This window comes from Streptomyces sp. DH12 (assembly GCF_020873895.1).
Classification (GTDB): Bacteria; Actinomycetota; Actinomycetes; order Streptomycetales; family Streptomycetaceae; genus Streptomyces.
Genome location: NZ_JAHWGT010000019.1, coordinates 1 through 55,473, shown reverse-complemented (window position 1 = coordinate 55,473; position 55,473 = coordinate 1). Strand labels below are relative to the sequence as shown.

Sequence of the window (55,473 nt, the reverse complement as noted above, 5' to 3'; positions counted from 1 at the left end):
GCCGCCGTACGCGGTGCTCGCGGAGAACGCGCACCGGCTGGGCCTGTTCGTGGTCGGGCACCTGGCCGACCGGTTGGGCGCGACGGTGACGCTGCGGCGCTCGGTGTACGGCGGTACGGCGGCGGTGGTGCTCGTCCCGCACGGGCTGCTCGTCCCCACGGGGCACGGCACGGCGGGGACGGCGGAGGGGGCGGCGGAGCCGGAGGCGGCCGCCGCCCGGCTGCCGGCGCGGTCCCCGAACCCGGCCCCGGTCCGCACCCCACCCCCGGCCGCGGAACGGGACCCGGTCGCGGGATCGGACCCGGGCCCGGAGCCGGGCCCGCAGCCGGAGACGGCCGCGGAGGCGGAACCCGCCGAGCGGCGGCCGACCGCCCGCGACGAGACGCCGCGGGCGGTGCCGCGGGCGGGCGCGGCGCTGCCCGTGCGGCGGCGCGCTGACGCGCCGCCTCCCGGCGGGAGCGGGGACGGCACCGCCCGGCCGCGCCTGCCGGAGCGCGTACCACAGACGCACCTGGCCCGGCAGTTGCGCACGCCGCCCGCCGCGGACGGCGGCGCGACCACCGGGGAGGCCGGGAAGGGCCCGGGCGCCGGCCACGACGGGGCGAGCCCCGAAGAGGTGGCCGACGCCTGGGCGGAGTACGAAGACGGGACCCGGAAAGTGGAAGAAGAGCTCCGACAGGATCAGCCATGACAACGACGAACGACATGATCTACAGCGTCCTGGACAACAACCTGAGCAGGATCGCCGGCATCGAGGGGGCGGTGCTCCTGTCCAACGACGGGATCATGCTCAGCGCCTACCTGCTGGACCGCGCGCAGGCCGAGCGCATCGCGGCGGCGTCCTCCGGCATCGCGGCGACGATGCGGGCGATATCCCGCGATGTCGACGGCGGCCGGGTGATCCGGCAGCTGGTCGAGATGGACGAGCGGTACCTGTGCCTCGTCGGGTGCGGCGAGGGCAGCACGCTCGTCGTCGTCACCAACCGCAAGGCGCGCCTCGGCGAGCTCGGCGGCGAGGCGGTGCGGACCGCGCAGGCGCTCGGCGAGTGGCTGGGCACGCCCGGCCGCGCGCAGCAGCCGTCGCCGCCCGCGCCGTAATGCCCGACGAGCCGCGCCGCGGGGGCGGCCGCCGACCGCGGCTGTACGCCCTCACCGACGGCCGTACGGCCTCGCCGCGGGCCGCCCTGACGATGGACACCACCATCACGGCGGCGGTCGGCGGCGACGCCCTCGACGGGCTCCCCACGGAGTGGCAGCTCGTCCTCGCCCTGTGCCCGGCACCGGGCGGGCGGGCGGTCGCCGAGATCGCCGCCCGGATGGGGATGCGGCTGACGCCGATGACGCTCCTCCTCGGCGAGCTCGCGGACCGCGGGCTCGTCCACCACCGGCCGCCACTGGAGGCGGCCGCGACCACCGACGTCCACCTGCTCATGAGAATCAGGGACAACCTTGCCCGGATGTGACACCGCCCCCGGCGGCCAGGAGCCGGCCCCCGTCAAGATCCTCGTCGCCGGCGGCTTCGGGGTCGGCAAGACCACCCTGGTCGAGACGGTCTCCGAGATCGAACCGCTCCGCACGGAGGAGCGCCTGACGGCCGCCGGCGTGGGCGTCGACGACCTCGACGGCATCGAGGCCAAGTCCGCGACGACCGTGGCGATGGACTTCGGCCGCATCACCCTCGACGACGCCGGTGTCGTCCTCTACCTGTTCGGTACACCGGGCCAGGAGCGGTTCTGGTTCCTCTGGGACGACCTGCTGCAGGGGGCGCTCGGCGCCGTCGTCCTCGTCGACACCCGGCGGCTCGACCGGGGCTTCCCCGCGGTCGACTTCTTCGAGAGCCGCGGACTGCCGTTCGTCGTCGGGGCGAACTGCTTCCACGGCCGGCAGCCGTACACCGCCGAGGAGATCAGGGCCGCGCTGCGCCTGCGCGACCCGGACACGCCCGTGCTGCTGCTGGACGCGCGCGTCCGGGACGAGGTGCGCACGGCGCTGCTGTCCCTCCTGGACACGGTCATCGCCCGGGCCCGCACCGCCTCACCCTCCTGACCGCCCGCTCCCCCTCGACCGCCCGCTCCCCCTGACCACCCGCCCCACCGGTCGCCGGGAGGGCGCGGACCGTCAGCCGAGGCGCATGGCGAAGGTGACGGTGCTGCCGCCCGCCGGGCCGGGGGTGACGGTCAGCCGGTCGGTGATCAACCGGGTCAGCCACAGCCCGCGGCCCGGACCGGCGCCGCCGATGCCCGGCGCCAGCTCGGGGATGACGTCCTCCGTGAAGCCCGGGCCCCGGTCCGATACGCGGCACTCCAGCTCGCGCGCGGTCCGGGCGAGCACCAGCTGACCCGAACCGCCCGCGTGCCGGACGGCGTTGACCGCCACGGCGTCGACCGCCACCACGAAGTCGCCGCGCCGCGACTCCGACAGCCCCACCTGTGCCGCGTGGCTCTCCACGAGCACCCGCAGCCGGGGGATGTCCGTGCCGGCGAACGGACACCGCAGCAGGATGTCCGCTTCCTCTCCGTTGCCGGGCACCCTCCCGGCCGTTTCCAGCGCCATCTGCCTATCCCGTCGTGTCCAGGACTGCCGGGTCCGCGCCCAGGCGCCGCAGCAGCAGCGCGTGCCCCGGCGAGCAGCGCACCCGGACGGACCGGAGGGGCGGCGGACCGGTGAGGGCGCCGACGAGCTCCGCCGCGCACTCGGGGCCGAGGTAGCCGGTGCGCCGCAGGTCGACCATGGCGGGCCGGCCCGGCGGAAGGCCGCGGAGCGCGCCGTCCACCGCCCGCCGGAAGCAGTCGTACGTGGCGGTGTCCGCGTCGCCGATGACCCGCAGGACGCCCTCGCCGTACGGGCAGCGCAGACGGCCCAGCGCCGGCAGGAGGTTGCGGGGATGGGCCCGGCACATCGCCTCCAGCACCGGCGCGGGGAAGCGGTCGCGCTCGTAGGCGCAGATCTCGCTGTAGAACCCGTCGGCGAAGAGGTGCCCGGCCCGGCGCTCGCGGTCCACCATCAGGTCGAGGTCCGCCCCGAGGTCCGCGACCCAGCCCATGTCGATGTAGGTGCGCAGTCCGCTGTACCCCTCGGCCCGGGCGGCGCCGATCTCCTCGGTGATCCGCTGCCACTGCCGGTCGGCGGTGAACCGCGGTGCGGGCCGGATCAGTTCGCGCATGCTGCTCATCTCCAGCTGCGCGCTCGCGAAGCCGGCGGCGACGAGGGGGCCGGGGGCGTCGTGCAGCCGCGTCCGCAGCTCCGCCTCGCTCAGCCGCGGGGGGCCGAACACGATGACCTTCTCCCCCCGGGCCAGTCCCGCCCACACGAAGGCCGTGAGGACGTCCCAGCCGGGGGCCTCCCCGTCGTAGCAGAGGAACGCGTGGTCCCCGGCCCCCATGTGCTGGACGGGCAGTGTCCCGGGATGGCGCTCCTCGCCGGCGATCACGCCCACGTCACTCACCCCCGTGTAACCGTGGCATGGCTCTACGTTACCGAACGGGCCGCGGTTCCGAGGAGGGACAATGAGCACGTACGTCCGGCCCACCGCCCACCGCGCCGCCCGCGACCGCACCCGGTCCGCGGACCAGGCGCCCACCCGCCCGCGCAGGAGAACCACGCCGTGCCACCGCACATCCCGCACACCGACCGTCCCGACCTGAGGGCCGACTGCGCGAACTGCTTCGGGCTCTGCTGTGTGGCGCTGCCCTTCGCCCGCTCCGCCGACTTCGCCGCCGACAAGCCCGCCGGTACGCCCTGCGGGAACCTGCGGGAGGACTTCCGCTGCGGCATCCACACGCGGCTGCGGGACAGCGGGTACACCGGCTGCACCGTCTTCGACTGCCTGGGGGCCGGACAGAAGGTGTCGCAGGTGACGTTCGGCGGCCGCGACTGGCGCGCCGAACCGGGCACGGCCGGCGCGATGTTCGCGGTCTTCCCGGTGGTACGGCAGCTGCACGAGCTGCTGCGGTACGCGGCGGAGGCGCTGGACCTGCCGGCCGCGCGGCCCGTGCACGGGGAGTTGCGCCGGCTGCACGACCGGATCGACGCGCTGAGCCGCGGCGGCGCCGACGAGCTGTCGGCCCTCGACGTGGGGGCGCTGCGGGCGGAGGTCAACGCCCTGCTGCTGCGCGCCGGCGAGCTCGCCCGCGCGGAGGTGCCGGGGCCGCGCAGGGACCACCGGGGCGCGGACCTGATGGGCGCCCGGCTGCGCGGCGCCCGGCTCCGGGGGGCGAGCCTGCGCGGCGCGTACCTGATCGCCGCCGACCTCACCGGCGCCGATCTGCGCCGGGCGGACCTGATCGGCGCCGACCTGCGCGACGCCGACCTGTCGGGCGCCGACCTGACGGGCGCGCTGTTCCTCACCCAGGCGCAGCTGAACGCCGCCCGGGGCGACGGGGAGACCAGGATCCCCGACGCGCTGGTCCGCCCGGCGCACTGGACGGCCCGCCCGGAGACGGGACGGCCGGAGGCGGGACGGCCGGGGACGGGGCGCCCTCAGCAGGGTCGGCCGAAACAGGGGGGCGCGAAGCGGGGGCGGCCGAAGCCGGGCCGCGCGGCCCGCGGGTGACACGGACGGAGTAGCCGGCGCCCCCCGTGCGGGTGCCGTCGCACCCGGACGGGTGGCGTGCCGGGCGCCCCGCCCCGTACCGGGTGCACCGTGGAGCGGCAGTTGTCCGCACACGTGCACACATCAGGAGGGCGCCATGCCGCCAAGTCCGTTCTCGCGGTCGTGGACGGACCGGTCGAAGCCCGGGTACAAGGTGCGCTACGCGCTGCGGCACCCGGACCGGGTGGTCCCCTACGTACGGCGTGCGGGGCGTGACCTGTGGCTGCGGCTGCGCAGCCGCGGCGACCACGTCGCGTACTACCGGGGGGTGATGGCGAGCGACACGGCCCGCAGCCCGGAGGCCGCCGTGGGCGGGGCTCCGTCGCACGAACGGTGGCTGGCGATCGGCCGGATGCAGTTCGACTACCTGGTCGGGCACGGTCTGCGGCCCGAGGACCGGATGCTGGAGATCGGCTGCGGCAACCTCCGGGCGGGTTGGCGCTTCATCCGGCACCTGGAGCCGGGCCACTACTACGGCATCGACATCTCCCCCGACATCCTGATCGAGGCGAAGCGGACGCTGGTGCGGTACGGGCTTCAGGAGCGGATGCCGTACCTGACGCCGGTCGACGACCTCACGCTGGACTTCCTGCCGGACGGCCACTTCACCGTGGTCCACGCGCACAGCGTGTTCTCCCACTCGCCGCTGGAGGTCATCGACGAGTGCCTGGCGCACGTGGGGCGGGTGCTGGCGCCGGGCGGGTTCTTCGACTTCACCTTCGACCGTACGGAGGGCGAGGAGCACCAGGTACTGAGGGAGGACTTCTACTACCGGACCGAGACGCTGATGGCCCTGGCCCGCAGGCACGGTCTGCGGGCGCGGTTCATGGACGACTGGGAGCGTCTGCCGCACGGCCAGTCGAAGTTGCGCGTGACGGGCCCGGAGCCGGATCCCGCCGCCCTGTGACGGGCCGGCCGGCCACCCGGCGGACCCGCTGACGGGGCCGGCCGACCGCGTGACGGGCCGGCCGACCGGGGTGTCGCCCCGGCCGGCCGGCCGGTCACCTGGCGGGTGGGGTCAGTGGCCGAGGGCGCGGCACAGGCCGAGCCGGTCGGTGCCGAGCTTGGTGAACACGGCCGACAGCAGCTCCGACACGGACTGCTCGTCGCTGCCCATCCGGTCGGCTATGGCGGCGTTGTCCAGTCCCTCGGCGGCGTGCCGGGCGGCGGCCTCCTCCAGGGTGGTGAGGGTGTCGCGTTCGGCGGGGAGGGGGCGCCGGGGCCTCAGTCCCGCCGCGGCGAGCTGGCCGCGGGCCCGGGCGGCGAGCGAGTCGGCTCCGCAGGCGACGGCGGTCTCCATGCCGCGGTACAGCTGCTGGGCGGCGAGGTCGAGGCCGCCGAGAGTGCGCAGCACGGTGCCGTGGTCGACGAGAGCGTGCGCCAGCTCGTAGGCCGCTGGAGACTGTTCGAGGTGGTCGACGGCCTCCCCCAGCAGGGCGACGGCACGGGTCGGCTCGGAGATCGCCGCGGCGACCCGCAGGGCCTGCCCCACGGCGCTGGCCGTGCCGAACGCGCGGGCGAGGGCCACCGCCTCGTCCGCGTTCTTCCGGGCCTCGTCCGGGCGGCGGTCGGCGAGGGCGAGCGCCAGGTCGAGCTGCCAGGGGCTCCACGCGGGGTTGCGGGTACCGCGCCGCTCCAGCCGCCGGCCGGCCGCGGTGAGCTGCTGGACGGCCTCGTCGGTCCTGCCCCGGGCCAGCAGCAGCTTGCCCCAGACGGCCTGCGGGTCGGGGTAGACCACGACCTTGGGGAAGTCGGCGCCGAAGCGGTACCGGGCGGCGACGCGCTGGGCCTCGTCGGCGCGGCCCCGGGCGAGGAGCGTCTCGATGAGGATGCCGACGGCGTACCACTGGGCGGGGATGCCGTGCCCGACGCGGTCGGCGATCTGCAGGCCGCTGCGGACGAAGTCCTCGGCCTCGGCGAACCGGCCCCGCCGGAAGCGGATGTAGCCGAGCAGGGTGTACGCGAAGGACAGGTGGGCGCCGCGCCAGCCCTTCGCCTCGAACTCGGCGATGCCGTCGTGGAAGAGTTCCTCGGCGCGGCCGGGCTGGTCGCAGTACATCAGGGTGAGCGCGACGACGGCCGGTACCTCGAAGCCGAAGTCCTGGTCGGTCCAGCTCATGCCGCCGCGCAGCGCCTGCTCGGCGTAGTCCAGGGACTGGGCGGCGGGCTCGGCGCGCATCACGACGTCCCAGGCGCGCAGCCCGAGGATGTGCCGCTCGGCGAGGTCCCGTCCGGTGAGGCGCTTGGCGAACGTGGTCAGCAGCCGCGAGCGGCCCGTCGAGTCGTGCTCGTCGACGTGCACGGAGTTCCACTTGAACTGCTCGGCCTGCATGCGCAGCCGGGTGCGGGAGCTGGTGGTGCGGCGGGCCTCCTCGGTGAGGAGTTCGGTGGCCTGCCGCATCTGGCCGGTGTGGGCGAGGGCCTGGGCGAGCCGGTAGGTGACGGCCTCGCGCAGCTCCTGCTCGATCTTGGGTTCCTCCAGCGCGGCGCGCAGCTGGTTGACGGTGGTGGCGGGCTCGTGCGGGAGGTTGGCGGAGCCCAGCTCGAAGAGGACCTGGGCGCGGTCCTCGACGTCCGGCGGTTCGCGCAGCGCGCGGGCCAGGTAGCGGCGTGCCGCGTCGGGCGCGCCGGCGGAGAAGCTGTCGCGGGCGGCGCGGCGCAGCTGCTGGACCACCCACGGGTCGCCCTCGGGGTGCATCTCCAGCATGTGGCGGGCGGCGGCCGAGGCGCCGAGCCCCTCGTCGACGAGGGCCTGGGCGGCGACGCCGTGCATGCCGACGCGGACGCCCGGCGGGATCGAGCGGTACACGGCGGTGGCGATGAGCGGGTGGTAGAACTCCACGACCCGCTCGTGGCGCAGGTGCGACATCACGGTGAGGATGCGGGCCGCCTGGAGCTGTTCCACGGCGTCGTCGAGCTGTGCCTCGCCGAGCGCGGCGACCGTTCCGACGACGGTGGTCGGGACGCCCGTGCCGACGACCGCGGCGGCCCAGGCGAGCCGGACGGCGGAGGGGCCGAGCTGTTCGAGCCGTTCTATGAGTCCACTGCCCTTGACGGCCGAGGCGAGGTCGCGGAGCTGGGGGATGCTCTCCTCCCGGGGCGCGAGGCCCCGGTCGCGGCCCTTCGCGGCGAGTTCGACGACCTCGAAGGGGTTGCCGCCGGTGATCGCCCAGCACTCGCGGCAGAACAGCTCGTCCGCGCCCTCTCCCAGGACCGAGCGGACGATCCGCGCGACCGCGCCGGAGGTGAGCGGGGCCAGCTCGTGCGAGCGGGAGCCGTTGCGCTCGGCGAGGGTGTGCAGGGGGACGGCGTCGGGCGGCAGCTCGTCGGGGCGGCAGGCGACGACGATGAGCATGCCCAGCTCCTCCGCGCGGACGGCGAAGGCGGTGAGCCAGGCCAGCGACTCGGAGTCGGCCCAGTGCGCGTCGTCGAGGACGAGGACGACGGGGCCGCTGCGGACGGAGAGGTTGGTGATCACCCAGTCCAGTCCGTCGCGGACGCCCTGGGGGTCGGGGTTGGCGCCGGCCTTGGGCGCGGACAGGCCCGTGGCCGGTGCCACGATGTCGTACCAGTCGCCGAGGATCTGGCGCCGCTCCTCCTCCGTCATGGCGGCGAAGACCGGCTGGATCAGCTGGCGCATCACGTGGAACGGCACCTGCCGCTCCTGCTCGCCGCCGCGCGCGGACAGCACCGTGCAGCCGCGTTCCGCGGCGTGCCGGCGGAGCTGGGTCAGCAGGGTGGTCTTCCCGAGCCCCGCCGGTCCCGCGAACGCGACGACGCCGCCCTGCCGCGTGGTGTGCGCCCCGTCGGCCGAGGTGCCGCACAGACCGTCCAGCGCGCGCCGGATCGCGCGGAGTTCCGATTCCCGCTCCAGCAGTGGCGCTTCCAGGAGCGGCGCGGTGTCCCGTTCCTGCTGTTCTCCGGCCGTTGTCATCACTTGCCCCCTCCAGCACGTGCGGCCGAGTGTAAGGGCAAGGCGACGGGTTGTTACGACCGATGACCATTCTTTCCGGAACATCGCCACTCGATAGGGGTCGGCGGTGTATTCTCCGCTGACCCTCGCTCAGAAACGGCTCGTCAGCGGCGTGGTACGGGCACCATGGGCAGCGCGTCGGGCAGCGGGATGCCGGCGGGGACCTCCTTCACGACGCTGCCGGGGGCGGGGGTCAGGTGCCACCGCGAGGCCACGCTCGCGACCGCGCTGAGGATCTCCGCGACGGCGAAGGCGTCACCGATGCACTTGTGCTGGCCCGCGCCGAACGGGATGAAGCTGTTGAGCCGCGGGAGCCTCGACGGGTCGGTGCCGCTCCAGCGGTCGGCGTCGAACGTGGTCGGGTCGCGGAACAGCGCGGGGTCGCGGTGGAGCGCGTAGGGGCTGTAGGCGATCTCGGCCCCGGCGGGGATGGCCACGCCGCCGAGGGTGACCGGCGTGAGCGTGCGGCGGGTGAAGAGCAGCGGCGAGTGCAGCCGCAGCGACTCCTCGAAGACGCTGCGGGTGTACGTCAGCGCGGGGAGGTCGTCGGGGCGCACGGGGCGGTCGCCGACGACGGCGTCGACCTCGGCGTGGACCCGCTTCTCCACCTCGGGGTGGCGGGCCAGTTCGTGGAAGATCCACGACAGCGTGGTGGAGGCCGTCTCGGTGCCGCCGAAGAGGATGGTGATGAGTTCGTCGCGCACCTGCTCGGCGCTCATCGTCTCGCCCGTCTCGGTGTCGGTGCTGGCGAGCAGCAGCGAGATCAGGTCGTCCCGGCCGCGGTCCTCCGGGCCGTACTCGGCGATGACCTCGTCGATGATGGCGCGCAGGCGGGTGGCGGCCGCGTCGAAGCGCCGGTTGAGGGGGATGGGGAGCCGGTCGAACGCCTTGGGCATGACGGTGCGGACGAGCATCCCCTCCAGGATGATCGGGAAGGACCGGTGCACCTCGCGCACCGCGGGCTGCGCGACGTCGCCGGAGAAGATCATGCCGGCGACGGCGGAGAGCGCGAACCGGCGCATCTCGCGGTCGACGCGGATCTCCGTGCCGGCGGACCAGGAGGAGGCCATGGCGTCCGCCTCGCGGCACATCAGCTCCGCGTACCGGCTCATGCGGCTGCGCTGGAACGCCGGCTGCATGAGGCGGCGCTGCTTGCGGTGGAACGCCCCGTCGGTGGTGGCGATGCCGTTGCCGAAGAGGGGGCGGAGCTTCTCGAAGATCCGGCCGCGCCCGTAGTCCTGGGCCTCGCCGACGAGGACGGTGTGGATGAGGTCGGGGTCGGTGAGGACGTGCAGGGGCCAGCCGCCGAGGTCGACGCGGACGACGGCCCCGGCGGGGCGCAGCGACTCCAGGAAGGCGATGGGGCCGCGCCACAGTTGGAGGGCGTGGCCGAGGACGGGCAGCCGCCCGGGCGCCATGGGCGCGACGGCGGTGGGGCCCGGCCGACCGGCGCCCGGCTTGTCGGCGCCGGGCTTGTCGGCGCCCGGCTTGTCGGTGCGGGGCCCGTCGGTGCGGGGCCCGTCGGTGCGGGGCCCGTCGGTGCCGGTTCGGGTCGGGCCGTCGGGCCGGTCGGGGCCGTCGGTGGACGTGCGGTGGCTGGTACGGGCCACGGGATTTCCCCTCATGCCGCGGAGAGCAGGTCCGGTCGGGTGTACGCGGCTTCGAGGCCGGCGGCGAACCGCTCGTCCCGGTACCGCGTGCAGTCGTAACGCTGCCAGAGGTCGGCGCCGATCATCCAGTCCTCGTAGCTGCGGACGCAGCGGTCGACGGCGGTGCGCGCGGCGGTGTCGCGGACGCCGAGCCGGTCCAGCGCGGCGGGCAGGCGCCGGGCGGCGGCGAGGAAGTCCTCGACGCGGGCGTGGACGCGCTCCTCCACCGCGCGCACGGCGTCGGTGAGGGTGAGGCCGTGCCAGGCGGCCAGCAGGGCCGCGAGGTTGTTGGTGTCCCCGCAGGAGTACTCCTTGGGCAGCGAGAACACGTCGTTGCCCCACGAGATGACGTCGATGGCGCTCCAGGCGAGCTCCTGGAAGGCGGGGCTGCGGCGCACTCCGGAGGGCACCTCGATGCCCTGGTCGGCCTCGACCATGTCCATCATGGGCAGGAGTTGGGAACTGTGCCGGCGGGTGAGGACGTACTCCTCGACGGTGGGCCGGTGGCCGGGGCGCCGGTTGGCGGCCTCCTCGTCCAGGGAGCGCAGCATGCGCGGCACGTGGAGCCGGTAGCGGTCCTGGATCGAGGGGGGCATACCGGCCAGGATCCGGTCGCAGAGCTCGACGAAGGTGTCGACCAGCGCGCTGGGCGGGGCCGCGCCCGGCCGGCCGGAACGCTCGCCCGTGACATGGCGGGTGATCGCGTCGGAGACCGGCTGCCAGCCGTCGAGGCGGCCCTCCCTGATGAGCAGGTCGTGCTGGTCGTCGAGGACGAACGACCAGGCCATCCACGCGGACAGCAGCACGATGCGCTCGTACGGGGCGCCGCGGTCGACCCGCGCCGTCAGGTGCCCGAAGCCGATGCCGGCGAACTGTTCGGCGGCGCCCTCGATCAGCCCCCGCTCCACGGCCCAGGCGGTCGCCTCGGCGTTGGCGCGGTCCGCGGCCGGGTCCTTGGAGTTCTCAAAAGGAAGATGAAATTCCGGAATCGTGAAAGAGTCGAGATGGGGCATCGATGTCCCTCCGAAGGAAATCCCGGTCCGCCATTCTCCGCGCACGTGCCATGCGGCCCGCGACCGCATTCGGGCTCACGGCCGAGCTGTCACAACACCGTGGCAACCTCGCCTGCTCCGGTCGCGGAGCGGCTCGATTCCCCCTTGCGCGAGAACGACGAGCCGCGCTTTGAAGCCATTCGTCTCCATTAACCCGTACCGCTGACTGCACTGTCAATATAATCCCACTCGCAGCCCGAAGTGTGCTATGGGCAAATGCGGGGCGGGTAATCGGAAAGGCATATGCGGGCACGATATTTCGACCGTTCGGTGCCGTTTTCGGGGGTGCGGTCGCCGGCGCGCCCCCCGGCGCGCCGGGCGCGGACCGCAATCCGGCCGCCGGTCGGGTGCACCGGTACGCCGGTGGCGCGGCGGCCCGTCCCGGTACGGTGAGGGTCGCGCCGACGCCCCAGGTCAGGAGGTTCGCAGGTGTCCGACGACGGGACGTGGAGCATCGGCGAGCTCGCCGAACGGGCGGGTGCCACCGTGAAGACCGTGCGCTTCTACTCGGACCTCGGCCTGCTGCCGGAGGACGGGCGCAGCGCGGGCGGGCACCGCCGCTACGGGCCCGGGGCGCTCGACCGGCTGCGCCTGATCCGTTCGCTGCGCGGCCTCGACGTGCCGGTCTCCGCCGTCGGCCGGGTCCTGGAGCGGGAGGTGGCGCTGGAGGACGTCCTCGCGGAGCACCTGCGGGAGGTGGGTTCGCGCATGGCGGCACTGCGCTGGCGGGAGGCGGCGCTGCGACTGCTGCAGGAGAGCCCGGCGGAGGAGCGCGCCGAACGGCTGAGGCTGGTGGGGTCGTTGGAGACTCCGCCCAGTACGGCGCCGGTGGCGCGTTTCCTGCGGCGGGTCCTCCCGCCGAGGTTGCCCGCCCGACTGTTCTCGGCCATCTGCGACGCGGCGGTCCCGCAGCCGCCCGCGGAGCCGACGCCGGCCCAGGTGCTGGCCCTCGCGCGCCTCACCGCCCTCGCGGCGGACGCGTCGGGCACGGGGGGCGCGGGCGGCGCGGTCACCGTGTGCCGGAGGGTGCCGGCCGACCCGGGCGGCGCCTGCCGGCCCGCCGTGCTGTACGAGGCCCTGGCCGAGGTGTACGCGGCGGCGGCGCCCGGACTGCGGGCGGCGCGGCAGCCAGCCGGCGGGGCGCTCGACGCCTTCGTGGCGGCCCACGCCGGGGCGCGCGGCCTGCGGGACACGCCCGCCTTCCGGCGCCGCCTCGCCGTCTACCTCGACGAGCTCGCCCAGCCGAGCGTCGACCGCTTCTGGCGGCTAACGGCGGAGTTGGCCGCGTCGCCCGAGCCGACGTTCGGCGCCACCGACGACTGGCTCCGGGCGGCGCTGGCCGCCGAGGTGTCGGCCGCCGGCTGAGCCGGCTGAGCCGGCTGAGCCGGCCGAATCGGGGGAACGGCGGGCGGCGTCCGGCGGGGGCCGCCCGACGGAGGGGGCGGTTCCACGGCGGCGGGGGTGCCGGGTGCCGAGACGGGCCGCCGATTCGGCCCGCCTTTGCCGCACTTGGGCCGCCTATGTCCGTCCGGAGGGCGAACAACCGATGGCGAAACGGTACTTCCCTTGACGTGCCCACATCTGAGATCTTGCGGCTCGACCACTTCTCATCCCGGCCCGTCCGACGCCTCCCGTGTCGCCGGGCCTTCGGAGGACTCATGCTTCCCCACATATCCGCCGGGCTCAGACGCTCGGTCGCCGCCGTCGCCCTCGGCGCGGCCGTCGCCCTCGCGGCTCCCGCGGCCCCGGCCGCCGCCGCACCGCAGGCCGCGGCGGCCGCGCCGACCGCCGTGACGGCGCCCACCGGCGCCTGGGCCGCGGGCACCCGCGCCTACCTGGTGATCACGGCGCCCGGCGACACCTCCGCGGTCCGTGCCGCCGTCACCGGCAACGGCGGCACGGTCTTCGCGCACTACGACGCCATCGGCGTCGTGGTCGCCCACTCCGCCTCCGCGTCGTTCGCCACGACGATGCGCGGCGTCAGCGGCGTCCAGCAGGTCGGCGCGACCCGCACCTCGGACGTGCCCGCCGACGCGTACTCCCCCGCGCTGCCGCCCGCCCCGACGCAGAGCGCGACGACGCTCACCGAGTCCAACCGCTGGGACATGACCCAGATCAGGGCCGACCAGGCGTGGGCCGTCACCACCGGCTCCGCCGCCGTGAAGGTCGGCGTCCTGGACACCGGCGTCGACGACCGTCACCAGGACATCGCCCCGAACTTCAACGCCGCCGACTCGGTCTCCTGCGCCTACGGCCGGGCGGACACCCGGGCCGGCGCGTGGCGCGACGTCGGCACCCACGGCACGCACGTGGCGGGCACCATCGCCGCCGCGAAGAACGGCAAGGGCGTCATCGGCGTCGCGCCGGGCGTGCGGATCTCCTCCGTCCGCATCGCGGAGCCCACGACGTCGATGTTCTTCGCCGAGAACACCATCTGCGGCTTCATGTGGGCGGGCGACCACGGCTTCCGGGTCACGAACAACAGCTACTACACCGACCCGTGGATGTTCAACTGCCCCGACGACGCCGACCAGGCCGCCATCATCGAGGGCGTCCGCCGGGCCCAGGCGTACGCCGAGGGCAAGGGCTCCCTCCAGGTCGCCGCGGCGGGCAACTCCAACTACGACCTCGCCAACAAGACCACCGACACGTCGAGCCCCAACGACTCGACCCCGGTGAGCCGCCGCATCACCAACGCCTGCGTCGACATCCCCACCGAGCTGCCGGGCGTCGTGACGGTCGCCGCCATGGGCCGCGGCAACGTGAAGGCGTCGTACTCGAACTTCGGCCGTGACGTCATCGACGTCGCCGCGCCGGGCGGCGACGGCTCCAACGGCGTCTACTCCACGCTCCCGGGCGGCAAGTACGGCAACATGAACGGCACCTCGATGGCCTCCCCGCACGTGGCCGGCGTCGCCGCGCTGATGGCCAGTGTGGACCCGTCGCTCACCCCGGCCGACATCCGCGCCCGCCTCGCGTCGCAGGCGACCGACACCGCCTGCCCGTCCGACAGCCGCTGCACGGGCACCACCGCGAAGAACGGCTTCTTCGGCGAGGGGCAGACCGACGCGCTGAAGGCCGTCGGCGGCTCGACGCCGACACCGGGCGCGTACTTCGAGAACACCGCCGACGTGACGATCGTCGACAACGGCACGGTGGAGAGCCCCGTCACCGTCACCGGCGTGAGCGGCAACGCCCCGGCCGCCCTCAAGGTCGGCGTGGACGTCAAGCACACCTACCGCGGCGACCTCGTCCTGTCGCTGGTCGCCCCGGACGGCACGGTCTACCTGTTGGAGGACTTCGCCAACAACGACAGCGGTGACGACGTCGTCAAGACGTACACCGTGGACGCCTCGGCGGAGACCGCCGCCGGTACGTGGAAGCTGCGCGTGCGCGACGTGGCGACGCAGGACACCGGACGTGTCGACGCCTGGAACCTCACCTTCTGACCGGTTCGCGCCGTGGTGAGGTCCCCACGCCCCCGGCCCGTACTCACCGGTACCCACCGGTGGTCGACGAAGGGATCGGGAAGAGTCATGGGACGACCGTTCGCCCTGCGGTACGCCGTGCCGGCCGGCGCCGGCGCCGGCACGCCCCCGCCGTACGCGTACGACGCCGCTCGCCAGCTGAACGTCCTGCCCGACGGGCGGCCCGCCGTGGCCGACCCGGAGGTGCTGCGGGCGGCCGGCACGACGACGTCGACGGCCGGGTCCCAGACGCACTTCGACGACTGACCGGCCGGCCGCCGCGATGACGGTACTGGTGCTGACGTGCGAGGAGGACGTGACGGCCGACCTGGTGGTCGCCGAACTGGACGTCCTGGGCGTCCCCCTGGTCCGGTTCGACCCCGCCGACCTGCCGGGCCGGGTCGCGCTCTCCGCCGAGTACGCGCGCGGCGACTTCCACGGCCACCTGTCGGTGGACGGGCGGCTGGTCGGCACGGCGGCGGTGCGCGGTGTGTGGGTGCGCCGGCCGGGCGCGCCGGCCTCGCGGGCGCCGGGGGCGACGGCCTGGCTCGCCGCCGAGACCGGCCAGGCCCTGTACGGGATGCTGTCGTCCACGGCCGCCCGCTGGATGAACCATCCGGCCGCGGCCGAGCGGGCCCGGCTCAAGCCCTGGCAGCTGAGGGTGGCGCACCGCAGCGGTCTCGCCGTGCCGCCGACGATCGTGACGACGTTCCCCCGGGCCGCCGAGGAGTTCGCCGCCCGGCACCGGCGGGTGGTGGTGAAGACCCTGTCCGGGCCGCCGCGCGAGGAGCCGGGACTGCTCGTGCCCACCGCGCTGGTGGGGCCGGACGCGGACTTCGCCGCCGTCGCCGCCGCCCCCACCCTCCTCCAGCGGTACGTCCCCCGGCGGGCCGACGTGCGGCTGACGGCGGTGGGCGGACGGTTGTTCGCCGCGCGCAAGCGGTCCGCGCCCGGCCAGGTGGACGGCCGGTACGGCGACACCGGCCACGGCTGGGAGCCCGCGGAGGTACCCGAGCGGGTCGCGGGCGCCGTGCGTGCGTACACGGCGACGGCCGGACTCGCCTACGGCGCCTTCGACTTCGCCGAGGACGCGGACGGCGTGTGGTGGTTCCTGGAATGCAACCAGGGCGGCCAGTTCGGCTTCGTGGAGCTGGAGACGGGGCTGCCCCTGGCGCGGGCGGTCGCGTCGTGGCTGGCCGGCGTGGACCGGCGGTGAGCGGCGGGCGCGCCGCCGGCCGACCGGCGGCGCGGCGCGGCTGAACGGGTCGCCCGCGCACCCCGTAGGAGAGGACGCAGCCGCTCCACCGCACCGAGGAGGCCCCCACCGTGACACGCGTCCGTCTCGACTACCCGCGCCGGGGGCGCCGCGGCCCCGCGCGGTTCCTGCCGTCGTGGCGGCAGTGGCTCGGCGTCGCGCTGCTGGGCCTGGCGGCGGTCGTCGGGCTGGCCGGGTGGGTGTACGCCACGACGCCCATCCCCGACGTCAACGCCGAGGCGCGGTCCGAGGCCACCGTCTACTACTGGGCCGACGGCACGCAGATGGCGAGCGTGGGGCCGGTCAACCGGCAGAACGTCCCGCTGTCCGACGTCCCGGGACCGCTGCGCGACGCCGTGATCGCCACGGAGAACGCCACCTTCTACAGCGACCCCGGGTTCTCGGTGCGCGGCCTGGCCCGCGCCGTGGTCGCCACGGCCCGGGGCGGCGAGCTCCAGGGCGGGTCGACGATCACCCAGCAGTACGTGAAGAACACCTATCTGACGCAGGAGCGGACGGCGTCCCGGAAGGTGCGCGAGCTGTTCCTGTCGGTGAAGCTGTCGCGGACCCTGTCGAAGGACGAGATCCTCCAGGGGTACCTCAACACCAGCTGGTTCGGGCGTGGCGCGTACGGCGTGCAGGCCGCCGCCGTGGCGTACTACGGCACCGACGCGCGGGACCTGGACCCTTCCCGCAGCGCCCTGCTCGCCGCCCTCCTCAAGGGCGGCGACCTGTACGACCCGGCCCTCGGTGAGGAGCACCGGCGGCGGGCGGAGGCGCGGTGGCGGTACGTGCTGGACCGGCAGGTGGAGCTCGGGCTGATGACGCCGGACGAGCGGGCCGCCCACACGGTGTTCCCCGAGCCGCGGCCCCGGTCGGTGGCGAACGGCCTGGCGGGCCAGGTCGGCTACCTGGTCGACGCGGCCGACAAGGACCTGCGCAACCGGACGGGTCTGACCCCGGAGGCGCTCGGGCGCGGCGGGTACCGGATCCGCACGACGTTCGACCGGGCGGCGGTGGAGCGGCTGCGGCGGGCCGTCGAGGACGCGGGCCCGGCGGCGGACGCCGGGGGTCCCGGGGCGGACGCCGGAAGTCCCGGGGCGGAGGGGGCGAGCGGTGCGGCACGGGACGGCGCGGTGCAGGTGGGCGCGGCGTCGGTGCGGCCGGGCGACGGGGCGGTGCTGGCGCTGTACGGGGGCCCCGACGCGACCCGGCACTTCTCCAGCAACGCCGACACGGCGGGCGTCCCGGCCGGATCGGCGTTCACCCCGTTCGTCGTGGCGGCCGCCCTGCAGCGGGGCCTCGTCGGCGACGACACGCCGCGCCGCGCCCTCGCGCTGCGCCGGGCGCTCGTGCGGGGCGACCCCGGGGCGTTCCTGCGGCTCGGGGAGGCCGTCGGGCCGGCCGGGGTGCGGGAGGTCGCGGTAGACGCGGGGTTGCTGCCGCGCAGCATGGCGCCGTTGGAGCCGGCGTTCGCGCTCGGCACGTCCACGCCGAGCGCGATCCGGATGGCCGGGGCGTACGCCACGTTCGCCTCCGGCGGGCGGCGCGCCGATCCGTACTCGGTGACGGCGGTGACGTACCGGGGCGTGCCGGTGGCGGGCCTGGAGCGACCGCCCGCCCGGCAGGTGCTCGACCCGGACGTGGCACGGGAGGTGGCGCGCGGGCTGCGGGACGTGGCGGTGGACGCGGTGGACCCCGCGACCCTGGCCGCCCTCGGTCCGATCGCCGCCGGCCGCACGGGCGACCGGGACCGGTCGCCCGCCGCGTGGTTCGTCGGTTACGGCGAGGAGCTGTCGACGGCGGTGACCGTCTTCCGCACCCGCCCGGACGGCGGCGGCCTGCTGCCGCTCACCGGGGCGGGTGCCGGGGACTCCGGGGGCGCCGGGGAATACGGGGGCGCCGGCGGTTCCGGGAGCGCCGGGGACTCCGGGGCGGAGGACGCGGGTGCCGGGGCGGCGGGTGCCGGGGGCGTGGATCCGAGCGCCGGCGGGCCGGCGCTGCGGGTGTGGTCGGCGTACATGGCCGCGAGCGCGGCGGCCGGCGAGGGCGGGGGCGGAGCCGGGGCGCGGGCGGCGGAGTGAGTGGGGCGGGCGGGTGCGGGTACTCCGGGACTGCGGAACCCCGAGAACCCCCGAGAACCCCCGAGAACCGGCACCGGAGGTACGTGTGCACACCAAGGGCCTGGTCGTCGTGATCACCGGGGCGTCCAGCGGCATCGGCCGCGCGGTCGCCCGGGACTTCGCCCGGCGGGGCAGCTCGCTGGTGCTGGCCGCCCGCGGGACGGAGGCGCTGGAGGCGGCCGCGCGGGAGTGCCGGGCCCACCGGGGGACCCGGGCGGTGGTCCAGCCGACGGACGTGTCCGACGAGGCGGCCGTGGAGGCGCTCGCCCGGCGGGCGGTGGCCGAGTTCGGCCGGGTCGACGTGTGGGTGAGCGCCGCGGCCGTCGCCGTCTTCGGCGCGGTGGAGGACGTACCGCCCGAGGACGTGCGCCGGGTGCTGGACGTCAACGTCGTCGGCTGCGTGAACGCGGCCCGCGCGGCGCTGCCGCTGATGCGCGCGCAGGGCGCCGGCGTCCTGGTCGACGTGGCGTCGGTGCTGGGCCTGACCGGCTCGCCGTACAACAGCGCCTACACGATGTCGAAGCACGCGCTGCGGGCGTTCGACGCGTGCCTGAGACAGGAGCTGCGCCTGGAGGGCGTGCGCGGCGTACACGTCTGCACGGTGCTGCCGCCGACCGTGGACACCCCGTTCTTCCGGCACCTGGCCAACCGCAGCGGCCGCGAGGTGCGCGCGATGCCACCGGTGTACACGCCCGAACGCGTCGCCCGGGCGGTCCGCGGCGCCGTGCGCAGGCCGCGCGACGAGGTGGTCGTCGGCGCGGCCGGGCACGCGGTGCGGCTGGCGGCGTCGGTCGCGCCCGGCCCGCTCGGCCGGGCCCTCGCCGTCAAGGTGGACCGGACCCACTTCGTACGCGGGCGGAGCGCCCCGCAGCGCGAGGGCACCCTGTACGCGCCGCCGTCCGGGCCGGGTTCCGCGCGGGGCGGCTGGCACGGCGCGGCGCGCACGGCCGGCCGGCGGCTCACCGGGGCCGCCGTACTGGCCGCGGCGACCGCCGCCGGTGCGGTACGCCGGACACGTCCGCGGTAGGGCCCACGGCTGTCCCGTCGGAAGGCCCCACGGCGGGCCCTGTCCGTGTCGCGGGCGGGTCGTCCGGCGCGGGCCCGGTCGGTGGTGGGTCGTCCGGCGCGGGCCCGGTCGGAGGCGGGCCGTGCAGGCGCGGCCCGGATGCTCAGGCGCGGCCGGTCAGGAGGCGCTGGCCCGCCGTGAGCAGGCTCGCGAACGGCGCGCCGCTCGCGTGCAGGGCGGCCCGCGCCGCGTTGGCGCCGGGCGCGCCGTGCACGCCACCGCCCGGGTGGGCGGAGGCGGAGGCCAGGTACAGGCCCCGCACGGGCGTCTCGGGCCGGCCGGTCCCGGGGACGGGGCGGAACACCAGCTGCTGGTGGAGCGCGGTGGTACCGCCGTTGACGGCGCCGCCGCGCAGGTTGGCGTCCAGGGCCTCCAGGGTGAGCGGGGTGAGGACGCGACGGGCCCGTACCGTGCCGCGGAAGCCGGGCGCGAACCGCTCCACGACCGCCTCGACGCGGTCCGCCATGCGCTGCCCGTCGGCGGGGGTCCAGGCGCCGGTGATGCCGTCGGGTCCGGCGTCGCCGGTGATGCTCCTGGGCACGTGCGTGTACGCCCAGGCCGACTCCGTGCCGGCGGGCGAGCGGGAGGGGTCGGCCGTGGTCATCTGCCCGAAGAGCAGGAACGGGCGGTCGGGGACGAGGCCCATGGCGATCTGCGCGGCGAAGCGGGTCAGTTCGTCGACGCCGTCGGCGAGGTGGACCGTCCCGGCGCGCGCGGGGCCCTCCGTCGCCCACGGGACCGGCCGGTCCAGCGCCCAGTCCACCTTCACCGTGGCGAAGTCCCACTGGAAGCGGCGCATGTCGTCGCGGACGCGGTCCGGCAGGTGCTCCCAGGCGACCAGGTCGCCGTAGAGGGCCGGCGCGGGCACGTCGGCGAGGACGGCCCGGCGTGCCGTGACGGTCTCGCCGTCGGCGGTGCGCACGCCGTGCGCCCGCCCGTCGCGGACGACGACCTCCGTGACGCGCCGCCCGCAGCGCACGGTCACGCCGCGGTCGGCCAGGCGGCGGACCAGGGCGTCGGTGAGGGCACCCGCGCCGCCGGTGGGCACGGGAAAGCCCACCGTCTGGCCGAGCATGCACATGAGCCAGCCGAAGCCGCCGCCGAGTGCCGTCTCCGGGGACAGGTCGGCGTGCAGGGCGTTGCCCGCGAGCAGCAGCCGCCCGCCGTCGCCCGCGAACGTCTCCTCGCCCATGCGCCGGGCGGGCAGCAGGGCGGTGCGCAGCAGGCGCAGCCCGTCGGGCCCGCGCAGCCGGGCGGCGAGGCGCAGCCCGGACCGTACGGGCGGGAAGGGGGTGAACAGGGCGCGCAGCGCGTCGTCACCGACCCGGTCCCACAGCGCGCACAGCTCCCGCCAGGCGTCGCCGTCGCCGGGGGCGAAGCGCTCCAGGTCCTCGGCGGTGCGGTCCGGGTCGCGTTCCAGGACGGCGCAGCGCCCGTCCGTGAGCGGGTGGGCGACGACGGCCGGCGCGTGGCTCCAGGTGAGCCCGTACTCGTGGAGGCGCAGGCCGCGGACGACCGGGGAGGCGGCGGCGAGCGGGTAGAAGGAGCTGAACAGGTCGTTGACGTGGTCCGGGTGGACGCCGCGGTCGCTGCGCACGGCGCCGCCGGGCGCGTCCTGTGCTTCCAGGACCTCGACCGTCCAGCCCCGGTCGGCCAGGAGGTTGGCGGCGACCAGCCCGTTGGGCCCGGCTCCGATGACGACGGCGTCGGGCATGGGGGGGGTTCCTTCCACGGGGTCCAGGGGGTGCAAGGGGTTTGGGGGCCGGGGCGGGATGGGCCGGCCGGGTGCGGGCCGGTCGGTCAGACGGACGCGGGGTACGTGGCCTCGACGACCTCGGCGAGGCGGCGGAGCATGCGGCGGTGGCGGAGCTGGAGGAGCGCGTCGAAGACGGCGTTGTGCATTCGCGCGCCGGGCCCCCGCAGGGGGTGCTCGTCGACGATGACGAGGGTCTCGTCGCCCCAGGGGGCTATCTCGATCGCGACGCGGGCGGTGCCGGTGGGCTCGCTCTTCACCTCCAGCTCCAGCCGGTGCGGCGGTTCCGACCTGCGGACGATCGTGGAGCCGGCGAACCGGGCGGGGCCGAGCGCGACGGTGTAGCGCAGGGAGGAGCCGACCTCGGGCCAGTCGCCCTCCAGCGGCTCGGTGTCGTGCGTCCCGACGACCCACTCGCAGTACCTGTCCCGGTCGCTGAGCACGTCCCACACCGCTGCCGGCGGGCGTTTGATCACGTGCTGCCGTACGGCCATGCCTGGCTCCTCCGCGGGCGGCGGCCCCCCGGGGTGCGCCGGGTGACCGAGAGCGTCGAAACGGACGCCTCCCGGGTGTCCCGGAAGCCGGGTGATCAAACCGCCCGCCGCCCACCCGGTCGACGGGGGCCCGGTGCCACGTCTCGCGCCGGCCACCCGCCGGGGCCGTCGGATCCCGGGTTGCCGGTCAGTGCCCCAGTGCCCGTACGGCCGCGGCCGCCGCCTCCGCGACCAGTTCGTCGCGGCGTTCCGCGCCCTTCTCGTCGCGGCTGGACATGACCGCGATGACCAGGGGGGCCCGTCCGCCCGCCGGCCACACCACCGCGATGTCGTTGCGCCCCCCGTACCCGGCGGTGCCGCTCTTGTCGGCGACGGTCCACCCGGCGGGCACCCCGGCGCGCACGAGGGTGGCGCCCGTGGTGTTGGTCGTCATCCACGTCCTCAGCTGCTCGCGCTCGGCGGGCTTCAGCGCGTCGCCGAGCAGGAACGCCCGCAGGTCGCGGGCCAGGGCGCGCGGGGTGCTGGTGTCGCGGACGTCACCGGGCCTGCCCTCGCTGAGGTCGGTCTCGCGGCGGTCCATCTCGGTGACGTCGTCCCCGAGGGCCTCCAGCCTCCGCTCCAGGCCGTCGGGGCCCCCGAGGGCGTCGAGGAGGAGGTTGGCCGCCGTGTTGTCGCTGTACCGGAGGGTGGCCGCGCACAGGTCGCGCAGGCTCATCCCGGTCCCGGTGGACCCCTCGGTGACGGGCGAGTGGTCGACCAGGTCGTCGCGCGAGTAGCGGACCACCTCGTCGAGCCCGTCGAGCCCGCGTTCGCGCAGCAGGGCGCCGACCGCCAGCGCCTTGAACGTCGAGGCGTAGGCGAAGCGGTCGTCTGCGCGGAAGGCGACCTCGCGTCCGGTGCCCGTGTCGACCGCGTGGACGCCGAGGCGCGCGTCGAAGCGGCGCTGGAGGTCCCGGAACGCGCGGTCGGCAGAGGCCGCCGCACCCGGCGGCCCGGAGGCCGGGGACGTACGGGAGGGCGTGGGCGCGGGAGCGGTGGCGCGGTCCCCCGCCGCGCCCGGTGCGCACCCCGGGAGCAGGACGGCGAGGGCGAGAACGCCGGCCGCCCGGACGGCGTACGCGCGCGGGCGGGGTCGAGAGCTCATCGGACGGGCCTCCACAGGGTCGGGGAGCGGCGCGGCAGGGGCACCGGGCCCGGTCGCCCGTGATGCCCGGTGTCGCCCACCAGTGTCCGTCCTACGACCCCCGGGCGTCCGAACCGGGCAGGCGCGGCCGGTGCTCCGGCAGAGCCGGGGGCGCGCCCCCATCGTTGCGGCGCGCACCGTCCCACCGTGCGGGCGCCCGGCGCGGTGCCGCACGGTCAGGCGCGGTCAGGCGCGGTCAGGCGCGGTCAGGCGGGGTCAGGTGCCGGTGGCGGGGCCGTCCTGGCGGTCCGGGCGGACCGACTCCTGGGCGGTCGGGCTGGGGGTGAGGGAGTCGGCGGCCTCGCCGTCGTCCTCGTCCGCCCGTCCGTCGTCGAGACGGAGTTCCGCCTCCTCGAACTCGTGGAGGACCTCCTCGGTGGCGGTTCGCGGCCGGTGCTCGTGCTTGTCGGTGGATTCCATGGGTTCTCGTGTTCCTCATGGGACGCCACTCAATCCGCGCCCTCCGCACCCGGTCGCGGCCCGGGTGTCCGCGCGCACCGGGCCGCTCCCCCATCGGAGGGGCGGGGCCCGGCACGCGGCCGGGGCCCGGCACGCGGCGGGGCCCGGCACGCGGCGGGGCCCGGTGGTGGCCCTCGTGGGTGAACCCGCGGGGCGCGCCCGGTGCGGGCGGGCCCCGCGGCGTAGCGTCACGGTGTGACACCGAGGATGACGGCAGGGGAAGCGGGCCGGGTCGGCCGGCGGAGCGCGCCGGACGGCGGTGGGCGCGCCGGGCCCGCGCGGGCGGGCGCCCGGTGACGGCCGGGGGGCCGCGCGTCCTGCTGAACGCGCAGCCGTTCGGCTTCGGCCCGTCGGCGGCGGCGGCCGTGATGGCGGACGAACTGGCCGGCCGGTGCGGAGGATTGGGGTACGTCGGCGGTGACCACACCCTGGACCTCCAGCACGTGCCGCCGTACGCGGAGGTGCACGACGTCACCGGGGCGTCGGAGGCGGCGGCGCTGGCCCGGTTGCGCGCGCTCGCCGCCCGCTATGACGTGCTGCTGACGGCGATGGACTTCACGGTGGCCGGGCTGGCACGGCGGGCGGGCCTCGGGGTGGTCGTGTACGACGCGCTGGCGTGGTACTGGCCGCGGATCCCGCCCGTGGCGCGGGACGCGGCCGTGCTGTACGTGGCTCAGGACTTCTTCGGCGTGCGGGAGCGGCTCGCGGCGGACCCGGTGCTCGCCGGCCGGGCGGTCGTGGTGCCGCCGATCATCGTGCCCGGCCCGCCGTGGCGGCCCGGCGGCGACTACGTCCTCGTCAACCTGGGCGGGCTGCACCACCCCCTGTGGCGCCGGAGCGACGCCTTCGCGTACGCGCGGCTCGCCGTGGCGGCCGTGCGGGCCGGGACCCCGCCGGACCTGCCGGTGGTGGTGGCCGCGAGCGGCACCACGGCCCGCGCCCTGCACGGCCCCGCGGGCGGCGGGGCCGTGCAGGGCGACGGCGGGGGCGGTACGGGCGGGTGCGGCACGGGCGACGGAGAGGGTGGCGGCACGGTCGTGGCGGACGGTACGACGGTCGTGGGCACCTACGGGCGCCAGGAGGTGCTGCGGCTGCTGCGCGGGGCGGCGTACACGTGTATGACGCCGGGGCTCGGCAACGTCTACGACGCCGCGGCGACCGGAGTGCCCACGGTGTGGCTGCCGCCGGCGAACAACACGCAGGGACTGCAGGCCGTGTCGCTGGCCCGGCACGGCTGCTGCGACGCGCGCGTCGACTGGGCGGACCTCGGCCGCCCGGTCGACTACCGGGCACCGGAGAGCGAGGTCGTCGCCCGGCTCGCGGCGGCCGTGCGCGAGGCCGACGGCGACGGCGCGCTGCGGGCCCGTCTGGCCGGGCGCCTGGCGGAGGCGGCGGCCTCCCTCGGCGGCGGCCCCGGCCGGGCCCGGTCCCTGGCGCGCCGCTTCGGCCACGGCGGGGCGCGGGAGACGGCGGACGCGGTGGTGGAGTGGGCCGGGCGGTGGGGCGACCGGCCGCCCGGATGACACGGGTCCGGACGGCGTGCGGCCGGGGGGGTTCCCCACGCGGCGGGCGGGCGGATACTTGAAGCATGAACGTCCACGTGCCCGGACTCTCGGGCGGACGGGAGCGGCTCGGCCAGGCGCTGTTCACGCGCGTCGCCGGCCCCGAGGGCGAGGCCAACCGCGCGCGGATCCACGGCACTCCGGGGCCCCGCTGGTTCGGGCCGGACCGCCCCGTGCGGACCGTGCACGGCGACGCCTCCATGTTCGTCGGGGGGCTGCGGGCGCTGCTGCTCCAGTCCCTGCACCCGCTGGCCATGGCGGCGGTCGCGGCCCACTCCGGGTTCCGGGGCGACCCGTGGGGGCGGCTCCAGCGCACCAGCACCTTCCTCGCGGTCACGACGTACGGCACCGCCCGGGACGCCCAGCGGGCCGTGGACCGGGTCCGGGCCGTGCACGGGGCGGTACGCGGGCGGACCGCGGACGGCACGCCGTACCACGCCGCGGATCCGCACCTGCTGGAGTGGGTCCACGTGGCGGAGGTGGACAGCTTCCTCACCGCGCACCAGTGTTACGGCGCCCACCCGCTGGACCGGGACGGCTGTGACGCGTACGTCGCCGACACGGCGCGCGTGGCGGCCGCTCTGGGGGTGGCGGACCCGCCGCGGAACCTGGCTGCGCTGGCGGAGCGGATGGCCGCGTACCGGCCGGAGCTCACGGGGTCGGCGGAGGCGCGGGAGGCGGCCCGGTTCCTCCTCCTCCACCCGCCGCTGCCGTGGGCCGCCCGGGGGCCGTACGCGCTGCTGGCGGTGACCGCCGTGTCCCTGCTGCCGACGTGGGCGCGCGCACCGCTCGGCCTGTCGTCCCTGCCGCTGCTGGAGCGGACCGTCGTGCGCGTCTCGGGCCGTGCCGTGGTGGGGACGATCCGCTGGGCGCTGCCCCCGCGCCCGCCCGCCGCCGAGGCCGACTGACCGCCCGGGCCGCCGCCGGGCCGTTCAGCGCCCGCGGGCGAGGGTGCCGAGGACGCGGACGTACGGGCGGTCGCCGCCCGGCGGGGTGGTGATCTCGGCGCGCACCCCGTAGACGTCGGCGACGAGGGCCTCGGTCAGCACCTCGCCGGGCGTACCGGCGGCCACGACCCGGCCGTGGGCGAGGACGGCGACCCGGTCGCAGTACATCGCCGCGAGGTTGAGGTCGTGCAGGGCGACGACGCTGGTCACGGGCAGTGCGGTGACCAGTTCCAGCAGGTCGAGCTGGTGCTGGATGTCGAGGTGGTTGGTCGGCTCGTCGAGGAGCAGCTCCCTCGGCTCCTGCGCGAGGGCCCGGGCGATCTGCACGCGCTGCCGCTCGCCGCCGGACAGGGTGTGCCAGGACTGGTCCGCCCGGTCGGTGAGGCCGGTCCGTTCCAGGGCCGTCCGCACGGCCTCCTCGTCGGCGGGCGCGGGCGGCGTCCAGGCGCGGCGGTGCGGGATGCGGCCGAGGCGGACGACGTCGGCGACGGTGAGTTCGACGAGGGTGTCCGACTGCTGCTCGACGACGGCGACGCGCCGGGCGACGTCCCTGCGGCGCAGGGCCGACAGCGGCAGCCCGTCGAGGGTGACGACGCCCGAGGCCGGCGCGAGGAATCCGGCGAGGAGCCGCAGCAGCGTGGACTTGCCGGAGCCGTTGGGTCCGAGCAGCCCGGTGACGCCGCCCGGCTCGGGGGTGAGGCTCACGCCGTCGAGGATCAGCCGGCCCCCGGCGGCGCGGGTGACGCGGTCGGCGGCGAGGGTCATCGGGCGGCCCTCCGGGTCCGGTACAGCACGAGGACGAAGGCCGGCACGCCCAGCAGGGACGTCATGACGCCCACCGGTACCTCCTGCGGTTCGAGGACGGTGCGGGCGAGGGTGTCGACCCACACCAGGAAGACGGCGCCGCCCAGGGCGGTGGCGGGCAGCAGCCGGGCGTGCCCGGGGCCGACGAGGGCCCGGGCGGCGTGGGGCAGGACCAGTCCGACGAAGCCGATCGCCCCGGCCGCGCTGACGAGGGCGGCGGTGAGGAGCGCGGTGGCGCACAGCAGGACGAGGCGGGTGCGGGCGACGTGCACGCCGAGGCCCGCCGCCGCGTCCTGTCCGAAGGCGAACGCGTCGAGGGTCCGGCCGTGGGCAAGGCACACGGCGAGGCACACGGCGAGGACGGCGGCGCACAGCCAGACGTCGTCCCAGCCGGCGCCGCCCAGCGAGCCGAGCAGCCAGAACAGCACGCCGCGGGTGGTCTCGGCGTCGGCGGAGGTGACGACGACGAAGGAGGTGAGGGCGGAGAAGAGCTGCATCGCGGCGACACCGGAGAGGACGACCCGGTCGGTGGTGCCGCCGAGGACGTGGCTCAGCAGGAGCATCAGGGCGAAGGAGCAGACCGCGCCGGCGAACGCGCCCGCGGAGAGCGACAGCGCGCCGCCGCCCACGCCGAGGACGACGACGAGCACGGCGCCGGTCGAGGCGCCGGAGGAGACGCCGAGGACGAAGGGGTCGGCGAGCGGGTTGCGCAGCAGGGACTGCATGACGGCGCCGCACACGGCGAGCCCGGCCCCGCACACGGCGGCGAGCAGGGTGCGCGGCAGCCGCAGGTTCCACACGATGCCGTCGCGGATCGGGGACAGCCCGGAGGGGGCGCCGCCGAGGTGCGAGGCGACGACGGACCACACCTCGGCGACGCCGAGGTCGGCGGGGCCGATGGTGAGGGTGAGGGCGACGGAGAGGGCGAGCACCGCGAGCCCCGCCGCCGAGCGCAGCAGGGCGGCGGTCATCGGGACAGCCCGAACCGGCGGATCGCGGCGGCGACCTGCTCGACGCCCTCCACGGTGCGGATCGTCGGGTTCATGGCCTGCCCGCTGAGGAGCACGTACCGCTTGTGCCTGACGGCGTCCATGGTCCTGGTGACGGGGTTCGACTCCAGGAACGCGATCTTCTTGGCGGCGCTTTCCGCGGTCTGCGACCGGCGGGTGAGGTCGCCGATGACGAGGACGTCGGGGTTGCGGTCGGCCACGGTCTCCCAACTGACCTGCGGCCACTCCTCGGTGGTGTCGTCGAGGACGTTCTTCGCGCCGAGCGTGCGGGTGATGATGCCGGGGGCCCCGCAACAGCCCGCCATGTACGGGGACTCGGCGTTGGCGAACCAGTACATGAGGGTGACGTCCGACGCGTCGAGGCCCTTCTTCGCCGCGGCGGTGCGGGCGTCGAGCCGCGCGACGAGCTCCTCGCCGCGGTCCTCGACGCCGAAGACGCGGGCGAGGTCGCGCACCTCGCGGTGGATGGTGTCCATGGTGAGCGGCGAGGTGCGGACGCCGTCGCCGCCGCCGGTGTTGTCCTTGCCCGCGCAGTCGGACGGGGACAGGTACGTCGGCACGCCCAGCTTCTCGAACTGGTCGCGGGTGGCGACGCCGCCGGTGCCGAGGGTGGAGGCGAAGGAGGCGGCGACGAAGTCGGGCTCGGTGTCGAGGACGCGCTCGAACGACGGGTTGTTCTCCGCCAGCCGCCGGACGCGGGCGTTCTCCTTCTCCAGGCCCTTCATCACCGGGTCGGTCCAGGTGGCGGTGCCGGTCATACGGTCGGCGAGGCCGAGGGAGAGCAGCGTCTCGGTGGTGCCCTGGTTCAGGGAGACGGCCCGCCGGGGGCCGTCGCCGCGGATCTCCACGGTCCGGCCGCAGTTTTCGAGCGTGCGGGCCTTCGCGCCGGAAGCGGAGGCGGACGCGGACCGGTCGGAGGAGCCGCCACCGCCGCATCCGGTGAGCAGCAGGGCCCCGCAGAGCAGGGCGGCGGGCAGGCGGTGGTGGCGTGGCAGGGGCACGGGGCGTCCTCGGTTCGTGGCCCATGCGCGGGGCCGTCCGTAACGGGCGCCAGCAGGTCTTCGGACTCGGGGTCGGCCGGACGCGGCGCCTTCCCGGGCCGGTCGCTGCCCAGTGGCTTCGTGCTGCCACGCCCGTCACCCTCACCGCTGCGCGTCAGTTCCGGATTCGCACCGGATTCCCTGACCCAGGTACCGCAGGTACTGAGTTCGACTGGCACCGCAAGGTAACACGGTGACGGAAAGGAGCCGCAGGCCGGGTGGGGCCTTACCGGCAGCGGCGGCTCGGGGCGTGCGGCGCCCGCCCCGCGCGGGCGGGGCGGGCGCCGTCGCGCGGAGGTCAGCCGGTGGGCCGGGCGTAGTCGCCGAAACCGGTCCAGTCCAGGGCGACGCAGGGCTCGTCCCCCAGCACCCAGGCGTCGTGGCCGGGCTCTACGGTGAAGAAGTCGCCGGGCCCCACCTCGGCGCTCTCCCCGCCGCCGTCCATCGCGATCCTCATCCGGCCGCTGATCACGTAACCGGTGTGCGCCGCCTGGCAGCTGTCGGTACCGGCGAGCGGCCTGACGTGCTCGGTCCACCGCCAGCCGGGTTCGAAGACGGCGCGCCCGACGGGGCCCCGCTCGGTGGTGATCAGGTCCAGCCTGCCCTTGCCGTCCTCGAAGGGACGGGTCTCGTCGGCGGCGTCGAAGTTCCTGCAGACGATGGCTGTCATGGTCGTCCGCCTCCCCGGGTGAGGGTCGGCCCCCGAGTCCTCCTCCAGGCTACGCCGCCCCGGTGCCCGCGGAACGCTCCAGGTAGCGGGCGAGCGTGCCGCGGCTGCGGCGGAGGGCGTCGATGCGCGCGTCCACGTCCGCCAGCTCGCCCCGCAGCACGTCCCTGAGCTCGGCGCACCAGTCGAAGCCCAGGTCCGGCCCCTCGCCGCGGGCGCAGGGCAGCACCGCGCGGATCACCTCGGTGGTGAGCCCGGCACCGAGCAGGGCGCGCACCTGCCGGACGGTGAGCACGGCGTCGTCGCCGTACTCGCGGTACCCGTTCCCGCGCCGGACCGAGGCGAGCAGGCCCTGTTCCTCGTAGTACCGCAGCAGCCGCGCGCTGACGCCGGTCCGCCGCGACAGCTCCCGATCAGCATGGCCCGCCCCTCCTACTTGACCTTCGCACCGGTGTGAAGCCCTAACGTCGGCCGCGGGCACGGGAATTCCGCGGCCGGCGCCGCGGGCACCGCCTGCCCTGCCTTTCCCCCCTCCCCTCACACGATTGGAGTCAGCCATGACGTCGACGACGGCGTTCGCCGTGCACCGCGACGGCCGGGCCGCGACCGCCGGGGACCTGGCGCCGCTCGCCTTCGCCGGGTACGCGCACTTCACCGCCGCGCAGGTGCGCGGCGGTCGGATCCGCGGCCTCGACCTCCACCTGGAGCGGCTGCGATCGGCGTCCCTGGAGCTGTTCGGCAGGGCGCTGCCCGACGCGACGGTCCGCTCCCACCTGCGGGCCGCCCTGGACGCGGGGCCCGCCGACGTCTCACTGACCGCCACCGTGTACTCCCCGGCGGGCGAGTTCACCGCCGCCGACCCCGACGTGGCGCCCGCGCTGCTGGTCCGCACCGGGCCCCCGGCGCACGGCCCGGCCGGTCCGTTGGCGCTGGACACGGTGGTGCACGAGCGCTTCCAGCCGGGGATCAAGCACGTGGGCGAGCCGGCCAAGACGTCCCTGCTGCGTCGGGCCGTCGCGCGGGGCTTCGACGACGCCGTGTTCCTCGACCGGCGGGGCCGGATCAGTGAGGCGACCATCTGGAACCTGGCCTTCTGGGACGGCACGTCGGTGGTGTGGCCGGCGGCGGACGTGCTCCACGGCACCACCATGGGCGTCCTGCGGCGGGCCCTGGACCGACTCGGCGTCCCCCAGCGCCGCCGGGAGGTCACCCCCGCCGACCTGCCCGAACTGGCCGGGGCGGTCGTCATGAACTCGTGGACGCCGGGGGTCCCGGTCCACCGGATCGGCACCACGGAGCTGCCCGAGGCCCCGTCCTTCGTGGCGCTGCTGCACCGCGCGTACGCCTCCGAACCCCTCACGGCACCCTGACGTCCGCCCCGACCGCCGGACCAGGCGCCGGAGCGGTCGCGCCGGCTCGGACGCGCCGACGGCGCCCCGGCGCGCGCGCCGGGGCGGTACGGATGCGTGCCGGGGGCGCGCGGGAACGGCACGTACCGGTGGCCGTACATCCATCCGGGCGACCGTGGCGCGGAAACGCGGACGGCGACGGGCCGCGGGTGGCAGCCTCACCGACTGACCAGCCGCCGCGCGGGCGGCGTCCGGAGAGGAGTTCCCCAGGTGACAGGCAGCAGCATGCGGGTCGGTGGACGGCGGGTCGCGGCCGTCCTGGCCATGGGCGGCGGGCTCATGCTCGGACCGGTGGTACCGGTCCAGGCGGACGCGCCCGACGGGCTGGGGCTGTCGGCACGCACCACCGCCGCCGACCGCCTCGCGGAGCCGGTGTCCGCCGCCGTGGGAGCTGCGGAGGGCCTCACCACCCTCACCCCGCCGACCGGCGGCACCGCCTGACGTACCGGCGGCGACCACCCACCGGTACCGGGGAGAGCCGGGCCCCGGTCGGCGGACCGGGTCCCGCTGGACCCCGCCGGCGGACCGGGCGACGGCAACGGGCCGGCAACCGCCGTGATGGGCCGCCACACGCGGCGGGGGCAGGGGCGACCCGTCAGCCGAGGTCGGCGAGGAGGCGGCGCGCCTGCTCGGCGGCGTACGGATGGCCGGATTCGGCGGCGGTGCCGAGCGCCGTGCGCGCCCCTTCGCGGTCGCCGTGCGCCGCCAGCAGCAGACCGAGGTCGAGGGCGGCGCGCGGGGCGACGTCCCGGTGGCCGAAGTCCACGGCTCGCTGGTAGGCGGCCCGGGCCCCGTCGACGTCGCCCTGCTCCTTCAGCAGGAAGCCGAGGTTCGCCGCGGCCAGGGGGCCCGCCTCGGGGTGGCCGGAGTCGATCGCCCGCCGGTACGCCGCCCGCGCTTCCTCGGGGCGCCCCTGCCGCTTGAGGACGTAGCCGAGCGCGAAGGCCGCGCCCGGCGCCTCCTCGGGGTGGCCGGAGTCCACCGCCGTGCGCAGCGCCTCCCGGGCGGCGTCCATGTCGCCGAGCTCGACGAGCAGATTGCCCAGCAGGGCGGCGGCCCGTGGGGCCGCGTCGGCGTGGCCGGAGTCGACGGCCGCGCGGTAGGCCGCCCGCGCGCCCTCGGTGTCGCCGAGCCTGCGAAGGAGGGAGCCCAGGTTGGCGCCGGCCAGCGGGGCGGCGTCCGGGTGGCCGGAGTCGACGGCCGTACGGCAGGCGGCGACGGCCCCCTCCGGGTCCCCGTGGGCCGCCAGGAGGGCGCCGAGGTTGGTCGCCGCCATGGCCGCGGGGCCGGCGCACCCGGAGTCGAGGGCCTGCCGGTAGGCGGCCCGGGCGCCCTCGACGTCCCCGGCCTTCTCCAGCCACATGCCGTGGCTCAGCGCGTAACCGGCCGCGCGGTACGCGTCGCCGCCTTCGTCCATGTCCCCCGCGTGTCCTTCCCGGTCGTTCCGCGTGCCGCCGACCGCGTGGCTCCTTTGGGCCGGACCGCGAGCGGGCGGACCGGGAGCCGGCGGGCGGTGATCATCCTGCCATGGAGCCGTTCGACGGCCACGGCGCGTCATCGAACACCGAACCGCCCGCCCGGGGGCGCGGCCCGTGACCGCGACGACCGATGGAGCCGTCCTCGTCCCTGCGCCGAACCCTCGCCACCTCCGCCACCGCGCTGGCGGCGCTCGCCGTGGTCGCCGTGCCCGCCTCGGCGGAGGCGTCCGTGATCCAGGTGTGCGGGGTCAGGTCCAACGCCGTGCGGTGGTGCGGCAACGACGCCCCGACCTCGATCCGCAACCACCAGGACCGGACGGACAGCTGGCAGATGGACACGCTGCGCACCACCTACAGCTGGTTCGACTGCTGGACGCGGGGCTCCCTGCACGCGGGCGGCAACCACACCTGGTACAGGACCACCGGTGACGACCGCGGAGCCTCCGGTTTCGTTCCCGCCTCGGCGGTGCACACCCCGTCTTCGCTCGACGCCGACCCGTCCGCGCACGGCCTGCGTCGCTGCTGACCCCCATACCGAAGGCAACCTGCCCGGCACGCCTTCGAGTTGAGCCGTCCGACCCACGCGTTTCGGACTTCGCGAGATTTCCGCGGAGTGCCGGGAACTCCCTCCGGTTCTCCCCCGACTCCTGAGATGGGGCCGTCATCCGGCGGCCCGGGCAGATGGGGGAGGGCCGAGGGTGTCAGAGCACCGTGCCGGTTCGGAAGCGCCGGGTCACATACCGGAACCCGGCGATCGCTGGCTCCTGGTGGCCGTGGCGGGCATGCTGTCGTTCGTGGCGATGCTCGACATGAACATCGTCAACATCGCCCTGGCGGCGATCTCCGAGAGCCTGGACGTGTCGGCCGCGACAGCGCAGTGGGCCGTCCTCGGCTACCAACTGCCGGTGGTGGCGCTGCTGCTGCCCGTCGGGCGGTGGCTCGACGGCGTCGGCACGCGGTCCGCGCTGCTCGTGTCGGCCGGCGGGTTCGCGCTGTGCAGCGCGCTGGCGGCCCTCGCCCCCTGGGCGTCCTGGCTGATCGCCGCGCGCATCGCCCAAGGGGCCTTCGGCGCGGTGCTGTTCGTGCTCATGCCGGTGCTGGCCATCCGGTCCGTACGGCCCGAGGCGCGCGGTCGGGCCATGAGCGTCCCGGCGACGCTCGGCCCGCTGGGCGCGGTGACCGGGCCGGCGGTGGGCGGGTTGCTCCTCGACCACCTGGGCTGGCGGGCGGTGTTCCTCGTCAAGATCCCGTTCTGCCTGCTCGCGCTCTTCGTGGCGTGGCGGGCCATGCCGAAGGACGGGCGGCTGCGCGCGCTCGACCGCAGGGCGCTCGCCGACACGGTCCTGGTCGCCTCCGGTGTGACGTTCCTGCTGCTGTCCCTGACCCTCGCCTACGACGACCGGGCGTGGCTGCTGCTCGCCCTGGCCGCGCTGCCGCCGCTGTGGTGGTGGGCGCGCGGCCCGAGCGGCCGCCCGGTGACCGCGGCGATCAGCGCGTCCCGCTCCTACCCGGCGCACGGCGCCGTCCTGGCGCTCGCGGCCGCGTTCGCCGCCATGCACTACGTCACCGCGCTGCACCTCCAACGGGACAGCGGCTTCAGCGCCACCGCGACGGGTGTGGCCCTGCTGGCGTTCCCGCTCGGCATGGGCGTGGCCGGGCCCGTCGGCGGACGCCTCGCGGACCGCTACGGCGCCCGTCCCGTGGCGGTCGTCGGCGCCTGCCTCACCGCCGTCGGGCTCCTCCTCCTCGTCCCCTTGGGCGACGGCTGGTCCCTGCCGGACATGGCGTGGCGGCTGGCGCTCGCGGGTGTCGGCATGGGGCTCAACGGCGGTCCGACGCAGGCGCTCGTCATGAGCTCCGCCCCCCGGGAGCGGACCGCCACCATCGCCTCGACGATGCAGCTCTCCCGCAGCGCCGGCTTCACCGTCGGGCCGGCCCTGGCCACCGCGGCGTGGGGCCTGGGGGGCGCCGACGGCGGCGTCCGCGCGGGGCTGGTGCTGGCCGCCGTCGCCGCGTGCGTCGCCGTCCCCTTGATCTCCGTCCGGGGCGGCCGGTCCGCCTCGTCGACCGAGCCGGGGGCCGGACCGAAGGCGGGCCCCGAGACCGACCCGGCGTCCGGCGCCGCGCCCGCCGCGCGCCCCTGAACGCCTGACCCCGACCCGACCGACCGACCACTGAGCCGCCGCCCCGGCCGACGGCCGACGGCCCATGACCCCACGACGTCCCGACCACCGACGTCCGGACACCCCGTCCCGACGTCCCGTCCCGATGTCCCGATCCGGCCCGTACCGCAGAACGTCCCCCGAACCAGGAGTCACCCCCCATGTGCGGAATCACCGGCTACGTCTCCTTCCACGGCGACGCCCGACGCGAGAAGCCCGTCATCGACGCCATGACCGCCACCCTCACCCCTCGCGGCCCCGACGCCGGCGGGGTGTGGGTCGGCGAGCACGCCGCCATCGGACACCGCCGCCTGGCCGTCATCGACCTCACCGGCGGCGTCCAGCCGATGCTGGACCGGCCGCAGGACCCGACCACCGTCCTCACCTACAGCGGTGAGGTGTACAACCACCACGAACTCCGGGCGGAGCTGCGCGGCCTCGGCCACGCCTTCCACACCCGCAGCGACACCGAGGTGGTGCTCCGCGCCTACGCCCAGTGGGGCGAGGGGATGGCGGACCACCTGGAGGGCATGTTCGCCTTCGGCATCTGGGACGAGCGCCGGCAGCGGCTGGTGCTGGTGCGCGACCGGCTCGGCGTCAAGCCGCTGTTCTGGGCCGCCGTCGACGGGGGCCTGGCCTTCGGGTCCGAGCCCAAGGCCCTCTTCGCCCACCCGGAGATCCGGCCCCGTGTCGACGCGGACGGCCTGCGGGAGGCGTACAGCCTGCTGTTCAACACCGGTCCGACCGTGTGGTCCGGCGTCCGGGAGGTCGAGCCGGGCGGGGTGCTCGTCCTGGACCGGGACGGCGTCCGCGAGCGCCGCTACTGGGAGCTGCGGGCCCGCCCGCACGGCGACGACCAGGACGCCACCGTCGAGCGGGTGCGCGAGCTGGTCGGCGCGGCCGCCCGCAGCCAGCTGGAGGCCGACGTCCCCCTGTGCAGCCTGATGTCCGGCGGCCTGGACTCCACCGTCCTCACCGGCCTCCTCGCCGACGAGCTGCGCCGGCGCGAGGGCGAGGACGCCCGCATCCGCTCGTACGCGGTCGACTACAGCGACCAGGCGCAGGAGTTCACCGGCGACGTGCTGCGCACCGGGCACGACACCCCGTTCGCCAACGAGGCGGGCGAGTTCATCGGGACCGACCACAGCACCGTCATCCTCGACCCGCGCGCCCTCCTCGACCCCGAGCACCGCAAGGCCGTCGTCGTGGCCCGGGACTCGCCGATCGGCGTGGGCGACATGGACACCTCGCTGTACCTGCTCTTCGGCGAGATCCGCAAGCACTCGACCGTGGCCCTCTCCGGCGAGGCGGCCGACGAGGTCTTCGGCGGCTACCCGTGGTTCCACAACCCGAAGGCGCTCGCCGCGGAGACCTTCCCCTGGCTGCTGGTCACCGGGGACGAGGCCGCGATGCCGATGAACCCCGAACTCCGCCTGGGTCTCACCGAGTTCCGTGAGAACACCTACCGCGCCGCCCTGGACGCCGTCCCCCACCTCGACGACGAGACGCCGGCCGAGCACCGCCAGCGCGTCATGCAGCACGTGTCGCTCACGCGGTGGCTGCGCCAGCTCCTGCACCGCAAGGACCGGCTGAGCATGGCGCAGGGGCTGGAGGTGCGCGTCCCGTACTGCGACCACCGCCTCGTGGAGTACGCGTTCACCACCCCCTGGTCGCTGAAGAGCTTCGACGGCCGGGAGAAGAGCCTGCTCAGGGCGGCGGGCGCCGGGTACGCGCCGGACTCGGTGCTGTACCGGCCGAAGAACCACTACCCGGCCACCCACCACCCGGACTACAACCGCGGGCTGCAGGCCATGGCCCGCGACGCGATGTCCCTGGAGCAGGTGCGCACGCTGGCCGACGAGCGGCTCGTCAAGCCGTGCCTCGACACCCCGGCCGAGCAGTTGGAGTGGGGCCACCGCCTGCGCCTGGAGCGGGTCGTCGACCTCGCGCTGTGGCTGGACCACTACAAGCCCGAGCTCTCCCTCTGAGCGGTTCCCCGGTACCCGGCCGTGGCCGCGCCCTCCCTCCCCGGGGGCGGCCACGGCCGTGAGGAGCCCCGGCCCTCACCCGTCGGAGTGGTCGGCGGGGCGGCGGGGAACTCCCGTTCGACCTGGGACGTGGAGAGGGCGGAGGGCCCGTCGCGGCCCCCGGGAGACGACGGGACGGGGGCGGCGATGACCAGAGCCGAGGACGAGAAGGCAGCGGACGACGGTGGCGGGGGCACGGACGTCGCACACGGCGACAGCGGTACCGGACGGGACGGGGGCGGTACCGGAGGCGAGTCCGGCGGGGCGGCTGCGGACGCCCCGCCCGGCCGGCGGTGGCGGCGCGGGGGCGGGCCGCGGCGGCCGTGGTGGAGGGAACTGCCGGTCCTGATCGGTATCGCCCTTCTCCTCGCGTTCGGGATCAAGACGTTCGGGGTGCAGCCCTTCTCCATCCCGTCGGGGTCGATGGAGAACACCCTGCGGGAGGACGACCGGGTCCTGGTGGACAAGTTCACCCCGTGGTTCGGCTGGACCCCGCGGCGGGGGGAGGTCGTGGTGTTCCGCGATCCCGGCGGGTGGCTCCCGAAGGAGCCGGCGGAGGCGGACGGCGCCCTGATGCACGGGGTGCGCACGGCCCTGGGCTTCGTCGGGCTGACCGCCCCGCCGGACGAGCGGAACCTCATCAAGCGGGTGATGGCGGTGGCGGGTGACACCGTGACGTGCGAGCGCGGCCGGCCGCTCCGGGTCAACGGCGCCGCGCTCGACGAGCCGTACCTCCACCCGGGCGCCACGCCGTGTGACGACGCACCCGTCGGCACGGTCACCGTGCCCGCCGGGCAGCTGTGGGTGATGGGTGACCACCGCGACGACTCCCGGGACTCGCGCGCCCACGCGCACCAGCCGGGCGGTGGTTTCGTCCCCGTGGAGAACGTGGTGGGCCGGGCCTTCGCCGTCGCCTGGCCCGTCTCCCGCTGGGCGCCCCTCCCGATACCCGACACGTTCACCGGCCCGGACTCCCCACGCGGCTGACTCCGCGAGCGCTGACGCCCCGCCTGGCTGACGTCCTCTCAGGTGGACGCGGGCCGTGAGGTCCGCGCCGGGTGGGGCCGGCCGTCGGTCAGCCGTGCCGTTGCAGGTCGGCGCGCATCCGGACGAAGAGCTTCCCGGCCGCGGCGGGGGTGCTGCCGTGGAAGACGGCCACCGCGGCGGTGCCCTCGTCCGCCCAGCCGCAGACGACGTCGCCGTCCTCGCCGAGGGAGGCGAGCAGGCACTCGACGGAGCCGCCGGACGGGCCCGGGTCGACCGGTTCTGCGGTGGGCTGCCCCGGCTCCGGGTCCCGACGGATGTGCTCCAGCGCGCCCCTGAACAGGTGCTCGCGACGGACGGCGGTGTCCTCGGGCACGCCGTCGACTCCCTCGAAGAGGACGGGTGGGCCCTGCTCGCCGGGGGCGCGGTAGTGGCCGGCGACCAGCGTCATGCCGTCCCGCATCTCCCCCGGGTCGACGGGGACGTCGCGCAGGGCCCCCTCGCCGGTCAGCTTGTGCAGGCCGCCCGCCACACGCGCGTCGACGAGGGAGCGCCGGCCGTTTCCCGCCATGGGCGAGGAGGCGGAGGCCGCGGAGGGCGGGGGTGCCGTGGCGGGCGAGGAGTTCGCGGGAGGCCCCGGGGCGGGGGGTGTCGCGGCTGACGGGCGGCGGGGGGCGTCGCTCGCCGGACGCGGTTCGTCCTGGCAGCCCGTCAGCGCCAGCAGGGTCAGTACGGTGGCGGCCGCGGAGCATGCTCGCAGGACGCGCGTCCGGTTCATCTCGGTCCTCCCGGTGGTGGGGCCCGCCGAGGCGGCGGGCCCCACCAGGGACGCCGTCGGGAGCGGCGCGGTTGCGCGCCGGCCCCCGGCGCGTCCGCGTCAGGACCCGCGGCGCTTCTTGTGCAGGGAGTCGGGGCGGTGCACCGCGGTGCGGCCGGACTTCTCGCTCTCCACCTCGTACTGCGGGTCGTCCTTCGAGGCGTCGACGGTGCGGCCCGACGCCTCGGTGCGCTTGGTGATCTTCTTCTTGACCTTGCCGGGGACGGTCTGTCCGTGGCTGCGCCAGGTGACCTCGTCGCCCTTGCTCAGGTCGTCGTCCTTCGCCATGGGTCTTCCTTCCGCGGGTGCGCCGGCGCGGGCCCGCGCCGGGCCCGCGCTCCCCAGCTTCCGACGCTCCCTGGGCGCCCGCACCCCGGACGGCCGCGGCAGGGGCGGTCGGATCAGGCGGGCGCGGCAGGGTGTGGGCCCGTCACCGCCGCGAGGCGGAGTCGGGGCGTCCGGTGACCGCGGTGCGGCCCACCGCGGCGGCGAGCTTGCGCAGGCGCCGCCAGTCGAGCGGGGGCCGGGCCTCGGGGACCCCGGGCCGGTGACGCGGTACGCGCACCCGCAGCACGCCGGGCGCGGTGCGGCAGCGTACCGGCGAGGGCAGCACCAGGGCCTCCCCGTCGATGCCCACCTCGATCGAGGAGGCGGCGCCGGCCACCGGGCCGTCGCCGGGCGCGGCGCCGGGCGCGGGCCCCTCCCCGGCCGTGGGCTCCTGGCTCCCGGCGCGCACGACGACCTCCCGGGCGGTGGTCACCGTGATGCCGTTGGCCTGCGGGTCCAGCAGCAGTCCGGCGGCCGCGACGGGTCCGTCCACCCGCACACCGAGCACGCCGAGCGTCCCTGAGTCCAGGCGTTCGCGGCGGCCCAGGCCGAACGGGTCGTCCCGGCGGTAGGGGTTGTTGCTGACGAGGAGCGCCTGCGGGTCGGTCAGGAGGGTGTCGCCCGCGCGGGCGGTGAGCCGCTGGCCGCCCTGCCCGGCGAGCAGGTCGGGCAGCATGCCGAGGAGGGTGCCGACCTTGTCGTCGCGGTACGCGGGGCTCTGCACGACCGCCGCGTAGACGCCGAAGGAGACGTTGTTGACGAAGGGCCGTTCGCCGGCGAAGCCGAGATCGACGCGCAACTCGACGCCGTCGCGGAGCGCGTCCAGGGCGGCCGCCGGGTCGTCGCGGTCCAGGCCGAGGTCCATCGCGAAGTGGTTGCGGGTCCCCGCCGGGACGACCAGGAGCGGCACACCGTGCTCGGCGGCCACGCCCGCCACCAGCGCCTGAGTGCCGTCACCGCCCGCGACGCCCAGCAGGTCGGCTCCCTGTGTGACCGCTTCGCGCGCCGACGCGGCGACGTCGTGGTGCCGTTCGCGGTCGAGCAGCACGACGCGGGCCCCGAGCCGCTCGGCCACCGCCTGGAGCCCCAACCGCTCCACCTTGCCGCCGCCCGAGCGCGGGTTCATGAAGACGACGGGCCGGCGGGGCGGCGGTGTCCGGTGTTCCCGGACCCGGGGCGGTCGCAGGCCGGTGCTGCGCAGCGCGTACCGCCCGGCCCAGACGGCCAGCGACCACAGGGCGAGGCACACGACGACCGTCCGCAGCATGCCGGCCGCCGCGAACAGGCCGACGACGGCGAGCGGGGCGGCCACCGCGAGCGCCGCGGCGCCCGCGCGTACCGGCCCGCGCGTCGTCAGCGTCCACCAGACGGCGGCGGCCCCCACGGCGGTGGCGGCCGCCGCGCAGAGCAGCAGCAGGATCCCGCCGAGACCGCCCTGGAGCAGGGGCAGCAGCACCGCCGAAGCGGCGGCGGCCAGCGCGAGGCGCGCCGACCACCGCTGTGCGCGCCCGGCCCGCCCGTACGCGTCCCACCCGACGCTCATGCACCCTCCTCGTCACGGTCCCGGAACGTCGACCCGTGTGACGGGCGGACCGCCCGGTCGACTCGGGCCGGGCGCCGTGCCGGCCACTCAGTCGAGACAGAACTCGTTGCCTTCGACGTCCTGCATCACGAGGCAGGACTCGTTGACGCCGTCGGCACGCAGCAGGCGCACGCGCACCGCGCCGAGCGCGACCAGCCGGGCGCATTCGGCCTCCAGCGCGGCCACGCGCTCCTCCCCCACGAGCCCGGTGCCGACCCGCACGTCGAGGTGCACCCGGTTCTTGACGACCTTGCCTTCGGGAACGCGCTGGAAGAACAGTCGCGGGCCCACGCCCGAGGGATCGGCGCAGGAGGCGAACGCGGGACCCCGGTACCCGGCGGGCAGGGCGCGGTCGAAGTCGTCCCACGTGGCGAACCCCTCGGGTGGGGGCGGTGCGGTGTACCCCAGCACCTCGGCCCAGAAACGAGCGACCCGCTCCGGTTCCGCGCAGTCGAAGGTGACTTGGAAGTGCTTGATCGACGCCATCGGCCCATCATAGGAGCGGGCGCCTGCGCCGACTCCACGAGCCCGCCCCGTCAGCCGGCGGCGGCCCATGGCCCGCCGCCCGCCCGCCGCCGGGCGTCCCGGCCACCCGGATGCCGTACGGCCGCACCGCCGGCCCCTTCCGGAACGGGGTTGATCTGGCCTTTCGAGGAAACCCGGGTGACGCGGGCACACCGCTGCCCGACCCGAGCAAGAGGAGGCGACATGGGTGACGACCAGATGGCGGACGACGTCTACCAGCCCACCGGTACCAACGAGGAGCAGGAGGACGGTGCGCCGCTCGACCTCCAGGACGCTGTGGACGAGCGGACGTACGACGACATCCTGGACGAGGGCTACTCGCCCCCGGAGCGGCCGCTCGGCGTCACCAAGCACGGCACCACGGCGGCCGAGCAGCACGAGGGCGAGACGCTGGACCAGCGCCTGGAGCAGGAGGTCCCCGACGTGGCGCCGCAGCCCGGCGACGGGGTGGGGGACCTGCCGGGGGGCGAGGGCGAGCCGGTCGACCCGGAGGCGGGCGGAGCGCGCGCCGGCAGGCTCACGGCACCCGACGAGGGTGCCCGCACGGACACCACCAAGGAGCTCGTCGCGGAGGACCAGGGCATCGACGGGGGCGCCGCCGGCGCCGAGGAGGCCGCGATGCACGTCGTGGAGGACGGTCCGGCCGTGGAGCCGGACGACGGCCGGACCCGCTGACGGACCGACGGACCGCGCACCGGCCGGTACGCGCGGAGCGTGAGCGCGTACGCCTGACGCCCGGGGCCGCCACGCACGGGGAGTGCGTGGCGGCCCCGGGCGCGTGCCCGGGCCGCCGTTGTGCTCAGGTCGTGTCGCGCGTGCCCTCACTCAGGTCGTCGTGGCGCGCGCGGCGGCCGTGCTCAGCGGAGCGGCCGTGCTCGGCGGACGCGGCGCGTCGCGCGGGTGAGGGTCCAGGCGGCGGCCAGGCAGGCCAGTGCCGCCGCGGCCCTCCTGCCGGCAGGGGAGCCGACGCCCGCGGGCAGCAGGTCCCTCGCCCGGTCGAAGGCGCTCAGCGGTACGCCGAGGAGCGCGTTGCCCGGGGGCCTGCGCGGTACGGCGGGGTGCGGGCGGGTGGGGGCGGTGCGGCGAACGGTCTCCCAGGCCGAGCCCAGTCGGCGCAGCCGGGCCCGGTCGAGGTGCTCCTGCAGGCGGGGCAGGAGGAGGTCCTCCTCGTCCCGGATGTCCTGGCGGATCAGGGCGAACGCCTCGGCGGCGAGCTCGTCGTGGCGCGGGTCGTCGGCGCCGATCCGCTCCATCTCGGTGACGAGGTCGTTGATCCGCTGGTGCTCGTCCTCCACCCGTGCGGTCAGCGCCTCGCCGTCGGGGGCGAGGCGGCGCAGCGCGGGCCACAGGACGGTCTCCTCGGCGAAGGCGTGGCTGAAGGTGAGTTGGACGAGGTCGCGCAGGACGCGCTGCCGCTCGGCGGGCGGTCCCCCGCCCGACTCGTACCGACGCATCAGCTGTTCGAGAGCGGCGTGGTCCCGGCGCTGTCGCGCCAGGACGCTGGCCTCGCCTCCCAGTTGCTCGACGCTCTGCCGCGCGATCGACGGATTCACGGACGGGTCACCTCGGTCATCGTGTGTCGGGGTGGGTACGGCGGGTCAGGGCGACACCCAGGGCGATCATGCCGAGGCCGAGCACCAGGTGCAGCCAGTTGTCGGCGTTGTTCACCGGGATGAAGTTGGCGCTGCTGTCGTGGTCGATGATCAGCCCGTACAGCCACAGCACCAGGTAGACCACCCCTCCGCCGATGAGGTACGTGCGGGCGGTGGAGGCGGCGCGGGCCATGGCGATGCCGGCGACGCCGAACAGCAGGTGCACGATGTTGTGCAGGATCGACACCTGGAAGACGCCCAGCAGCTTCGCCGTGGAGTCGTGCTCGGCGAACTTGAGCGAGTCGTAGTCCGTGGTGACGCCGGGGATGAACCCCAGGATGCCGACCAGCAGGAACACGGCTCCCACCAGGAGCGCGGCCTGCTGGACGCGGGAGCGAGCCGTCATCGGCGCACGGTGCGTAGCCATCATGATCGAACCACCTCTCTACCGGGGCCCCGCGGGGTCGCGGCGCCGCCCGGCGTACAGGTCACCTCGCCGATTACCCACGGCGGACGCGGCTAGGCCGCCTGCCCCCGCGCGGATTCCGCTTCCGCCTCCGCCGGCCGTGCCGGCGCCGCTCGCCGGGGCGCTTCGGGTCCTTCCGCGGGGCGGGTTCGCGCCCGGTACGGCGAACCGGTGGCAGTTCGTACCGATGGCTCGGCCAGATGCGGGTACGCGGAGGTGGAACGCAACCCAATCCATTCCATTTCGGGAGGATTCATGAGCGGCTTCGAAGAGCCAGGGCGCCGTGAGGACAGTGCGCCCCGCGCGGCAGCGCGTACGGCGCAGGACAAGGCGGTCGAGAGCGCCGGGATGGTCGGCGACAAGGCCGCGGAGGTGGCCGGCACCGCGAAGGAACAGGCTGCCGGTGTCGCTCACGAGGCCACGGCGCAGGCGCGCGATGTCGTCGGTGAACTGCGGGACCAGCTCCAGGAGCAGGCGAACACGCAGACGCGGCGGCTCGCCGAGAACGTGCGCCGGCTCGCGGACGAGTTGCGCGAGATGAGCGACCACGGCAAGCCCGACTCGGGCGTCGGCGGCGTGGTGCGGCAGATATCCGACGGCGGGCACCAAGTCGCCTCCCGTCTGGAGGAGCGCGGCCCCGACGGGCTCGTCACCGACCTGCGGGACTTCGCCCGGCGCCGGCCGGGGGTGTTCCTCGCCGGAGCGGCGCTGGCCGGCTTCGTCGTCGCGCGTGCCGGCAAGGGCGTCAGCGCCGCCGGTTCGCCGGGCTCCGGTTCGTCCGGCTCCGGCGGGTCGCCGGGCACGTCCGGGCCGACGGGCACCACCGGGTCGTCCGGGGTCGTGCAGGAGATGCCGCCCGCCTACCCGCCGGCGCCGGCCGGCGGCGGCGGCCTGGGGACGCCGGCCGCGTCGCCGCCGGTACCGCCCACGCCGACCACTCCCGCCCCGCCGCCCGTGGCCCCGCCCGTCGTGCCCCCGGCACCGCCGTCCTCCCCGAGCACGCCGTACCCGGGTGAGGGGGGCCTGCGATGACCGCGCTGTACGAGCACGACGACCGGTTGCGCGTCCGCGACCTCCAGCCGCCGCCGGCCACCGCGGGCGACACCTCGATCGGCGACCTGATCAGCGACATCAGCGCTGACGTGTCGCAGCTGGTGCGCGACGAGATCGAGCTGGCGAAGGCCGAGATCAAGGAGGAGTCCACCAAGGCCGGCAAGGCCATGGGCATGCTCGGCGGCGCCGGCTACGCGGGCCACCTCGTGCTGCTGATGGGCAGTCTCACGCTGGTCTTCGCCCTGGGCAACGTGATGGACCTGGCGTGGGCCGCCCTGATCGTCACCGCGCTGTGGGCCGTGGTGGGAGCGGTGCTGTACACCACCGGCCGCAAGCGGCTGCGCACCGTCAACCTCAAGCCCGAGCAGACCATGGAGAGCCTTAAGGAGGACGCCCGATGGGCGCGACACCCCAGGAACTGAGGACCGACGTCGAGTACCGCCGGGCCCACCTGGCCCGCAGCGTGGACCTGCTGGCCGACAAGGTGACCCCGGGCAGGGTCGTACGGCGCAAGGCGGGCTCGGCCCGCGACCGGTTCACCGGAGTGAAGGAGCGTGTGATGGGCACGACCCGCGACACCGCCGGCGGCATGGCGGAGTCCGCACACGGGATCGCCGACAGCGCCGGCCAGACGGCGGGCAGCGTCGCGCGGTCCGTGCAGGAGACGACGAGCCGGGCGGGCGAAGCGATCCAGCAGGCCCCCGAGCAGGCCCGGCGGCAGACGCAGGGCAGCCCGCTCGCCGCGGGTCTCATCGCCTTCGGCGCCGGCATGCTCGCCGCGGCGCTCCTGCCGACCACGAGCGCCGAGGAACGCGCCGGGCAGCAGCTGCGCGACCACTCCGACGAGCTGCTGGGGCCGGTGAAGCAGCAGGCCGTGCAGGCCGCCCAGGAGGTCAAGGAGGAGCTGCGCGAGCCCGTCACTCAGGCCGTGGAGTCCGTGAAGTCGACGGCGCAGGACGCCGTGGGCACCACCAAGGAGCAGGCGCAGACGGCCGGGCAGGACACCGCCCAGGGGCTGCGCCAGGCGGGCCAGGACACGGTCGCCGAGGTACGCGACCAGTCGGGGCGCTGATCGCGTCACGGGGACCGACCGCGTCACGGGGAAGGGTGCGGTGCCGGCGGGTGACCCCCGGCACCGCACCCTTCCGCTCGCTCGGGCCCCCTCCCCCGGATCGTCTCCGGGGGAGGGGGCCCGCGTCCTTCCCGGGGAGGGGTTCGCGCCCCGGGGCAGCGGGCTCGACGGCGTCCCGCGGGAACGCCCCGGGTCGGGGCCGCCGGCCCCCGGACCGGCCGTGGCCGTCGGGCCGCCCGCTCCGGGTCAGCCCTGCCGCGTCGCCCCGTCCACGGTGTCGTCGTGGACCGGCTCCGCGGGTCGCGACGCGCGCCGGCGGGCGGCGGACGCGCCGAGGACGACGCCCACGGCGAGCACGAGCAGGCCCCGCGCCCACACCTCGCCCTCGATGCGGGTGGCGAGGACGACGCACGAGAGGGCGCCGAGGACGGGGAGGACGGCGGGCGCCCGGAAGTGGCCCGGTGTGCCGGGGTCGCGGCGCAGGACCAGGACGGCGGTGTTCACCAGGAAGAAGACCACCAGCAGGAGCAGCACCAGCGTGGAGGCGAGGGTGGCGACGCCGCCCGTGAGCGCCAGCAGCATCGACAGGGCGGTGGTGACCGCGATGGCCACCCACGGCGTGCGCCGGCCGGGCAGGACCCTGCCGAGCGCGGAGGGCAGCAGCCCGTCCCGGGCCATGCCGTACGCGAGGCGCGAGGACATGATCCCGGTGAGCAGCGCGCCGTTGGCGACGGCGACCAGGGCGATGGCGCTGAACAGCCACACCGGTACGCCGCCCGCCGCCCTGACCACTTCGAGCAGGGGGCCGCTGGACGTCGCCAGCGTGTCGGTCGGCACGGCGGCCGAGGCGGCGACCCCGACCAGGACGTACACGGCACCGGCCGTGGCGAGCGCGCCGAAGAGGGCGCGCGGGTAGGAGCGGCGGGGGTCGCGGGTCTCCTCGGCGACGTTGACGGACGTCTCGAAGCCGACGAAGGAGTAGTAGGCGAGGACCGCGCCGCTCAGCACGGACGCCACCGCGCCCTGCCCGCCCGCGCCGAGCCGGGTGAGCCGGCCCGGGTCGCCGTCGCCGCGCAGCAGGAGCCACGCGCCGAGGACGACGATGATCGCCAGCCCGCCCACCTCGATGAGCGTGGCGACGACGTTGGCGCGGGTGGACTCGCGGATGCCGCGGGCGTTGAGCAGGGCGAGGGCGGCCAGGAACAGTACGGCGACGACCGCGACGGGCACGGTGGCGAAGGCGGAGAGGTAGTCGCCGGCGAATCCCCGGGCGAGCGCCGCGACGGAGACGATCCCCGCGGCGAGCATGCAGAACCCGGCGACGAAGCCGGCGAAGGGCCCGTAGGCGCGGGTGACGTAGTGGGACGCGCCGCCCGCCCTCGGGTACTTGGTCGCGAGTTCGGCGTACGAGGCGGCGGTGAGCAGGGCCAGGCCCAGGGCGGCGGCGAGCGGCACCCAGACGGCGCCGCCCGAGTCGGCGGCCACCTGGCCGATCAGGACGTAGACCCCGGCGCCGAGGACGTCACCCAGGATGAAGAAGTAGAGCAGGGGGGTGGTCAGGGCGCGTTCGAGCGGCTGCCCGTGGTCATGGGTGGTGGACATGGGTGCCGTGTTCCCCGGAGCCACTCCCGCCACGCGGGTCACGGACCGCCGTCTCGACCGGCCCCGATCCCGGCCCCGGTCAGGGGCGCAGGGCCCGGCGTACGGACATGCCGTGGTGGTGGCGCAGCCGGTACACCTCCCAGCAGGACAGGGCCGTCACCGTGACCGGGGCGCCCAGGACGAACACCAGCCTGACGCCCGGCGGGATCCGGCTGTAGGCGCCGGTCGCCAGGTCGAGGACGGCCATCTCCCACACGAGCGTGGTGGCGAGGACCGGCGCGAGGAGTTCGTGGACGTCGGCGGTGCGGAAGACGTGGACGAGGGACAGCCCGATGCCGTACACGGCGAAGCCCAGCGACCACAGGCAGAGCACGCCCATGACGATCTTGCCCGGCAGGCCGACGGCGTCCCGGATGCCCTGGGTCTCGGGGGCCATGGCGAGGGGGAACGTGGCCATGGAGGCCATCAGGGCGAGGATCGCGCCGAGCGGGCGCAGGGCGCGCCGCAGGTAGACGCGGCGCGCACCGCCCCGGGCGGCGAACACGAACGCGGCGACCACGACGGGGAAGGTGCAGGCCAGGACGAGGGCGCTGGTCCAGCTCTGGTCCAGGCGGTCCCCGGCGACCTTGCCCGCGTCCTGCGCGCTGGTCACGGCGGAGTAGGTGAGCGTCAGGGCCAGCCAGGCGGTGGCGCCGAGGAGGGACCGCCACAGCTGGAGCCTGCGGACCGTTCGGTCCTCGACGATGCCCGGGCGGGAGGGGCGGAAGGCCCGCTGCGCGGCGTACAGCGGGTTGTAGACGAGCCGCGCGAGCCGCCCGGCCCGGCTGGACCGCGCCGGAGGGAGCGGCGGGTGGGGGTGCCCGTGCGGCGGGACCGGCGCGTACGGCCGCGGGTAGGGGGGCGGGTACGGGTGGCCGTGGCCCTGCGGTGGGACGGGCGGGACCGGTGGTGCCGGTGGATTGCCGGGCCACCCCCCGTACGGCCCGTCGCCGTTCGGTGGGCCCTGGTGGCCGGCCCCGCCGTAGCCGCTCGCGCTCATGTCCCGCCCCCGTCGTACCGCCCGATCGAATCTCCGCATGGTATCGGCGGGCGTCGGCGCGCCGTCCCGGTGCCGGCGGGCCCGCCCGCGCCCGTGTCCGCGCGGCGGCCGTACGCCGTCCCGGTGCCCGGCGCTCGTTGCGCACCGGCGAACGGGGGTACCCGACGCGGCGAGACGACGCGCGCCCGACGCGGCCGCGGCCCCGCCGGCGTTCCGGCCGCGGCCCGCGCGTCCCCCGGCTACCGCCCTGGAGGCAACGCATGAGCAGTACCAGGCACCGGCTCCTCGCCGCCACGGCCGTCACCGCCGGCACGGTGGCGCTGTGGCGCCGGGCGACCGCCCGGTCGGCGGAGCGGCCGGAAGGAGGTGACCGGTGGCTGACGGTCACCGTCAACCGGCCGCCCGACGAGATCGACCCGGACGACCCGCCCGAGCCCCTGCGGCGGTACGCGGACCGGATCGAGGTACGTACCCGCCCGGCCCCCGGCGGGCGGGGCACGGAGCTGGCCGCACGACCGCGCGGGGGCACGCCGCCCGCGGCCGCGTCGCCCCTGGCGAGGCTCGCCGGCGACGACCCGCGCCAGGACGTGCGCCGGGCGCTGCGCGACGCGAAGGCGCTGCTGGAGGCGGGTGAGGTGCTGGAGCCCGACGCGCCGCCCACCACGCGGGACACCCCGGGCGGACGCCTCGTCGGGCTGGTGACGCGCAGGTCGGGCGGGGAGGGAGTGCTGTGAAGGCGCTGTGCTGGGAAGGCGTGAACAAGCTGTCGGTGGAGCAGGTCCCGGACCCGGAGCTGCGCAACGACCAGGACATGATCGTCCGGCTCGTCGCAGGGACGACGTGCGGGTCGGACCTGCACCTCATCGGCGGGTACATCCCGGCGATGCGGGCCGGCGACGTCATCGGCCACGAGTTCGTCGGCGAGGTCGTGGAGACGGGGCCCGGGGTGCGGCGCCACAAGGTGGGCGACCGGGTCGTCGTCTGCTCGTTCGTCGGCTGCGGCCGGTGCTGGTACTGCGCCAACGACCTGTGGTCGCTGTGCGACAACACCAACACCAACCCCGGGATCGGACAGGCCATGTTCGGCTACGAGTCGGCCGGCATCTTCGGCTACTCGCACGCCATGGGCGGCCTGCGCGGCAGCCACGCCGAGTACGTGCGCGTCCCGTTCGCCGACTACGGGGCCTTCCCCGTACCCGACGCCGTCGACGACGTGAGCGCCCTGTTCGTGTCGGACTCCGTGCCCACCGGGTGGATGGGCGCCCACCTCGGCGGGGTGAAGCCGGGTGACGTGGTGGCGGTGTGGGGGTGCGGCGCCGTCGGGCAGATGGCGGCCAAGGCGGCGGCCCTGCTGGGCGCCGAACGCGTCATCTCCATCGACCGCTTCCCCGAGCGGCTGGCCATGGCGGAGCGGTACGTCGGCGCGGAGACGATCGACTACTCCTCCACCGACGTCGCCGCGGAGCTGCGCGAGCGCACCGGCGGCCGCGGCCCGGACGTGTGCATCGAGGCGGTCGGCATGGAGGCCCACAGCACCGGGCCGATGCACGTGTACGACCAGGCGAAGCAGCAGCTGCGGCTCCAGACCGACCGGCCCACCGCCGTCCGGGAGGCGATCCACGCCTGCCGGAAGGCGGGGACCGTTTTCGTCCTCGGCGTGTTCGCGGGCGCGGTCGACAAGTTCCCGCTCGGCGCGGTCGTCAACAAGGGGCTCACCGTGCGGGGCGCGCAGATGCACGGCCAGCGGTACATCCCGATGCTGCTGGACCGCTTGGCCGCCGGGGAGCTGGAGACGGCGCACCTGGCCACGCACACCGTGTCGCTCGATGAGGCGCCGACGGCGTACGACCTGTTCAAGAAGAAGACCGACGGCTGCGTCCGCGCCGTCATCCGCCCGTGAGGCGCCGTCGGAAGGCGCCCGTACGACCAGAGGAGTCCGTCGTGAACCAGCCTGAGAAGTCGCGGGACGAGAAGGCGGCGCCCCGGGAGCGGGTCCCCGGTGAGGAGGGCGTCACCCCGGAGGAGGAGCGGCTCGGGGAGCCCGCCCGGGAGCGGGACGCAAGCGCGGCACGGGAGGCCGGCGCCCCGACCGAGGGCGCTCCGGAGGACCTGGACGTGGGCCCCTCGGCGTGACGCACGCACACACACGGCCCGGCCCGGCCCGCCCGAAGCGGACCGGGCCGGGCCGTGTGCGGCGTGCTCAGCGCGGGAGCCGGCCGGCCGGGACGGGTACCTCCCCGGCGGGGTCCGGGCGCAGGAGGCCGTCGGGGTCGGGGCCCAGGCCGAGCATGGCGAGCGCCGCCGCGGTGGTGAGGCGGTGCCAGGCGGCGGCGTCGCCCAGCATGGCGTGCCCGCCACGGGGCATCGAGACGCCGACCGCGTGGGCGCCGGCCTCCCGTGACCGGCGCACCAGCTCCCAGGAGCCGCGGGCGGCGGTGACGCGGTCCCGTTCGTCGTGGAGGACGACGACGTGCCGTCCGCGCAGGTGGGCCACCGGTTCGCCGGGCGGGCACCAGGGGGCGAGGGCGACGACGCCCCGCACGTGCCGGTCGCCCGCCAGGCGCAGCGCGGCCCGGCCCCCCATGGAGTGCCCGACGAGCACGACGGGTACCGGGCCGGCGTGCCGGTGCAGCTCGGCCAGGGCGCGGCGGGCGTCGTGCAGGGCGTCCTCGCGGGAGCCGTTCCAGCCGCGGTGGCGGTAGCGCACGCCGGCGACGGCCACGGCGTCCCCGCGCGTGGCGCGCAGGACGGCCGAGGCGAAGGGGCGCAGGCGCAGGGCGGGCGGGTCGAGCGGGCGCGGCGCGTCGAGCGCGTCGGCCCGCCCGCCGTGCAGGAACAGCACCGCCGCGGCCGCGTCCCTCGGCGCGCGCCGGACCACGAGCCGCCCTTCGCCGCCGTCACCGGTCGGCGCGCCGTCCGCCATGGGTCCTCCCGCCGTCGTCGCTCCCCGTCCGGGCGGACCCTACCGGGGCCGCCGGTGCCCACCCGTCCCGGGGGTGCCGCCCCCCCCGTACCGGCGGCCGGGCGGGAGGTCGGGCGGGGTCCGGGTGCGGACGGCGCCCCGCCCCGGGCGCACGGGGCGCGGTGTGTACGGAGCGGGCGCTTACGCCGCTACGGACCGGGCGGACAACGGGGTGGCGCAAGGGGGCGAGGGGCGAGGCGGGGGCCAGGAGCAGGCGCAGACGACGGGCGCGGGAGGCGATTTCCAGCCGGAACGGCGTGATCCAGGGCATACCGCGCGGGACCGGTTGTTGTTACTTTGGGCGACTTGCCTGACGGAGCCAGCCGTCACCATCCCTCCCCCTCGCCCCCTCTCCACTCCCCTCCCCCGCCGTCACCGCACACGCGCCGCCACCGATCCCCAGGGAGACCCATGCGCCGCCCGATACACCCCGTACGGCCCGCCGCCTGGACCGGCGGTGCGCTCGCCGTGGGCCTCGGCGGTCTGTACGCCGCCGGCCTGCTCCTCACCGGCGGCGAGATCGACGCCGGGACCACGATCGGCGGGGTGGAGGTCGGGGGGCTCACCCGGGCGGAGGCCGTCCGCAAGGTGGAGGCCCACCTCGCGGCACCCGCCGCACGCCCCCTGGACGTGCGGGTCGGCGACCGCGACGCCGTGGTGGACCCGCGCCGGGCCGGCCTCTCCTTCGACGTGCCCCGCTCCGTCGACCGGGTCGCGCGCTCCGGCGCCGATCCGGTCGCGGTGATCGGCGGGCTCTTCCGCACGGGCCGGCAGGTCGACCCGGTGGTGCGGGTCGACGAGGACGAGGCCCGCGGGGCCCTGACCGCCCTGGCCGGCTCGCTGGACCGGACGGTGCGCGACGGCGCGGTGGTCTTCGCCGACGGGAAGGCCCGGGAGGTCCCCGCCCGTACCGGGTACGCCCTGGACGTCGACGCCGCGCTCGCCCCGCTGCGGGACGCGTTCCCCGCGGAGAAGGCCGGACCGGCGACGGTGCTGCCGAGCCGGCGGACCGACCCGAAGGTGACCGCGGAGGAGACCCGGCGCGGGATGCGCGAGTTCGCCCGCCCGGCCATGTCGGGGCCGGTCACGCTGACCCTGGGCGGTGAGCGCGTCACGATCAGCCCGACCGTCGTCGGGGCGCACCTGGAGATGCGGCCGGACCCCGCCGGCCGGCTGGTCCCCCGGCTCGACGGCAAGGGGCTGCTGGCCGCCCCGGAGGTGGCCCGCCCGCTCTCCGCCGTCACCGGCCCCGCCGAGAACGCCGTCCTGCGGCTGGAGGGCGAGCGGGTCGTCGTGGCCGCAGACGCCAAGGTCGGCCGGCGGGTGACGCCCGGGGCGCTGAGCGGGGCGGTCCTGCCCCTGCTGTCCCGGTCGGGCGCCGAGGCCCGTACCGGGGAGCTGCCGGCGCAGGTCACGCAGCCGGCGGTGACCCGCGAGAACGCCTCCCGCCTGGGCCTGAAGGAGGAGATGTCCTCCTTCACCGTGGGCTTCGAACGGGCGGCGTACCGCACGAAGAACATCGGCCGGGCCGTGGAACTCATCGACGGCTCGGTGGTGCTGCCGGGCGAGACGTGGAGCCTCAACCGGACCGTCGGCGAGCGCACCGAGGCCAACGGCTTCACGGAGGGCGTCATCATCCTCGACGGCAAGTACACCAAGGCGGCCGGGGGCGGCGTCTCCACGGTGGCCACCACCGTCTTCAACGCGGTGTTCTTCGCCGGGCTGGACCCCGTCGAGTACGGCGCGCACTCGTTCTACATCGAGCGCTACCCGGAGGGCCGCGAGGCGACGGTCGCGTGGGGCCACCTCGACCTCCGGTTCCGCAACGACTCCGGGCACGCGATGGCCATCCGCGCCCAGGCCACGGACACCTCCGTGACCGTCACCTTCCTCGGGACGAGGAAGTACGACGAGGTGACGGCGGTGAAGGGGCCGCGCACCCGTGTGCAGCAGCCGGCGAAGAAGGTCGGCACCGGTGAGGCGTGCGTGCCGCAGACCCCGCTGGAGGGCTTCGACGTGACCGTGGACCGGGTGTTCCACCGGGGTGGCCGGGAGGTCGGGCGCGAGCCGTTCCACACGCGTTACACCCCGCGGGACGAGGTCGTCTGCCGGCCGGCGGAGGACCGGCCGGCACCGAGCACCACGCCCCCGGCGCCCCGGGGCCGCTGACGCGGGGCCGGCGGCACCGGCCCGCGACGCCGCCCCGGGGACGGGGACGGGAGCGACGACGGGAGCGGCACCCCCGGCGTGGGCCGGGGGTGCCGCGTGGGGGGTGGTGTGTCCGCCCGTCAGCCGGTGAAGCCGGCGGTGATGGCGGTGAACTCCCAGTTCGGGCGGTCCCGGTTGACCGACCAGAAGGCCAGGCGGCCGATGTCGTGGGCGTTCGCCCAGTCCCGGATCCGGGTCCAGATCAGCGGCGTGGTGATCTCACCGGTGTCGCTGCTGCCGTTCATGCCGGAGATGCCGATGTGTGCGTACGCCTGCGCGTCGGTCCAGCCGAAGACGGACGTGAGCTTGTTCTTCAGGCCCTCGGTGGCCTTGACGGTGCTGCCGTACATGTCGGCGCCGCCGCCGAAGTTGAACGGCATGATGGTGAAGTTGTCGATGTCCGCGTCGAGGGCGTGGGCCCGCTCGATGAGGCGGTCGCCCCAGGAGTTGGGGCCGCTGACCAGGGTGGGGAAGGTGAGGATCGTCCGCAGGCCGGGGTTGTTCCGCTTGACGATCCTCAGCGCGGTGAGGATGCGGTCCTGGACCGCGGCATTCTCGAACTCGTCGGTGTTCTCGATGTCGACGTCGATCGCCTTCAGGCCGTAGGCGTCGATCACCTTCTGGTAGGCGCCGGCCAGGGCCTCGGGGGTGGAGCAGTTGGGGCCGAGCTTGTTGCCGCTCCAGCCGCCGATGGACGGGACGATGTCGCCGCCGGCCGCGCGGATCGCCTTGATGGTGGACTCGTCGATACCGCCGGTGAGGGGGCGCTGGCTGTCCCAGGCCGGGTTGCAGCCGTTCCGGGCGAGGATGAACGCCATGGTGAACCACTTGGTGCCGGTGGCCTTCATCACCTCGGTGGCGTCGGGCGGGTTGCCCCAGCCGAGGTAGAGGTACGGGGCGGCCTGGACGAAGCGGCTGCCGCCGGTGCCGCCGGTGGTGGTGACGGTCCTCGTGCCGCCGGCGGGGCCGACCTGGCCGGCGGTGTCGCGGGCGCGGACGCTGTAGGCGTACGTGGTGCCGGGCGTGAGGCCGGTGTCGGTGTACGCGGTGGCGGCGACCGTGGCGACCCTGGTGGCCCCGCGGTAGACGTCGTAGTCCTTGACGCCCTTGTCGTCGGTGGCGGCCGTCCAGGTGAGGCTCACCGCGGTGTCGGTGACGGTTCCCGCGGTGGGGGTGCCGGGTGCGGACGGCGGGGAGTCGTCCGGGGCGCCGGAGCCGTCGCAGGGGGCGCCGTTGAGCGTGCAGCCGGTGGCGGTGGCGCCGCCGCCGCCGCTGCCGTTGAAGCCGAAGGAGACGGCGGCGCCGGGGGCGAGGGTGCCGTTGTAGGAGGTGTTGCGCGCCGTCCAGCGGGTGCCGGAGCCGGTGACGGCGGCGTCCCAGGCGGAGGTGACGGTGGTGCCGGCGGGGAAGTCCCAGGAGACCGTCCAGCCGTTGACGGCGGTGGTCCCGGTGTTCCTGACGGTCCACTGCCCGGTGAAACCGCCGCCCCAGTCCTGGGTCATGCGGTAGGTCGCCTGCGCGTCGGCGGCTTGCGCCGGCGCGGCCAGGCCGACCATGGCGGCGAGCGGGAGGACCAGGCAGGCGAGCAGCGCCGTGGCCCGTGTCCACGGACTTCTGACGGTGGGGGATCTCAAGGCGTCTCCCTCGAGTGTCGGTTGCGGGGGGCGGGCGGCGCGCCCGCGCGTGCGGCCGTCCGTCGTTCGAGGCATGCGGGGACCTGCTTGGCCGTGCCATGACACTCACACGCCATGGAGGCTATTGGTATGAACCAATCCGGTCAATAGGTCTGGACCAATTCCGGGGGCGGGGGCCCGGGGAGCCGGCTGTCCGCCGCCGTCGCGACGGCGGCGCTCCCCGCCGACCCACCCGGGCAGGCGCCCGGGGCCCCGCCGCGCACCTGACCTGACACGCCGCCGCTCACCGGCCCGAGGGGGCGGCCGGGCGGCGGGCGGCCGGACCCAGCGCGCCGGGCCCCGGGCGCCGGACGCCGGCGCCGCGTGGGGAGGAGCGGCCGGATGCCGCTCAGCCGGCGCCGTCCTGAGCCGACGGCCACGCCCAGTGCAGGCCGTGGACCCCGGGGGTGCACTTGGCGGGGTACAGGTGGGCGGTCCGCGACGCGTCGACGACGAGCCGGGTGACCTGCTCCCTCGGCGCGTCGGTGCGGCGCCGGTAGTACTTGTGGCAGGACGCCGGAACCGCCCCCGGGGCGAAGGAGACGTGGAGCAGGTACTCGCGCAGGTTCGTACGCACCCGGCGTTCGTAGAAGGAACTGGCGGCGGGGCCGGACCGGAAGTCCACCTCGTAGCGGACGACGGCGGTCTCGCCCCGCCTCAGCGGGCGGCCCAGCAGGATGTCCGCGACGACGCACCGCAGGGACTCCTCCGTCCGCACCGCGCCGAGGCTGCCGCAGTGGACGGTGATGTCGACGTCCGGCGGCACGCCCTCGTCGACCTGGTGCACCAGGGTCAACCGGTCGGGGCCGTCGCAGACGGCGCGGAGCACCTGCGTCACCGACAGGTGGCGGACGCAGCGGTCCTCGGCCACCCGCACCGCCTCGTGGACGGAGACGGGGGCGATGTCCCGGTTGAAGAGCGCGAACGCGTCGCCGAGGGCTCGTTCCACCTCGGAGCCGGGGGCGAACACGCGGCGCGAGACGGCGACGTCCTGCCCCCTGGTGCGCGCCCTCCCCCGGGGCCGGTGGGGTTGCAGCAGTCCGACGAGATGGCCGTGCGGTACGGCCAGGATCTCCTCCAGCTTCCGCACCGCCCGCAGGGACTGCGGGCGTTCCGGCAGGCTCCGCCCGCGCTGCCAGTGGCTGAGCGTGGCGGGGCTGATCCGTATGCCGCGCTCGGCGAGCCGGTCGCACACGCGTTGCAGCGGCAGGCCGCGCCGGCGGATGGCTTGCCGGAGCGCCGCGTCGAAGGTTGCCGGGGCTTCGGGGGGATCGTCGGCGGAGAGGTGCGGCATGTGACCTTCACGAGCGGGGCCGTGGTGGCGGGGGGGGGGTGAGCGGGTGCGGTGCGGGTGCGGTGCGGGTGCGGGTCGTACGGGGTCGCGCCGCGGCCCGCCGGGG

54 protein-coding genes and 1 riboswitch (1 of these 55 only partly in view) are annotated in these 55,473 nt (G+C 75.8%); of the genes, 28 read left to right on the top strand and 26 right to left on the bottom strand.

Annotated features, from left to right (window positions below; all coding sequences use genetic code 11):
* The 4 genes in view from LPA54_RS18905 to LPA54_RS18890 are tightly spaced (each overlapping or abutting the next) and all read left to right on the top strand, a layout consistent with a single transcriptional unit that may run on beyond the window.
* Positions 1-691, top strand: the 3' end of a protein-coding gene (locus LPA54_RS18905; RefSeq protein WP_228979282.1) for a nitrate- and nitrite sensing domain-containing protein. The gene continues 1,724 nt to the left of window position 1, outside the view; 691 of the gene's 2,415 nt are visible here — the last part of the coding sequence; its start codon lies off the left edge, out of view; its stop codon occupies positions 689-691.
* Positions 688-1,098, top strand: a complete 411-nt coding sequence (locus LPA54_RS18900; protein ID WP_228979280.1) for a roadblock/LC7 domain-containing protein — start codon at positions 688-690, stop codon at positions 1,096-1,098. Before LPA54_RS18905 ends, LPA54_RS18900 begins: the two co-directional genes overlap by 4 nt.
* Entirely contained in the window at positions 1,098-1,463 is a 366-nt protein-coding gene (locus tag LPA54_RS18895) for a DUF742 domain-containing protein (RefSeq protein ID WP_228979278.1), read from the top strand. The genes LPA54_RS18900 and LPA54_RS18895 overlap by 1 nt, the downstream gene beginning before the upstream one ends.
* Complete coding sequence (locus LPA54_RS18890; protein ID WP_228979276.1) at positions 1,450-2,046, top strand: ATP/GTP-binding protein; 597 nt, start codon at positions 1,450-1,452, stop codon at positions 2,044-2,046. The genes LPA54_RS18895 and LPA54_RS18890 overlap by 14 nt, the downstream gene beginning before the upstream one ends.
* Positions 2,047-2,118: 72 nt before the next feature.
* On the opposite strand, the gene LPA54_RS18885 is transcribed toward LPA54_RS18890, so the two are convergent.
* Positions 2,119-2,553: an ATP-binding protein gene (locus LPA54_RS18885; RefSeq protein WP_228979274.1), complete on the bottom strand. Its 435-nt coding sequence runs from the start codon at positions 2,551-2,553 to the stop codon at positions 2,119-2,121.
* Positions 2,554-2,557: 4 nt separating this feature from the next.
* Positions 2,558-3,436, bottom strand: coding sequence for an MEDS domain-containing protein (locus LPA54_RS18880; protein WP_228979273.1), 879 nt, complete (start codon positions 3,434-3,436; stop codon positions 2,558-2,560).
* 168 nt (positions 3,437-3,604) lie between these two features.
* On the opposite strand from LPA54_RS18880, the gene LPA54_RS18875 reads away from it, so the two are divergent.
* The gene (locus LPA54_RS18875) at positions 3,605-4,552 is read left to right on the top strand and encodes a pentapeptide repeat-containing protein (RefSeq protein WP_228979271.1); all 948 of its coding nucleotides are present in this window, start codon (positions 3,605-3,607) and stop codon (positions 4,550-4,552) included.
* 136 nt (positions 4,553-4,688) lie between these two features.
* Positions 4,689-5,498, top strand: coding sequence for a class I SAM-dependent methyltransferase (locus LPA54_RS18870; RefSeq protein WP_228979269.1), 810 nt, complete (start codon positions 4,689-4,691; stop codon positions 5,496-5,498).
* 111 nt (positions 5,499-5,609) lie between these two features.
* Here the strand turns inward: LPA54_RS18870 and LPA54_RS18865 are convergent, their stop codons facing one another.
* From LPA54_RS18865 to LPA54_RS18855, 3 genes are all read right to left on the bottom strand, one after another.
* Positions 5,610-8,525 (bottom strand): AAA family ATPase, encoded by a 2,916-nt coding sequence (locus LPA54_RS18865; protein ID WP_228979268.1) that lies wholly within the window; start codon positions 8,523-8,525, stop codon positions 5,610-5,612.
* A gap of 143 nt (positions 8,526-8,668) precedes the next feature.
* Positions 8,669-10,174, bottom strand: a complete 1,506-nt coding sequence (locus tag LPA54_RS18860) for a cytochrome P450 (RefSeq protein WP_228979266.1) — start codon at positions 10,172-10,174, stop codon at positions 8,669-8,671.
* 11 nt (positions 10,175-10,185) lie between these two features.
* Positions 10,186-11,226, bottom strand: coding sequence for a terpene synthase family protein (locus tag LPA54_RS18855; protein WP_228979263.1), 1,041 nt, complete (start codon positions 11,224-11,226; stop codon positions 10,186-10,188).
* 468 nt (positions 11,227-11,694) lie between these two features.
* Between LPA54_RS18855 and LPA54_RS18850 the strand changes: the two genes are divergently transcribed.
* From LPA54_RS18850 to LPA54_RS18825, 6 genes are all read left to right on the top strand, one after another.
* Entirely contained in the window at positions 11,695-12,630 is a 936-nt protein-coding gene (locus LPA54_RS18850; protein ID WP_228979261.1) for a MerR family transcriptional regulator, read from the top strand.
* A 293-nt stretch (positions 12,631-12,923) separates the two neighbouring features.
* Positions 12,924-14,714: a S8 family serine peptidase gene (locus LPA54_RS18845; protein ID WP_228979259.1), complete on the top strand. Its 1,791-nt coding sequence runs from the start codon at positions 12,924-12,926 to the stop codon at positions 14,712-14,714.
* 87 nt (positions 14,715-14,801) lie between these two features.
* Complete coding sequence (tgmA, locus tag LPA54_RS18840) at positions 14,802-14,999, top strand: putative ATP-grasp-modified RiPP (RefSeq protein WP_228979256.1); 198 nt, start codon at positions 14,802-14,804, stop codon at positions 14,997-14,999.
* Between the two features lie 16 nt (positions 15,000-15,015).
* The gene (tgmB, locus tag LPA54_RS18835) at positions 15,016-15,948 is read left to right on the top strand and encodes an ATP-grasp ribosomal peptide maturase (RefSeq protein ID WP_228979254.1); all 933 of its coding nucleotides are present in this window, start codon (positions 15,016-15,018) and stop codon (positions 15,946-15,948) included.
* A 110-nt stretch (positions 15,949-16,058) separates the two neighbouring features.
* Positions 16,059-18,071 (top strand): transglycosylase domain-containing protein, encoded by a 2,013-nt coding sequence (locus tag LPA54_RS18830; protein WP_228979252.1) that lies wholly within the window; start codon positions 16,059-16,061, stop codon positions 18,069-18,071.
* A gap of 85 nt (positions 18,072-18,156) precedes the next feature.
* Positions 18,157-19,137 (top strand): SDR family oxidoreductase, encoded by a 981-nt coding sequence (locus LPA54_RS18825; RefSeq protein ID WP_228979249.1) that lies wholly within the window; start codon positions 18,157-18,159, stop codon positions 19,135-19,137.
* A gap of 142 nt (positions 19,138-19,279) precedes the next feature.
* Here LPA54_RS18825 and LPA54_RS18820 read toward each other — a convergent pair whose 3' ends face one another.
* The 4 genes from LPA54_RS18820 to LPA54_RS18805 all read right to left on the bottom strand — a co-directional run bounded on the left by LPA54_RS18820 (position 19,280) and on the right by LPA54_RS18805 (position 23,026).
* Positions 19,280-20,890 (bottom strand): NAD(P)/FAD-dependent oxidoreductase, encoded by a 1,611-nt coding sequence (locus LPA54_RS18820; protein WP_228979247.1) that lies wholly within the window; start codon positions 20,888-20,890, stop codon positions 19,280-19,282.
* A gap of 86 nt (positions 20,891-20,976) precedes the next feature.
* A complete protein-coding gene (locus LPA54_RS18815) occupies positions 20,977-21,423 on the bottom strand; it encodes an SRPBCC domain-containing protein (RefSeq protein WP_228979245.1) in 447 nt (148 codons plus the stop codon).
* 187 nt (positions 21,424-21,610) lie between these two features.
* Positions 21,611-22,567, bottom strand: coding sequence for a class A beta-lactamase (gene bla, locus LPA54_RS18810; protein ID WP_228979243.1), 957 nt, complete (start codon positions 22,565-22,567; stop codon positions 21,611-21,613).
* Positions 22,568-22,822: 255 nt separating this feature from the next.
* Positions 22,823-23,026, bottom strand: a complete 204-nt coding sequence (locus tag LPA54_RS18805; protein WP_228979241.1) for a hypothetical protein — start codon at positions 23,024-23,026, stop codon at positions 22,823-22,825.
* 332 nt (positions 23,027-23,358) lie between these two features.
* On the opposite strand from LPA54_RS18805, the gene LPA54_RS18800 reads away from it, so the two are divergent.
* Both LPA54_RS18800 and LPA54_RS18795 read left to right on the top strand, forming a co-directional pair.
* Positions 23,359-24,588 carry a hypothetical protein gene (locus LPA54_RS18800; RefSeq protein ID WP_228979239.1) on the top strand — a complete coding sequence of 410 codons (1,230 nt, stop codon included), beginning with the start codon at positions 23,359-23,361 and terminating at the stop codon, positions 24,586-24,588.
* 65 nt (positions 24,589-24,653) lie between these two features.
* On the top strand, positions 24,654-25,535 hold the full coding sequence (locus LPA54_RS18795) for an oxygenase MpaB family protein (protein WP_228979236.1): 882 nt from the start codon (positions 24,654-24,656) through the stop codon (positions 25,533-25,535).
* Positions 25,536-25,559: 24 nt separating this feature from the next.
* Here the strand turns inward: LPA54_RS18795 and LPA54_RS18790 are convergent, their stop codons facing one another.
* The 5 genes from LPA54_RS18790 to LPA54_RS18770 all read right to left on the bottom strand — a co-directional run bounded on the left by LPA54_RS18790 (position 25,560) and on the right by LPA54_RS18770 (position 29,501).
* A complete protein-coding gene (locus LPA54_RS18790; RefSeq protein ID WP_228979234.1) occupies positions 25,560-26,339 on the bottom strand; it encodes an ABC transporter ATP-binding protein in 780 nt (259 codons plus the stop codon).
* Positions 26,336-27,349, bottom strand: coding sequence for an iron ABC transporter permease (locus tag LPA54_RS18785; protein WP_228979232.1), 1,014 nt, complete (start codon positions 27,347-27,349; stop codon positions 26,336-26,338). The genes LPA54_RS18790 and LPA54_RS18785 overlap by 4 nt, the downstream gene beginning before the upstream one ends.
* The gene (locus LPA54_RS18780) at positions 27,346-28,389 is read right to left on the bottom strand and encodes an ABC transporter substrate-binding protein (RefSeq protein ID WP_228979231.1); all 1,044 of its coding nucleotides are present in this window, start codon (positions 28,387-28,389) and stop codon (positions 27,346-27,348) included. The genes LPA54_RS18785 and LPA54_RS18780 overlap by 4 nt, the downstream gene beginning before the upstream one ends.
* A 33-nt stretch (positions 28,390-28,422) precedes the next feature.
* Positions 28,423-28,620, bottom strand: a riboswitch (cobalamin riboswitch).
* A 106-nt stretch (positions 28,621-28,726) separates the two neighbouring features.
* Positions 28,727-29,098: a cupin domain-containing protein gene (locus tag LPA54_RS18775; RefSeq protein WP_228979229.1), complete on the bottom strand. Its 372-nt coding sequence runs from the start codon at positions 29,096-29,098 to the stop codon at positions 28,727-28,729.
* 49 nt (positions 29,099-29,147) lie between these two features.
* On the bottom strand, positions 29,148-29,501 hold the full coding sequence (locus LPA54_RS18770) for a MerR family transcriptional regulator (protein WP_228979467.1): 354 nt from the start codon (positions 29,499-29,501) through the stop codon (positions 29,148-29,150).
* A 151-nt stretch (positions 29,502-29,652) separates the two neighbouring features.
* Between LPA54_RS18770 and LPA54_RS18765 the strand changes: the two genes are divergently transcribed.
* Positions 29,653-30,465: an aminotransferase class IV family protein gene (locus LPA54_RS18765; protein WP_228979226.1), complete on the top strand. Its 813-nt coding sequence runs from the start codon at positions 29,653-29,655 to the stop codon at positions 30,463-30,465.
* A gap of 249 nt (positions 30,466-30,714) precedes the next feature.
* A complete protein-coding gene (locus LPA54_RS18760; protein WP_228979224.1) occupies positions 30,715-30,945 on the top strand; it encodes a hypothetical protein in 231 nt (76 codons plus the stop codon).
* Positions 30,946-31,099: 154 nt separating this feature from the next.
* Here LPA54_RS18760 and LPA54_RS18755 read toward each other — a convergent pair whose 3' ends face one another.
* A complete protein-coding gene (locus LPA54_RS18755) occupies positions 31,100-31,921 on the bottom strand; it encodes a tetratricopeptide repeat protein (RefSeq protein WP_228979223.1) in 822 nt (273 codons plus the stop codon).
* A 191-nt stretch (positions 31,922-32,112) separates the two neighbouring features.
* Here LPA54_RS18755 and LPA54_RS18750 point away from each other — a divergent pair, with 191 nt between their 5' ends.
* The 4 genes from LPA54_RS18750 to lepB all read left to right on the top strand — a co-directional run bounded on the left by LPA54_RS18750 (position 32,113) and on the right by lepB (position 37,158).
* On the top strand, positions 32,113-32,508 hold the full coding sequence (locus LPA54_RS18750; RefSeq protein WP_228979221.1) for a hypothetical protein: 396 nt from the start codon (positions 32,113-32,115) through the stop codon (positions 32,506-32,508).
* 172 nt (positions 32,509-32,680) lie between these two features.
* Positions 32,681-34,126 carry an MFS transporter gene (locus LPA54_RS18745; protein WP_228979219.1) on the top strand — a complete coding sequence of 482 codons (1,446 nt, stop codon included), beginning with the start codon at positions 32,681-32,683 and terminating at the stop codon, positions 34,124-34,126.
* A 179-nt stretch (positions 34,127-34,305) separates the two neighbouring features.
* On the top strand, positions 34,306-36,132 hold the full coding sequence (gene asnB, locus LPA54_RS18740) for an asparagine synthase (glutamine-hydrolyzing) (RefSeq protein WP_228979218.1): 1,827 nt from the start codon (positions 34,306-34,308) through the stop codon (positions 36,130-36,132).
* A 186-nt stretch (positions 36,133-36,318) separates the two neighbouring features.
* Positions 36,319-37,158, top strand: coding sequence for a signal peptidase I (gene lepB / locus LPA54_RS18735; protein ID WP_228979216.1), 840 nt, complete (start codon positions 36,319-36,321; stop codon positions 37,156-37,158).
* 88 nt (positions 37,159-37,246) lie between these two features.
* Here lepB and LPA54_RS18730 read toward each other — a convergent pair whose 3' ends face one another.
* The 4 genes from LPA54_RS18730 to LPA54_RS18715 form a co-directional block, all read right to left on the bottom strand.
* Complete coding sequence (locus tag LPA54_RS18730; RefSeq protein WP_228979213.1) at positions 37,247-37,933, bottom strand: hypothetical protein; 687 nt, start codon at positions 37,931-37,933, stop codon at positions 37,247-37,249.
* A gap of 99 nt (positions 37,934-38,032) precedes the next feature.
* On the bottom strand, positions 38,033-38,260 hold the full coding sequence (locus tag LPA54_RS18725) for a DUF2945 domain-containing protein (RefSeq protein ID WP_228979211.1): 228 nt from the start codon (positions 38,258-38,260) through the stop codon (positions 38,033-38,035).
* Positions 38,261-38,402: 142 nt separating this feature from the next.
* On the bottom strand, positions 38,403-39,842 hold the full coding sequence (locus LPA54_RS18720) for a diacylglycerol kinase family protein (protein WP_228979209.1): 1,440 nt from the start codon (positions 39,840-39,842) through the stop codon (positions 38,403-38,405).
* 87 nt (positions 39,843-39,929) lie between these two features.
* On the bottom strand, positions 39,930-40,367 hold the full coding sequence (locus LPA54_RS18715) for a VOC family protein (protein ID WP_228979207.1): 438 nt from the start codon (positions 40,365-40,367) through the stop codon (positions 39,930-39,932).
* 222 nt (positions 40,368-40,589) lie between these two features.
* Here LPA54_RS18715 and LPA54_RS18710 point away from each other — a divergent pair, with 222 nt between their 5' ends.
* Positions 40,590-41,081, top strand: a complete 492-nt coding sequence (locus LPA54_RS18710; protein WP_228979205.1) for a DUF5709 domain-containing protein — start codon at positions 40,590-40,592, stop codon at positions 41,079-41,081.
* A 182-nt stretch (positions 41,082-41,263) separates the two neighbouring features.
* Here the strand turns inward: LPA54_RS18710 and LPA54_RS18705 are convergent, their stop codons facing one another.
* Positions 41,264-41,959: a hemerythrin domain-containing protein gene (locus tag LPA54_RS18705; RefSeq protein WP_228979203.1), complete on the bottom strand. Its 696-nt coding sequence runs from the start codon at positions 41,957-41,959 to the stop codon at positions 41,264-41,266.
* Positions 41,960-41,975: 16 nt separating this feature from the next.
* Entirely contained in the window at positions 41,976-42,404 is a 429-nt protein-coding gene (locus tag LPA54_RS18700) for a DUF4383 domain-containing protein (RefSeq protein WP_228979201.1), read from the bottom strand.
* 315 nt (positions 42,405-42,719) lie between these two features.
* Here LPA54_RS18700 and LPA54_RS18695 point away from each other — a divergent pair, with 315 nt between their 5' ends.
* Genes LPA54_RS18695 through LPA54_RS18685 form a run of 3 tightly spaced genes read left to right on the top strand, consistent with a single transcriptional unit; the run spans position 42,720 to position 44,589 of the window.
* A complete protein-coding gene (locus LPA54_RS18695; protein ID WP_228979198.1) occupies positions 42,720-43,496 on the top strand; it encodes a hypothetical protein in 777 nt (258 codons plus the stop codon).
* Complete coding sequence (locus LPA54_RS18690; RefSeq protein WP_228979195.1) at positions 43,493-43,939, top strand: phage holin family protein; 447 nt, start codon at positions 43,493-43,495, stop codon at positions 43,937-43,939. Before LPA54_RS18695 ends, LPA54_RS18690 begins: the two co-directional genes overlap by 4 nt.
* Positions 43,915-44,589: a DUF3618 domain-containing protein gene (locus LPA54_RS18685; RefSeq protein ID WP_228979193.1), complete on the top strand. Its 675-nt coding sequence runs from the start codon at positions 43,915-43,917 to the stop codon at positions 44,587-44,589. Before LPA54_RS18690 ends, LPA54_RS18685 begins: the two co-directional genes overlap by 25 nt.
* Before the next feature lie 246 nt (positions 44,590-44,835).
* On the opposite strand, the gene LPA54_RS18680 is transcribed toward LPA54_RS18685, so the two are convergent.
* Complete coding sequence (locus LPA54_RS18680) at positions 44,836-46,191, bottom strand: APC family permease (protein ID WP_228979191.1); 1,356 nt, start codon at positions 46,189-46,191, stop codon at positions 44,836-44,838.
* 79 nt (positions 46,192-46,270) lie between these two features.
* A complete protein-coding gene (locus LPA54_RS18675; RefSeq protein WP_228979189.1) occupies positions 46,271-47,230 on the bottom strand; it encodes a hypothetical protein in 960 nt (319 codons plus the stop codon).
* Positions 47,231-47,490: 260 nt separating this feature from the next.
* On the opposite strand from LPA54_RS18675, the gene LPA54_RS18670 reads away from it, so the two are divergent.
* The 3 genes from LPA54_RS18670 to LPA54_RS18660 are packed head-to-tail and all read left to right on the top strand — an operon-like array spanning position 47,491 to position 49,363.
* Entirely contained in the window at positions 47,491-47,964 is a 474-nt protein-coding gene (locus LPA54_RS18670) for a hypothetical protein (RefSeq protein ID WP_228979188.1), read from the top strand.
* Positions 47,961-49,130, top strand: coding sequence for a zinc-dependent alcohol dehydrogenase (locus LPA54_RS18665; RefSeq protein WP_228979187.1), 1,170 nt, complete (start codon positions 47,961-47,963; stop codon positions 49,128-49,130). The genes LPA54_RS18670 and LPA54_RS18665 overlap by 4 nt, the downstream gene beginning before the upstream one ends.
* 41 nt (positions 49,131-49,171) lie before the next feature.
* On the top strand, positions 49,172-49,363 hold the full coding sequence (locus tag LPA54_RS18660; RefSeq protein ID WP_228979186.1) for a hypothetical protein: 192 nt from the start codon (positions 49,172-49,174) through the stop codon (positions 49,361-49,363).
* A 67-nt stretch (positions 49,364-49,430) separates the two neighbouring features.
* Here the strand turns inward: LPA54_RS18660 and LPA54_RS18655 are convergent, their stop codons facing one another.
* Positions 49,431-50,153, bottom strand: a complete 723-nt coding sequence (locus LPA54_RS18655; RefSeq protein ID WP_228979185.1) for an alpha/beta hydrolase — start codon at positions 50,151-50,153, stop codon at positions 49,431-49,433.
* Positions 50,154-50,603: 450 nt separating this feature from the next.
* On the opposite strand from LPA54_RS18655, the gene LPA54_RS18650 reads away from it, so the two are divergent.
* Positions 50,604-52,361 (top strand): VanW family protein, encoded by a 1,758-nt coding sequence (locus LPA54_RS18650; RefSeq protein ID WP_228979183.1) that lies wholly within the window; start codon positions 50,604-50,606, stop codon positions 52,359-52,361.
* A 119-nt stretch (positions 52,362-52,480) separates the two neighbouring features.
* Here the strand turns inward: LPA54_RS18650 and LPA54_RS18645 are convergent, their stop codons facing one another.
* Together LPA54_RS18645 and LPA54_RS18640 are read right to left on the bottom strand one after the other, a co-directional pair.
* Positions 52,481-54,034, bottom strand: a complete 1,554-nt coding sequence (locus tag LPA54_RS18645; RefSeq protein WP_228979180.1) for a cellulose binding domain-containing protein — start codon at positions 54,032-54,034, stop codon at positions 52,481-52,483.
* Between the two features lie 388 nt (positions 54,035-54,422).
* Positions 54,423-55,367 (bottom strand): helix-turn-helix transcriptional regulator, encoded by a 945-nt coding sequence (locus LPA54_RS18640; protein ID WP_228979178.1) that lies wholly within the window; start codon positions 55,365-55,367, stop codon positions 54,423-54,425.
* Positions 55,368-55,473 lie beyond the last annotated feature (106 nt).

Bases quoted from the DNA above. Each gene is read 5' to 3' on its own strand.
- LPA54_RS18900 (WP_228979280.1), top strand. From the start codon at position 688: ATGACAACGACGAACGACATGATCTACAGCGTCCTGGACAACAACCTG.
- LPA54_RS18895 (WP_228979278.1), top strand. From the start codon at position 1,098: ATGCCCGACGAGCCGCGCCGCGGGGGCGGCCGCCGACCGCGGCTGTAC.
- LPA54_RS18885 (WP_228979274.1), bottom strand. From the start codon at position 2,553: ATGGCGCTGGAAACGGCCGGGAGGGTGCCCGGCAACGGAGAGGAAGCG.
- LPA54_RS18870 (WP_228979269.1), top strand. From the start codon at position 4,689: ATGCCGCCAAGTCCGTTCTCGCGGTCGTGGACGGACCGGTCGAAGCCC.
- LPA54_RS18865 (WP_228979268.1), bottom strand. From the start codon at position 8,525: ATGACAACGGCCGGAGAACAGCAGGAACGGGACACCGCGCCGCTCCTG.
- LPA54_RS18855 (WP_228979263.1), bottom strand. From the start codon at position 11,226: ATGCCCCATCTCGACTCTTTCACGATTCCGGAATTTCATCTTCCTTTT.
- LPA54_RS18845 (WP_228979259.1), top strand. From the start codon at position 12,924: ATGCTTCCCCACATATCCGCCGGGCTCAGACGCTCGGTCGCCGCCGTC.
- tgmA (WP_228979256.1), top strand. From the start codon at position 14,802: ATGGGACGACCGTTCGCCCTGCGGTACGCCGTGCCGGCCGGCGCCGGC.
- tgmB (WP_228979254.1), top strand. From the start codon at position 15,016: ATGACGGTACTGGTGCTGACGTGCGAGGAGGACGTGACGGCCGACCTG.
- LPA54_RS18820 (WP_228979247.1), bottom strand. From the start codon at position 20,890: ATGCCCGACGCCGTCGTCATCGGAGCCGGGCCCAACGGGCTGGTCGCC.
- LPA54_RS18815 (WP_228979245.1), bottom strand. From the start codon at position 21,423: ATGGCCGTACGGCAGCACGTGATCAAACGCCCGCCGGCAGCGGTGTGG.
- bla (WP_228979243.1), bottom strand. From the start codon at position 22,567: ATGAGCTCTCGACCCCGCCCGCGCGCGTACGCCGTCCGGGCGGCCGGC.
- LPA54_RS18805 (WP_228979241.1), bottom strand. From the start codon at position 23,026: ATGGAATCCACCGACAAGCACGAGCACCGGCCGCGAACCGCCACCGAG.
- LPA54_RS18795 (WP_228979236.1), top strand. From the start codon at position 24,654: ATGAACGTCCACGTGCCCGGACTCTCGGGCGGACGGGAGCGGCTCGGC.
- LPA54_RS18790 (WP_228979234.1), bottom strand. From the start codon at position 26,339: ATGACCCTCGCCGCCGACCGCGTCACCCGCGCCGCCGGGGGCCGGCTG.
- LPA54_RS18785 (WP_228979232.1), bottom strand. From the start codon at position 27,349: ATGACCGCCGCCCTGCTGCGCTCGGCGGCGGGGCTCGCGGTGCTCGCC.
- LPA54_RS18775 (WP_228979229.1), bottom strand. From the start codon at position 29,098: ATGACAGCCATCGTCTGCAGGAACTTCGACGCCGCCGACGAGACCCGT.
- LPA54_RS18765 (WP_228979226.1), top strand. From the start codon at position 29,653: ATGACGTCGACGACGGCGTTCGCCGTGCACCGCGACGGCCGGGCCGCG.
- LPA54_RS18755 (WP_228979223.1), bottom strand. From the start codon at position 31,921: ATGGACGAAGGCGGCGACGCGTACCGCGCGGCCGGTTACGCGCTGAGC.
- LPA54_RS18750 (WP_228979221.1), top strand. From the start codon at position 32,113: ATGGAGCCGTCCTCGTCCCTGCGCCGAACCCTCGCCACCTCCGCCACC.
- asnB (WP_228979218.1), top strand. From the start codon at position 34,306: ATGTGCGGAATCACCGGCTACGTCTCCTTCCACGGCGACGCCCGACGC.
- lepB (WP_228979216.1), top strand. From the start codon at position 36,319: ATGACCAGAGCCGAGGACGAGAAGGCAGCGGACGACGGTGGCGGGGGC.
- LPA54_RS18730 (WP_228979213.1), bottom strand. From the start codon at position 37,933: ATGAACCGGACGCGCGTCCTGCGAGCATGCTCCGCGGCCGCCACCGTA.
- LPA54_RS18725 (WP_228979211.1), bottom strand. From the start codon at position 38,260: ATGGCGAAGGACGACGACCTGAGCAAGGGCGACGAGGTCACCTGGCGC.
- LPA54_RS18720 (WP_228979209.1), bottom strand. From the start codon at position 39,842: ATGAGCGTCGGGTGGGACGCGTACGGGCGGGCCGGGCGCGCACAGCGG.
- LPA54_RS18715 (WP_228979207.1), bottom strand. From the start codon at position 40,367: ATGGCGTCGATCAAGCACTTCCAAGTCACCTTCGACTGCGCGGAACCG.
- LPA54_RS18710 (WP_228979205.1), top strand. From the start codon at position 40,590: ATGGGTGACGACCAGATGGCGGACGACGTCTACCAGCCCACCGGTACC.
- LPA54_RS18700 (WP_228979201.1), bottom strand. From the start codon at position 42,404: ATGACGGCTCGCTCCCGCGTCCAGCAGGCCGCGCTCCTGGTGGGAGCC.
- LPA54_RS18695 (WP_228979198.1), top strand. From the start codon at position 42,720: ATGAGCGGCTTCGAAGAGCCAGGGCGCCGTGAGGACAGTGCGCCCCGC.
- LPA54_RS18690 (WP_228979195.1), top strand. From the start codon at position 43,493: ATGACCGCGCTGTACGAGCACGACGACCGGTTGCGCGTCCGCGACCTC.
- LPA54_RS18685 (WP_228979193.1), top strand. From the start codon at position 43,915: ATGGGCGCGACACCCCAGGAACTGAGGACCGACGTCGAGTACCGCCGG.
- LPA54_RS18680 (WP_228979191.1), bottom strand. From the start codon at position 46,191: ATGTCCACCACCCATGACCACGGGCAGCCGCTCGAACGCGCCCTGACC.
- LPA54_RS18675 (WP_228979189.1), bottom strand. From the start codon at position 47,230: ATGAGCGCGAGCGGCTACGGCGGGGCCGGCCACCAGGGCCCACCGAAC.
- LPA54_RS18670 (WP_228979188.1), top strand. From the start codon at position 47,491: ATGAGCAGTACCAGGCACCGGCTCCTCGCCGCCACGGCCGTCACCGCC.
- LPA54_RS18655 (WP_228979185.1), bottom strand. From the start codon at position 50,153: ATGGCGGACGGCGCGCCGACCGGTGACGGCGGCGAAGGGCGGCTCGTG.
- LPA54_RS18650 (WP_228979183.1), top strand. From the start codon at position 50,604: ATGCGCCGCCCGATACACCCCGTACGGCCCGCCGCCTGGACCGGCGGT.
- LPA54_RS18640 (WP_228979178.1), bottom strand. From the start codon at position 55,367: ATGCCGCACCTCTCCGCCGACGATCCCCCCGAAGCCCCGGCAACCTTC.